We start from the raw sequence: 56882 nt of genomic DNA, 5'->3' as shown, positions 1-56882 counted from the left end.
GCTCGTCAGCGTATTGAGAAAGCTGTCGAAGCCGCTTTCGTGATGCGCGGCCTTCGATACGAGCTGCAGCGTGCCGTCCGCGTTGTGGCCGGTCGCGATATCGACCGTGCCGTCCGACGACAGCTCGTTGTTGTCGATATAGTCGTTGATGTCGTGGTAGGTGCTCGCCGTCTCGTCGACGTATTGCGTGCCGTCCTTGCCGGTGACCTTGAAGATCGCGCTCGTCGTCATGCCGTCCTGTTTCGACGCATAGACCATCGGCAGCACGTTCACCTGCGTGCTTTCGCCGCCGCCGATCGACAGCAGCTTGTCGCGCACCTTGTCGATCGTCGACAGCTTCTCCTTGTCGGTGAAGCGCGCGACGTCGTCCTTCATCGGCGATACGGGATCCGAACCGTCGCCCGACGATGCAGCGTTCTGCACGTCGGGCTGTATGCCGAGCGCGACGCCGATCAGATTGCGCTGCTCGTTTGCGGTCAGCGTGCCGAACGGTATCGCGTCGCCGTTGCTGGTGCTCGCGCTCGCGGCGTCGAGCAGCGAGTTCGACAGTTCGCCGCGATGCGCTTCGTAGAAATCGTGCAGTGCCTTCTTGTAGTCGTTCTCCGCGTCGGAGCCGGGCGCCGCGTAGCGCAGACGCTCGTCGAGGCCCGCGTCGAATCCGTCCATCAGCACCTGCTGATGCGACGTCTCGCTCAACAGCTGCAGACGCTGCACCGTGTTGTTCGCCTCGGTGACGTCCGCCTTCGCCTTGTCGAGCAGCGCCTGCTTCGGATTCGGCAGCGGCATCGACGGCGCCGGAATCATGTCGTCGCCCGCGACGACGCGAAAGCGCATCGGCGGCGGATTCGCGGCCGCCCAGTCGTCGTAGTCTTTCTGCACCGACTCGAGCGTGCTTTTTGCCTGCGTCTGCTGGACGCGGGCCTGGTCGAGCGCCGCATTGGTCGCACGCTCGTTGACTTGGTTCGACAGCCGCGCGTCGGCCGCGCGGATCGCGCCCGCGACGACCTGGATGCGCTTCACGTCGAGCATCGTCGGCCCGGTCGGCGCGGCCGGCGTGCCGGTGGACTGCGGCAGCAGGAACGGATGGTCGAGCAGCGGCGACGCCGATAGCGACGGCGTGCCGTTCGCGGCGGGCAATGTTGTCGACAGCGACGACGTCGGCACGCCGGACAGCCCGTTCGCGGTCGACAGCGACGGCGTCAGCAGCGGCGACTGCAGCGTCGGCCTCGTGAACAACGATTGCGCGCTCACTTGCGACTTGATCTGCGAGGCCTGATCGTCGTACTGCTGCGCGAGGCTTGCACCATATGCGGCGACGAAGCCGTCGTGCGCGATGTCCGCCTGCTGCCGCGCCTGATAGAGCTTCGCGTAGGCGTCGCCGAGGTCGAGGTCGACCTGCGGGTCCTTGATCATCGCGTGCGGATTGTTCTTGTGCCACGCGTTGGACGCATCCTGCTTCTTCGTATAGTCGGCCTGCAGCGTGTCGACCTGTCGCTGCGCGGACAGCATCTGCAGATAGCCGCCGCTCGTGTTCGCGGCCGTCTGCGCGCGCGCGAGCGCGGTCTTCGCGTCCGACACCGAAGTCGCGATGACGGTCGGTCCTTCGCGGCCGGTCACGCTGTCGTATTGCTGCTGTGCGTTCGCGAGCGTCAGGCTGTCGTTCGCCGCGCCGTATGCGGCGTTCGCGTAGTTCGCGTCCTTCGCGGCCGCCGTGACGGCCTGCTGCGCGGCGTCCGGCGAATCCGGCGCGTCCGGCATCGTGACCTGCAGACCCTGAGACTGCAGCGCGTCGTTGAGCCGGCCGACACCCGCATCGAGCGCCGCCTTGTAGTCGGGATCGGCGAGATAGGACTGGAACTGCGCATACGCGAGGTTCGAGTTCGTGACGTCCGCATAGTATTTCGACGCGCCGACGGCCGCCTTCGCGCTGGCCGTCTGCCAGTCGTTGTAGAGCCGGATCTGCAGCGGGTTCTTGCAGTCGCGAGGCTGTGGCACCCACTTCGGATCGTTCGGATGATCGGGGAACGCGGCCAGCAGCGCGTTGAACTTCTGGTCGGCCGCGTGCTGCGCGTCGCCCGGGTCCGTCACCTTGCCGGAATCGTCGAACTTCATGCCGGCCGGCATATCGGCCTTGGCCTGCTCGCCGTACAGGATCATGTAGCCGGCGTCGGTCGTCACGTTCAGCTCGCGCTGCGCGGTGTCGGCCGCCGTGCGCGCCTTCGCGTAGTCGGCCTGCGCGGTCTTGCGATCGTCGGCCGTCGATTCAGGATCGCGATTGACCAGATGCAGCACGTTCTGCGCGCCTTGCAGCGCCTGCGATGCGTTGTCGTACTTCGTCTGCGCATCCTGGATCGCCTTCTGCACCGCTCTCGTCTTGTCGTTCTCGACGGTGATGTCGGGCGGCGGCGCCGTATATTGCGCGGCCATGCTCTGGATCAGCGACGTCGCGGACTTGATCTCGGCGTTGGTCGGCTTCGACGGATCGGTGGCGAGCGAAGCGTCGACGGGAATCGGCGGCGTGACGGCCGGATTCGCGGGCCCGGCGGCCGGGTCGTCCTTCTTCGGCGGCGGCGGAGGCGGGGGCGGCGGCGCGACGACCGGATTCAGCGTTTCCGACAGGAAGCGCTGCCAGTTGACGCCCAGTCCCAATCCGTCGATCAACAGCATGCTCGTCTCCGTTGAACCGCGCGGCGCGCGGCACGCACGACGCCCGGCACGTCGCGATTCGATCCTCCGAGTGTACGGACGCGCGTTGTGGCGGGCGCGTCGCTGTTTCGTAGCGCGGCCACGCGACCGGCCCGCGCGCGCGGTGCGCGCTACGAGACGGGCGCGGCGCGCGGCGGCACCGCCGCGCTGTTGCACCGCGTCGTTCGCCCCGGAAAATCGCGCGCGCATGCAGCCGTCGTGCCGCGGGCGCTCATTCGGTCATTGATCGAGACACCGCACGCAAAGCCGCTTCGCCTGGCTCGCCGGCAGCCCGCGGCACATCATCACGACCGGCCGTGCATGGCACGACGGCGCGTCCGCGGACGCCGCCGGCGAGGCGAGCCGCCGCGCATGCTCGGGCGGTGTCGTTGCGGCCGCATCCATGCGCCGCTGGCGCGCGGGCAGCGGCACGTCGCGCACGACGGGGATCGGTTCGACGCCGCCTTCGCGCGCATTGCGCTGTGCGCTCGCGACGACGCGGCTCACGTAGCCGCTCGAGAACCCGGTCGTGAAATTGCCGCTGTAGTAGCACGACAGCGCGGCGCGCAACGCGGCCTGCGCGGGGCGACCGGTGCCGGACGAGCGCGCGAAGCACTCGGTCAGGATCGCGCCGCCGGCCTGCAGATTGCGGCACGGCTCGAACATCGTCGCTTCGTCGAGCCCGTATTTCGCGAAATTGCGCTCGTTCACCTGGGCAAGACCGACGCTGTAGCTGAAGCCGCGCGCGGCCAGCGCGCGCACGGTCGCGCGCGCCTCGTCGAGCGATGCCGGCTGGCGCGTCAGATGGCCGCCGACCACGCCGATCGCATAGGGATTGAAGCCCGATTCCGTGCGCACCAGCGCGGCGAGCGTGTCGGGATCGACGTTCGGCGCGCAGGCGCGCGCGAGTTGCGCGAAACCGCCGCCGCCCGACGACGCGTGCGCATGCGCGACGCGCGGCGGCACGCAGGCGAACGCCAGCGCGACGAGCGCGACCGTCGCGCATAGCGCGGCGGCTGCGCTGTGCAGGCGGCGCGCGTTCATCCCGTCCCCGCGACGCGGTACGACAGCACGAGCCCGTGCACGAGCAGCGACCAGCCGTCGAGCGCGACGAACAGCAGCAGCTTGAACGGCACCGAGATCGTGGTCGGCGAAATCATCTGCATCCCGAGCGCGAGCAGGATGTTGGCGACCAGCAGATCGACGACGATGAACACGATGTAGATCACGAAGCCGATCTGGAACGCCTTCGTCAGCTCGGCGAGCGTGAAACTCGGCACGAGCACGAGCAGATCGTCGTCCTTGATGCCGTCCGCGCGGTTCTTCGGCCAGACCGACGTCGCGGTCCGCACGAAGAATTCGCGGTCGCGCTGCCGCGTATGCGATACGAGGAAATCCTTGATCGGCGGCAGCGCGGCATCGGCGAGCGCGCCGACATCGGCGGTCGACAGTTGCCCCGACGCGTCGAAATGGCGCGCCTGCAGCGCATCGCGGATCGACATCCCGACCGGCGCCATGATGAACAGCGACAGAATCAGCGCGATGCCGTTCAGCACGAGATTCGGCGGCACCTGCTGGACGCCGAGCGCCGAGCGTAGCAGCCCGAGCACGACGACGAGCTTCGTATAGCTCGTCACCATCAGCGCCGCGAACGGCGCGATGCCGAGCGCGGCGATGACCGCGATCAGCGCGACCGGATTCGGCAGATTGCCCATCGTTCAGCGCTCGCGCGGCGCCGGTTGCGTCAGCGTGACGACGCGCACGCCGAGCTTCTGGCCGACCGCGATCAGATGGCCGGTGCCGATCAGCATCCCGTTGGCGACGAGATGGATCACGCTCTGGTTGATCCCTTGCTGCAGCTCGATCACGGCGCCGGGTTGCAGCGCGCTCAGCTCGCCGAGCGGCATCGACGTCGGCGGCAGCTCGAAGCGCAGGTCGACCGCGAGGCCGTCGAGCGCGCGCGGCGCATCGGCCGGCGGTGCGTCGTGCGCGGCGCCGGTCGCGGGCGGGGTATCGGTGCGGGTCGGTTCCAAAGGCATCTCCCTGATTCGTTCGACGGTCAGCCGGCTGCCCGACGGCCGTCCGGTGATCTCCCACGCGGGCGCGGCCGGCACGCGCGCGACGCACAGCAGGTTCTGCTCGTGCGCGTGCCAGCGCTCGATCGCGATGATGTCGCCGCCGACGACGTCCGCGAGCTCGGCCATCGTCAATTCGGTGCGGCCGATTTCGAACACGAGCGGCACCGGCAGGCTCGCGTACGCGGCGTGTGCGTCGGGCCGCGCGGCCGGCGCGGACGCGAAGAACACGGCGAGCGCGTCCGGCGCATCGAACAGCAGGGCGCCGTGGCAGCGCCACGCGCCGTCGGCGCGACGCAGCTCGAAGCGCAGCGCGGACGGCGACGCGTGCCACGCGGGCGCCGGTTCGGCGGGCGGCAGCAGTTCGACGCGCTGGCGCGTGGCGGCCTGCAGCGTCGCCGCGAGCGGCGCGCCGAGATCGGCGAGCAGCGCCGCGCGGATCACGGCCGGGACGGCCGGATCGGCGGCGTCGCCGAGCCATTCGGTTTCCGCGAGCGGGTCGAGCCACAACGTGCCGGTGGCGGGCCCGACGACGAACCGGTAGGCGTGCGCGTCGGCCGCCGGCTCCGCGTCGACGCGCCAGCGCACCGCGTACGCCTCGTTGCCGAGCGCGATCGGCACGGCGGCGGTGGCGCCGTATGCGTGCGACAGCCCGCGTGCGGCCGCGGCCGACACGCGCGGCAGCGCGGGCGACGCGTCGAGCGGCAGCACCGCGGCGGGCGGCGTCGCGCGCGTCGTGGCGGCGGACGGCGCGGCGCGGTCCGCGGCATCGTCGGCATTCGTCAGGAACAACGCAGGCACGGCGGGATCGGAGCGAATTCGGCGTGAGTTCGACGGGTTGTTGTGGCCGGTGGCGCAGGTCGCGCGCGGCTGCTGCGTCGATTGTAGGGACGCAGCCGTGCGCGTGCGTCGCCGGAATCCGTAGTCGTGCGCGTCGTGTCGTCGCGCGGTGGGTGCGGATTTACGAGGCGCCATGAGCGGCGCTTTGCGCGACGGCTGGAAGGCGATCGCCGCTCTAAGGCGGCGATCGTGTCGCGACCGGAACCTGTCGCAGGGCAGGCGAGCCGCGCGATGCGCGTTGCATCGTGTCGTCTCGCTGTGGGGGAGCGGCGGCCGGCACGCCGCATCGCGCGGCGCACCGGTCGATCGTTACAGGTAATCGGCCGATATCGCCGCTTGCGGCGCGGGGCGCGCGAGCGGTGCCGCGTCGTGGCGCTCCACGTGCGTCATCGCCGCGCCGAACAGCACGAGGCGATAGCCGACCGCGTAGATCGGGATGATCCGCAGGTTCTTGTCGTGATCGAGCTGCAGCTTCGAGCGGATCCGCGAGATATGCGTATCGAGCGTGCGCGACGACACCGCGAGTTCGCGGCCCCACACGGCCTCCTGGATCGCCTGCCGCGGCACGATCTTGTTCATGTTGTCGAGCAGGAATTCGACGACGTCGAATTCGCGCGGCGTCACGTCGACAGGCTTCTCGTCGATCTCGATGGTGCGCCGCACAAAGTTGATTTTTATGTTGTCGATGTACAGGTATTTGCAATCCATGATGGCCCTCGCTGTCCGTAAAGGATTGTTGGCGAGCTGTTTACTGCAACTTCCGGGCCAGACGGATCGGCGGCGACGCGCGCCCATGAGCGAATCGCGCGCGGGCGTTGAATTCAAACGCACTTTCGGTACTTTGCCGGCGCAGGGCGGTACGCGCGCGGCGGCAATCTTGAAGGATTGTTACGTAGCGCGGGCGCGCAAACGTTACGCACGTTACGGCGCATGTAACGTAGCGGGCGCGGAAGGCGGGCGGAAAGGGCACCGGGCGAGCGTTGCTGCGGGTGCGGTGGGTGGGGAAGCGCAGGTCGGCGTGATCGGGGGTTCAGGTCCATTGCGTGCTGCAACGAACGACGCGGAGGCGGCAGGCGACGGGGCAGCGGGAGACGATGAGCAGCGGGCGGCGGATGCCGACAGCGGCAGGCGGCGGGGCGCAACGGGTTGAGGCCGGTTGAGCCGGCGTGACAGCGAGACAGTGGAAAGGCGAGACGGCGAGACGTCGGAAAGGCGGAAAGGCAGCGAAGCCAGCGAATGCGACGAGGCCACCCGCCGCGCCGGCCGCCGCGCAGTGTGCGCGGCCGACCGGCGCAAGCGATCAAGCCATCAAGCCATCAAGCGCTCGCGTTCGTGCCCGAATCGAACGGCAGCACGTAGTGCCGCTTGCCCGTAGCCGCGAAGATCGCGTTCGCGACGGCCGGCCCGATCGGCGCGACGCCCGGCTCGCCGACGCCGGTCGGCGCTTCGGCGGACGGCACGATATGCACCTCGACCTTCGGCATCTCGGCCATCCGCAGCACCTGATAGCCGTCGAAGTTGCGCTGCTCGACGCGCCCGTCCTTCAGCGTGATCGCGCTGTGCATCGCCGCGCCGAGCCCGAAGCCGATACCGCCTTCCATCTGCGCGGCGACGATGTCGGGATTGATCGCGATCCCGCAATCGACGGCACAGACCACGCGCTCGACCTTCACCTTGCCGTCCGCATCGACCGACACCTCGGCGACCTGCGCGACATAGCTCTTGAACGCCTCGGCCACCGCGATCCCGCGTCCGCGACCTTTCGGCAGCGGCTTCGCCGGATCCCAGCCGGCCTTCTGCGCGGCCAGCTCCAGCACCGCCCGCATGCGCGGCTCCTTGGCCAGCAGGTCGCGGCGGAACAGGTACGGATCCTTGCCGGCCGCGTGCGCCGCTTCGTCGATGAACGCCTCGACCGCGTAGGCCGTGTGCGAGCTGCCGACCACGCGCCACCAGAGCACGGGCAGGCCGACCTTGGTGGTCGTCAGTTCGACCGACACGTTCGGCACCGCGTACGGCAGGTTCGCCGCGCCCTCGACCGACGTCGCGTCGATGCCGTTCTTGACCATGAAGGCCTCGAACGGCGTGCCGGCGAGGATCGACTGGCCGACGATCCGGTGACGCCAGCCGACCAGCCGGCCGTCGGCGGTCAGCCCCGCGTCGAGCTTGTGGAAGTACATCGGGCGGTAGAAGCCGCCCTGGATGTCGTCCTCGCGCGTCCACTGCAGCTTGACCGGCTTGCCGTCCGCGCCGAGCGCCTTCGCGATCGAGACGGCCTCGACGACGTAGTCCGACCACGCATTCGCGCGCCGGCCGAAGCTGCCGCCCGCGTAGAGCGTGTGGATCTGCACCTGCTCCGGCTTCAGGCCCGCGACCTTGGCCGCATTGCCCTGATCGACCGTCTGGAACTGGTCGCCGGCCCAGATCTCGCAGCTGTCCTTGGTCAGCTTGACGACCGCGTCGAGCGGCTCCATCGGCGCATGCGCGAGATACGGGAACTCGTAGCTCGCGCTGATCTTGCGCGCGGCGCCCGCGATCGCCGCGTCGGCATCGCCGTCCTTGCGCGCCGATGCGCCGGGCTTGGCGGCCAGCTGCCGGTATTCGCGCATGATCTCGTCCGAGCCGCGCTTTTCGGCGTGCGTTTCGTCCCATTCGACCTTCAGCGCGTCGCGGCCTTGTTTCGCGGCCCAGAAGCCCGTTCCGACGACCGCGATGCCGGCCGGCACCTGCACGACCGACACCACGCCCGGCACGGCCTTCGCCGCCGTCGCGTCGAACGACTTCACGGTTGCGCCGAAGCGCGGCGGGCGTTGCAGCAGCGCGACGCGCATGCCGGGGAACGTCGTGTCGAGCGTGAAATGCGCGGTGCCGTTCGATTTCGCCGATGCGTCGACGCGCGGAATGCGATGGCCGATCAGCTTGAAGTCGGCCGGCTGCTTCAGCACGACCTTGTCCGGTACCGGCAGCTTCGATGCGTCGGCGACGAGCGTGCCGTAGGCGGCTGTCTTGCCGCTTTTCGCGTGCGTGACGACGCCGTTGGCGGTCGTCAGCTCGCTTGCCGGCACGTTCCAGCGCGCGGCGGCCGCCGACACGAGCATCGCGCGCGCCTTGCCGCCGGCTTCGCGCAGCTGCTGCCACGAGTTCGACATCGCCGAGCTGCCGCCCGTGCCCTGCATCGTGCCGAACGCGAGGTTCGCGTAACGCTTCGCGTCGGCCGGCGCGCTTTCGACGCGCACGCTCGACCAGTCGGCGTCGAGCTCCTCGGCGACGATCGTCGCGATGCCCGTATAGGCGCCCTGGCCGAGTTCGACGTGCTTCGCGATCACCGTCACCGCGCCGTCGGGCGTGACGCGCAGGAACGCGTTCGGCGCGAATGCGCCGGCCTCGGGCGCGGTCGTCGCGGCCACCGCGCGCCGGCCGAGGCCGGCCCATTCGAAGCCGATCGTCAGGCTGACCGCGGCCGCGGCGCCGGCGGCCTTCAGGAACGTGCGGCGCGACGGACGCACCGAGTCGCGCGTATCGAGTTCGATCGTCATGGTCACGCTCCCAGCGTCGCGGCCGCGTCGTGGATCGCCGCGCGGATCCGCGCGTAGGTCGCACAGCGGCACAGGTTGCCGTTCATCGCCGCATCGATGTCGGCGTCGGTCGGTTTCGGGTTCTGCTCGAGCAGCGCGGTGGCGGACATGATCTGCCCGGACTGGCAGTAGCCGCATTGCGGCACCTGCAGCTTCACCCAGGCGGCCTGCACGGCCTGCGCGGGCTTGCTCTGCAGGCCTTCGATCGTCGTCACGTGCTTGCCGGCGATGCCGGCGAGCGGCAGCACGCACGAGCGCACCGGCTGGCCTTCGAGGTGGATCGTGCACGCGCCGCACTGCGCCATCCCGCAGCCGAATTTCGTGCCGGTCAGCCCCGCGTGCTCGCGGATCGCCCAGAGGACGGGCATCGACGGATCGGCATCGAGCGTCACGCTCTTGCCGTTCAGGACAAACGTAGTGGCCATGGGGGTGTCTCCGTGGGGAAAACCCGGCGCCGGGCCGGGATAGCCGGCAGTGTGCGCGAGCTGCCGCCGTTTTCGTCTACCCAATCCTGCAAATTTCTTGAACAATCCTGCAAATCCCGCGCGCGGCGGCGGACCTTTCGCTATGCTCGCGCGACAGGGAAACCGATTCGAGGATCTCGTGATGGACATGACCGACATCGCCGCGTCGCGCGCGGCCGGGCAGCGCGAACTGGCGTCGCTGATCGGCCGCTTCGCGCCGGTGGACGGCTCGCACGCGACCGCGGTGCCGGGCCTGATGCTGCACAAGCACGTGCGGCCCGTCGATCTCGGCTGCGCCGTGTCGCGCGCGGCGCTCGTGATCGCCGCGCAGGGCGCGAAGCGCGTGATCGTGGCCGGCCACGCGTACGAATACGATGCACAAAACTGCCTGATTACGTCGATCGACTTGCCGATCCTGTCGCGCGTGACGCGCGCGTCGGCCGACGCGCCGTACCTCTGCCTGTCGCTGACGCTCGATCCGCAGCGGATCGTCGAGCTCGCGGCCGAGATGCGGTTGCCGGAGCCGGAGTCCGGCCCGGAGGGCGAGGGGATCGCGCTCGCCGAGCTGACGACGCCGCTGCTCGATGCCGCGCTGCGGCTCGTGCGGCTGCTCGACACGCCGGCCGACATCCCGGTGCTCGCGCCGCTGATCGAGAAGGAGATGCTGTACCGGCTGCTGACGAGCGCGCAGGGCACGCGGCTGCGGCACATGGCCGTCGCCGGCAGCCAGACGCACCGGATCGCGCGCGCGATCGAATGGATCCGGGCACACTTCGCGGAGCCGATGCGCGTCGAGACGCTCGCGAACGCGGTCAACATGAGCGTGTCGTCGCTGCATCATCATTTCAAGCACGTGACGACGCTGAGCCCTTTGCAGTACCAGAAGCAGCTGCGGTTGCACGAGGCACGCCGGCTGCTGCTGCAGCAGGGCGGCGACGTCGGCTCGGTCGCTGCGAGCGTCGGCTACGAGAGCGCGTCGCAGTTCAGCCGCGAGTACAGCCGGCTGTTCGGCGCGCCGCCGATGCGCGACGTTGCGCACTTGCGGCGGCGCGAGCTGCTCGGCTGAGGCGCGACGACGCGCACGCGCTCAGAGATGGCAGACACCGTCCACATAGGCCTTGCGCCAGCGGACGATGGCGATTCGCTCGAATAGCCCCCCGAGCGCGAACGGGTCTGCGGCGATGAAGCGCTCTGCCGCTTCGCGGGTATCCAGGTCGACGATATAGATGCCGCCGCTCGCCGCGGCCCCGCCGTCGTCGAGCTTGGCGCCGCAGGCGAGCAGCAGCGCGCGATGCCGGGCGAGAAAGGCGAGGTGCGCGTCGCGTTCGCGCGCGCGGACATGGGCATGATCGGGCTTGTCGAAAGTTTCGATCAGAAACGGCATTGGCGACCTCGTTCGATGGTTTGTCGGGGCACGCGCGGCGCGACGCGATGCGCAAGGCTCAGCGCCATGCGAGGATCGCCACCGAATAGACGATGCCGACCCAGAACATCATGATGACCGTATAGCCCATGATGTCCTTGAGCTTGAGCTTCGACAGCGCGAGCGCCGGCAGGATCCAGAACGGCTGCACGAGATCGTTCCATGCGTTGCCGAGCATGACGGCCGTGGAGGTATGGCCGACGGACGCGCCGATCGTCTTGGCCGCTTCGATCATGAACGGCCCCTGGATGACCCAATGGCCGCCGGCCGACGGCGCGAAGAAGTTGATCACGAACGAGCTGACCAGCCCCCAGAACGGCAGCGTGTCGGGCGTCGCGATCTTGACGAATGCGGCGGAGAGCGTCTCGACGAGCCCCGACGACGCCATGATCGCCATGATGCCCGCGTAGAACGGATACTGCAGGATGATGCCGCCGATCGTGCGGACGCCCTCGTTGAGCTTCTCGACATAGCGGATCGGCGTGCCGAGCAGCAGGATGCCGAGGAACAGGATGAAGAAATTGATGAGGTTCAGATCGATCGAGCCGCCCTGCACGAAGTGCAGTGCGACGTAGCCCATGCCGATCGCGCCGATCACGTAGCTCAGCACGCGGCTGTGGTTCAGGCGGTTGGCGAGCGTGTCGCCATCGTCGAGGTCGAGCGCAGGCGCGGCGGCCGTGCGTGCGGCTTCGCGCGTGCGGTCGATTTCCTTCACCGGCTGGCCCGCCTTCGGATGCAGCCACGCGTTCAGCAGCGGCAGCGTGACGATCGTCACGAGGCTCGTCATCAGCATCGCGGGCGAGAAAATCGTTTCGGACAGCGGAATGACGCCCATCTGCGCTTCGAGCGGATGGCCCTTCGTCGAGATCAGCACGGGAATGCTGGCGGAAAGGCCGAGGCCATAGAGCGTGAAGCCGCTGTATGCCGACGCGATGATGAGTGGATGGTGCACGCCCCGCACGCGCAGCGCGAGCTTGCGCGCGACGATGCCGCCCACCACGAGCCCGAATCCCCAGTTCAGCCAGCTGCCGATGCCGCCGACCAGCGTCGCGACGACGATGGCCATGCGCGGCGAATTCACGTGCGAGACGATGCGGTCGAGAAAGCGGTCGACGAGCGGCGCGGTGGCGAGCACGTAGCCCATGGCGAGAATCACGGCCATCTGCGTCGTGAAGGCGAGCAGCGTCCAGAAACCCTTGCCCCAGCTCGACGCAAGTGCGGTCACGGCCTGGCCTTGCACGACCACGGCCAGCACCATCGTCAGCAGCGTGAGGCCGATCGCGAAGACGAACGGATCGGGCAAGTACCGGCGCATCAGCTCGGTGAAGAAGGCGGTCAATCTCTGCATGGTTTTTGTCTCCGTTGTGTCGTGATTGTTCTGCGATTCCCCGGTGGCGTCCGGGCGATCAGTCGTCGTCGGGTGCGGCGAGCTTGCGATGCCGCGCGAGCTGCATGAGTCGACGGTCGCGCCACGCGACGCGCGCGTCCCATTGATCGAGCGGCAACGCAGCACGCCGCGCGGCCGTCACGTGAGCGACGAGTTCGGGCGTCCAGGGGTCGGACTGGCCGCGCTCGGCGCCCATGCGTTCGTAGGACGGCCCCATCTTTTGCGCATGCGACGCGATGCCGCCGCGCGTGTTCAGGTCGACGGTCTCGAACGGGCCGGTCACCGACCAGCGCGGCGCGAGCCCGTCGCGCATGACCGTATCGATATCGTCGATCGACGCGACGCCGTCGCGCACGAGGCAATACGCTTCGCGCAACACCGCACCTTGCAGTCGGTTGAAGATGAAGCCGGCGATTTCCTTCTTCACGCGAACGGGCTTCAGTCCCGCTGCTTCGTAGAGCGCAATCGCGCGTGCGGTGGCGTGCTCGGCCGTAAAGGGGGCGGGCACGATCTCGATCACGGGTATCAGGTACGGCGGATTGCCCGGATGCGCGACGAGGCAGCGCGCGCGGCCCGCCACGGTTTCGTCGACGAACGCCGACGCGCAGAGAAACGACGATGCGCTCGCGAAAATCGCGTGCGCAGGGGCGGCGCGGTCGAGTTGCGCGAACAGCGCGCGCTTGAGTTCGACGCGCTCGGGCGCGCATTCCTGTACGAGATCGGCATCGGCTGCGGCGGCTTCGAGCGATTCGGCGAGCTCGATGCGCGCGGCGATGTAGTCCGCGCTTTCGTCGAGCAGCGCGAAGTGCGCGAGGTCGGCGAGGCGCGACGCGATTTCGGCCGGCACCGCCGCGCGTCGCGCCGGATCGGGATCGAACAGCCGCACGCGCCAGCCTGCGCGCGCGAACACCAGCGCGAACGCGACGCCGATGCTACCCGCGCCGACGATGCCGGCGCGCCGGATGGCGGACGGCTGTCCGGCGCGTGGATGACGCGAGCCGGCTTCGCGACGATCGACGGGCGGCATCGTCAGATACGTGCGACGCCGACGGTCATGCCGCCGCATACATACAGTACCTGCCCGGTGACGAAGCCGCTGCGCGCGTCGAGCAGATACGACGCGGCGTGCGCGATGTCGTCCGGCGTGCCGACGCGTTTGACGGGCACCGCATCGATGATGGCTCGCGTGCGCGGTGCGTCGGGCGGATTGGCGCGATCGAACAGCGCCGTGCGGATCGGGCCGGGGCCGATCGCGTTTGCGGTCACGCCGAACCGGCCCAACTCCAGCGCCCATACGCGCGTCATGCCGATGAGCGCCGCCTTGGTGGCCGAGTATGCGGTGCGCAGCTCCTTGCCGAGCGCCGCGCGCGACGACATGTTGACGATGCGCCCGAAACCCGCGGCCTTCATGCCCGGCAGCAACGCCTGCATGCACTGCTGCGCGCAACGTACGTTGAGTGCCCATGCGTATTCGAGTTCGTCGAGCGTCTGGTGCTCGGCCTCCGCGGGGCAGACGACGCCGACATTGTTGATGAGGCGCGTGATCGGTCCGCCGGCGAGTGCGCGCTCGAGGGCGTCCGCCGTGGCGCGCGTGTCCGACAGGTCGGCGACGATGCCGTCGCCGTCGCGATCGATGACGATCGCTTCATAGCCGTCCGCTTGGCAGCGTGCGGCGCACGCCGCGCCGATGCCGGCATGGCCGCCGGTGATCAGGACACGTTCTTTGATCATGTCTGGAATCCTAATGGAGAGACTCGAAAGCGAGTGTGTACGGACCGCGCTCACACGGTCGCGACCGGCGTGACGGGAGAGCCCATCGCGCCCGGCAGCCGCAGCGGCGGGGCGGTCAGCATGAAGCGCGAGCGCCCGTGTTCGCGCAACCACGCGGAGAGTTCGCGCAGATACCAGAGCTCGCCGAGCGGCAGGCCCAGCTTGAACAGGCAGTGGTGATGGAGCGGCAACAGCGGATGCTCGCCGGCCGTGCCGGGCTCGCGCGCCGGGTAGCGCTCGACCGCATAGTTGTCCGCGGCCAGCGCGGCGATACCCGAGTCGGTAATCCACTGCAGCAGGCGTGCGTCGCGACCGTCGAGCGCACTGCAATGGCTCGCGAGCACGGCTTCGTCCGGCTGGCGATTCATTTCCAGGATCATTTCCGCGAAGCCCGTGCGCAGCACGAGCATGTCGCCGGGCTCGACGGCGATGTTGTCCGCCTGCATGACGCGCATGAGATCGTCGTAGCCGATCGTGCGGTATTCGCGTCCGAAATGCGCGACGAAATCGATCAACACGCCGCGGCCCTGCATCCCTTTGACGGCGAGATTTTCGATGCCGAGCGCGCTCGCCCGGCTGTGCTCGCCGCCGCACGCGTGCGGCGCGAAGCCGCTTTCCGCGCGGTATTGCATCGGGCCGACGATGTCGTGCTCCGCGCGATAGCCGTTGTAGTAGACGCTTTCGGCCACGCCGTCGCCGTCGGCATCGAAGCGGGCGCCCACGTGCGCCAGCGAATCCCATTGCGTCGAGTATTGCAGCGACAGCAATACCTGGTCGTCGCTCACCACATCGGTGGCGCCCGGCACGTTGCGCGCGAACGGGAAGTTCACATAGGGCAGGCCGTCTCGCATCGTCGGGCGCAACACCGGCGGATGGCGGCGCGCGTTGAGCTTGCTGTCGCCGGGAAAGTCGAGCGGCAGCGACAGCGTGAAGCTCAGGCCCGCGCGGATTTCGCGCGCACCCTTGAGTACCTGCTCCGCGCCGATGAGGTTCGGGCGGCCCAACTGGTCATCGGGGCCGAAGTCGCCCCAGTTCGAGCCTTCCGGCCGGTTTTTCCAACGCATGCGCAGTTCCTCGATATCCGGCGCCGTGCAGCATGCGCCTCGTTACCGCTGGCCATGCTGCCGTGCCGCTGTGCCGATCTGGATCGTTCCCGACGAACGTTGTGCGCGCCGTCAGGCGGCCAGCAACGAAGGCGGGATTTGTGCGTAAACGTCGAGCAGCGCTTTCACCGCTTGCTGCTCGTGCTTCAGAAGGCGCGCCTTGGGCGCGCCGATGACGAGCGCGAAGGCCTCGCCATGAATCAGGAAGCCGCGCGCGAGGCCGGCCACGTCCTCGACGCTTTCCCCGGTCGAGCGGTGCCAGCCGTCGATCACACCCTGCTCGATGTCGCGTTCGAACGTCTCGCGATTCACGAACGAGCCGCCGGGCGCGACCGTCAGCGGTTCGCAGCTGTCGAGCAGCCGGCGCCGCGCGGCAGGCGCGAGCGCGCCGAGCAGCGCCTTGCCGGCTGCGCTCGCGACGGACATGAAGCCGCCCGGCTCGTCGCTGTAGCGGATTTTCTGGCGCGATTCCACGACATCGAGATAGACGACGCGATTGCCCGCCAGCGTGGCGAGCGCGGCCGTTTCGCCGGTCGCGTCGCGCAGCGCGCAAAGCAGCGGCTGGAACATCAGCGTCAGCGGATCCTCGCTGCAGATGTCCCGCGCGACATGCAGCAGGCGCTGCGTCGGGTAATAGCCGGCCTTGACGCCCGGTGCATAGAGATAGCCCTTGGCCACCATCGTCTGCAACAGCGCGTGGCAGCTCGATAGCGGGATTTCGGTTCGACGCGCAATCTCGCTGTAGATCATCGGTTGCCGGACTTCGGCAAAGAGGTTGATCACGTCGAAGACGCGCACTGCGGTTTTCACATCCATGAGAACATTATCAACATATCGATAATGCTCTGACAATACGCTTACGTGTAAACACCTACCGGAAGGGGGCGCGTGCTGCGCCCGCCGGCTTCCAGCTACTTCGCGACGACTTCCGCCCGCAGGAACGACGGCGCGATTCGCCAGTCCGGCACGTAGCGCGCGGGCCAGGCACCCGGCGTGTCGACCGCATTGAAATACACCACGGCCTTCAGCAGCGGATAGCGCCACAGCGAACGCTGGAATTCGTCGAGCGCGTCGCGCTTGCGTGCGTCCGAGCCGTCGACGCCGAGTTCGGTGACCATCACCGGCAGCCCGTAGTCGGCCACGCGCGCGTACTTGGTCCGCAGGATGCTCTCGGCCGACGCGCGGCCGCCCGCCGGCCACACCGCGCAACGCGGACAGTCGAACACCGACAGGCCGACCGCATCGGCGTAGCCGGCGCCGGGGAAATAGTCGTCGAGGTTGCGGTTGCCGGCCGGCGACCACACGAAGCGCAGCTGGTCGGTCATCGCGCGGCACGCGTCGACGACGCGCCGGTACGCGTCGATATAGCCGGACGCGTCGCCGCTCGCCCAAGGATAGCGGCCGGTGTCGGTCTCCATCTCGTGGCCCCAGCGCACGAACACCGGCGCATGCAGCGCGGCGAGCGCCGAGCAGGTCGCCGCGATGCGCGCGTCGTAACGGCCGTGCGCGATGTCGTCGAGCAGCGCGCCCGTGCGGCTGCCGGGCAGTGCCCACGGTTCGACGGTCACCATCAGCGCGCGGTTGCGCGCGTGGGCGGTGCGATACGCGTCGTCGATCTGCGTATCGAGGTCGGGCGCGTTCCACGACACGAACACATGATCGAATGCGAGATTCGCGTCGGCCGCGAACACGCGGTCCGGGTCGTAGACGCCGAGCGCGGGCTGCTTGACCGGCTGCCCCGGCGCGGGCGCGAGTACGGCGGGCAGGCCCGAGCGCCACGTGACGGCCTGCCAGCCCTTCGGCGCGCGCAGCGCGATGCCGGCGGCCAGCATCGCGAGCGCGAACACGAACAGCGCGTTGCGCACCGGCAGGCGGCTGAAGAACATCTGCGCGGGCGCCGACGCGGCGAGCCCCTGTTCCTTGCCGTGATTGACGGCGACCACGGCCGCGATCACGAAGTAGAGGATGCTCGTCAGCGTCGAAAACAGATAGAAGCCGCCGGCATTGTGCGGATTCTCGACTGCGACGACGGGCAGGCTGCAGCACAGCGAGATCAGCAGATACGGCGCGACGACGCGCAGCGGCGCGTCCTGCTCGATCGTGCCGCCTTTCGGCGTGACCTTGAAGGCGAATTCCTTGCCGCGCATGCAGTCGACGATCGCCGAGAGGCAGCCGAGCACGACCCACGGCCAGCGCGCGAACACGAACGACAGGCCTTCCCACGACAGCAGCCTCGTGTTCAGCGGCCGACACGACTGCGTCGCATGCGTGCACCATGTGACGACGCAGAGGATCAGCACGCCGAGCGGCACCGCGTAGGCGAGATAGGTGACGTAATCGACATGCGCCCACACGCGGCCCGTGAGCAGCGCGGCGACCGGGATCGCGACGCCGCTCGCCATCGCGAGCGCACAGAGCGGGTACCACAGCTGGCAGAACAGGAACTGCGCCTTCAGCTTCAGCGGCAGGCCGCCGAAATAGCGGCGCGTGTAGCGCAGCATGATGATCATCACGCTCTTCGACCACTGGAATTCCTGCGTCGCGAGATCGGCGAACGTGCGCGGCCCTTCGCCGTTCGCGATCGCGTTCAGCGCATGCATGCCGCGCCAGCCGTGCGCGTTGAAGATCATCGTCGTCGAATGATCTTCGGCGAGTTCGGGGCCGAGGCCGCCGATCTCGCGCAGCGCGCGGCAGCGCACCGCGTAGTGCGAGCCGATGCAGAGCGGCGCGAGACCGCCCGCGTAGCCGGCCTGCATCGTGCCGTGCAGCGGACCCTCGACGTTCACGCGCCCGCGCGCGCTCCAGCTCAGCGCGGCATTGCTGTCGCAGATGCTCGGCGCGGATACGTAGCCGACCGCCGGATCGACGAACGGACGCAGCATTTCCTCGAGATACGTGCGCGTCGGCACATGATCGGCGTCGAGCTGCGACACGAAATCGTAGTTGTCGTAGCCGTACGTGTCGTAGAAGTACGCGAGATTGCCTTCCTTGCATTTCGTGCGGCGCGGCCAGCTCGCGCGGTGATAGTCGGCGACGCCGCGCCGCGTCGACACGCGCACGCCGTGCCGGCGGCACCATTCGAGCGTGGCCGGAGTCGGGTCCTCGTCGGCGAGCCAGGTGTCGTGCGGATAGGTCTGGTCGAGCATCGCGAGCAGCGTCGTGCGCACGACCTCGAACGGCTCGGACGGCGCCTTCGTGACGACCATCGCGACGCGCCAGCCGCGCGGCACGTCGAGCGCCGGGTTCGGCACGACCGCGGAGCGGATGATGAAGATGAAATAGCCCGGAATGAAGGTGGTCCAGAACAGGATGAAGCAGTTGACGCCGAAGCGGAACGCATCGACGTAATGCTCGTCGCGCAGCCACCAGCGCCAGAAGATCGCGAGCGCGGCGACCCAGCACAGCGCGAGCAGATGAAAGATCGTGCGCGTGCCGCTGTCCATCAGCGGCACCACGAGCGGCACATCGGTTTCGGCGCTTTCGGTGCGGCCGGCTTCGGCGTCGGACGCCTCCGACGCCGCGCCGCCGGCGAGCGACGCAACGAGCTTCTCCATGGTGTTCCCCCAACGGTCTCGCGTACGCGAGTTAGTTCGAGTCGATCATCAGCTTTGAAGCAGGCTGCGGCGCCGCCGTCGTATCGTCGGCGACCGGCACGCGGCCGCGCGCGGCATCGGCCGGCGTGCGCGCGGTGCACGAGCGGCCGACGCGCTCGTAGCGGCGAAAACCGCAGTCGGCCGCGCGCCGTTCGTCGAACAGGTTGCGCATGTCGAGCATCACCGGGTCCGACATGTGGTCGGCGAGATCCGCGAGATCGAGCGTCTCGAAGGCTTTCCACTCGGTCATCACGACGACGGCGTCGGCGCTGCGCACCGCGTCGACCGCCGAGCTTTCCATGAACACCTGCGGCAGCAGCCGCGACGCCTCGTGCGGCCGCGCGGGATCGTAGGCGCGGATATGCGCGCCCGCGCCGACGAGCAGCTGGATCACGTCGATGCTCGGGCTTTCGCGCACGTCGTCGGTCTGCCCCTTGAACGTGAGGCCGAGCACCGCGATGCGCTTGCCCTTGATCGAGCCGCCGCACGCGTTTTCGATCCGCTGGAGGATCTGCGCCTTGCGCTGCGCGTTCGATTCGATCGCCGCGCTGACGATGCGCAGCGGCACCGCGTGTTCGGATGCGGTCGCCTTCAGCGCGCGCGTGTCCTTCGGAAAGCACGAGCCGCCCCAGCCGGGCCCGGCCTTCAGGAACGCCGCGCCGATCCGCCGGTCGAGGCCCATTCCGTTCGCGACGAGCTCGACGTCGGCGCCGACCGCTTCGCAGAGATCCGAAATCTCGTTGATGTAGCTGATCTTCACGGCGAGAAACGCATTGGCCGCGTACTTGACGAGTTCGGCCGTCTCGATCTCGGTCGCGAGCACGAGATGGCCGGCTGCGGCGAGCGGTGCGTAGATCGCGTTCATGATCTCGATCGCGCGCGGATGCTCGGCGCCGAACACGACGCGGTCCGGATGCATGAAGTCGTCGATCGCCGATCCTTCGCGCAGGAACTCCGGGTTCGACGCGATCGCGGTGTCGATCCCGGGCGGCGCATGGCGCTCGACGATGCCCTGCACGCGCCGGTTCGTGCCGACCGGCACCGTCGATTTCGTGACGACGACCGTGAAGCCGTTCAGGTTCGATGCGATGTCACGCGCGGCCGCTTCGACGTATTGCAGGTCCGCGCGATCGGTGCCCGGCAGCGTCGGCGTGCCGACTGCGATGAACACCGCGTCGCGGTCGCGCACGCTCGCGGCGAGATCGCTGCTGAAACGCAGCGTCCCGCGTCCGACGTTGCGCGCGACGAAGGCGTCGAGGCCCGGCTCGTAGATCGGCATGCAGCCTTGATTCAGCGCGTCGATCTTGCCGCGATTGTTGTCGATGCAGACGACGTCGTGTCCGAGCTCCGCCAGACATGCGCCGCTGACGAGCCCGACATAGCCCGTGCCGACGATGGCGATCCGCACATTCATGGTTATCCCCGTGGTTGGTTGAACGACGCCTGGTGTTACTTGTTCGACACGAGCGGCAGATCCTGACGGAACCACCGCGCCGCATGCTCGACCATCGGCTCGATCCCGGCGAAGCGCGGGCGCCAGCCGAGCACGAGCGCGGCCTTCGTCGCGTCCGCATACAGCGCCGGCGGATCGCCGGGGCGGCGCGCGGCCATGACGGTCGGCACGCGCGAGCCGGTCACCGTTTCGACCGCGTGTACGAGCTCGAGCACCGACGTGCCCGTGCCGGTCCCGAGATTCAGCGCGACGCTGTGGCCGCCGCGGCACAGATACGCGGTGGCCTTGACGTGCGCATCGGCGAGATCGCTCACGTGCACGTAGTCGCGCACGGCCGAGCCGTCCGGCGTCGGATAGTCGGTGCCCATCACCGTGAACGGGCGACCGGTGCCGAGCGCCGCGCGGATCGCGAGCGGCAGCGCATGCGTTTCGGGTTCGTGGTTTTCGCCGAGCAGGCCGTCCGGGTCCGCGCCCGCTGCATTGAAGTAGCGCAGCGCGACCCACTGCATGCCGTAGGCGCGCTCGAAGTCGGCCGCCATCCGCTCCATCGCGTACTTCGTGAAGCCATACGGGTTGATCGGATGCTGCGGCGTGTGCTCGCAGATCGGCAGCGCATCGGGAATCCCATACGTCGCGCACGACGACGACAGCACGATCCGGCCGACGCCGGCCGCCCGCATCGCGTTCAGCAGCGTGCAGGTGCCCGCCACGTTCGTCGCGTAGTAGCGATCGGGCGCGAGCACCGATTCGCCGACGTACGCGAGCGCCGCGAAGTGAATCACGATGTCGGGCCGATGCGCGGCGAGCGCGCGGCCGAGTGCGTCGTGGTCGAGGATGCTGCCGACGACGAGCGGTCCCCAGCGCACCGCGTCGCGATGGCCCGTCGACAGATCGTCGTACGCGACCGGCGCATGTCCGGCTTCCGCGAGCGCCTTGCACGTATGGCTGCCGATATAGCCGGCGCCGCCTGTGACGAAGACTTTCATGCGGCGGCTCCCGTCATCTGCAGCATCGGCGCGATCCACAGTTCGCGGGCGAAGTAGTCGACGGTGCGGCGCAAGCCTTCGTCGAGATCGATGCACGGCCGCCAGCCGAGCTCGGTCGCGGCGACCGAGATGTCGGGGCGACGCTGATGCGGATCGTCGATCGGCAGCGGGCGGAATACGATCTCGGATCGAGAGCCGGTCAGCGCGAGCACCTTCTGCGCGAGCTCGATCATCGTGAATTCGACCGGATTGCCGATGTTGACCGGCATCCCGACGTTGCGCTCGGCGCCCATCAGGCAGAAGAAGCCGTCGATCAGATCGCCGACGAAGCAGAACGAGCGCGTCTGCAGGCCGTCGCCGTAGATCTCGAGCGGCTCGCCGTTCAGCGCGCCGACGATGAAGTTCGACACGACGCGGCCGTCGCGCGGCGACATCCGCGGCCCGTACGTATTGAAGATGCGCGCGACGCGCACGTCGACGCCGTAGGTGCGGTAGTAGTCGTAGCAGAGCGCTTCGGCGGCGCGCTTGCCTTCGTCGTAGCAGGCGCGCGGGCCGATCGTGTTCACGTTGCCGCGATACGTTTCCATCTGCGGATGCACGCTCGGGTCGCCGTAGATCTCGCTCGTCGACGCCTGGAACACGCGCGCGCCGGTCTTCCGGGCGAGCGCGAGACAGTGGTTCATGCCGAGCACGTTCGTCATCATCGTGTGGACCGGATCGTGCTGATACGTCGGCGGCGATGCCGCGCAGGCGAGATTCCAGATCTCGTCGACCTGCAGCTGCGGCAGGCCGAGCGTGACGTCGGCCTTCACGAATTCGAAACGACCCGACGCCTTCAGGTCGGCGACGTTCAGCTTGCGTCCCGTCAGCAGGCTGTCGACGCAGACGACGTGCGCGCCCTCGACGACGAGGCGCTCGCATACATAGCTGCCGAGAAATCCGGCGCCGCCCGTCACGAGCACGCGCTGGCCGACGCGCGTCTCGATCGCTACCCGGTCATTCATGGTCTTCTCCTTCGTCGCACATCGCCGGGAGCCGGACAGCGAGCGCTGCGGCGCACGCGCGCACGCTGCCCGCGTCGCCGCAGGGACGTCGTGCCGGCATGTGCCGTTGCTGCTTCGCTGATGTCGACGAAGCGCCATGAACGGCGCTCCGATTGCGCAGACTTCCCCGTTGATGCTGGGCCGACGCACGCGTCGCCCGTTCGCTGATGGTCTTCATCGCCGCTTCCCCGACGTGGCTTATGAGCGGGCGGCTGCCGCCCGTTTTTCGGGTCGTGCAAGCGCCTGCCTGAACCGGACATGAGGCAAGCGGCATGCCAACCGCGATGCGGCTGCGGTTCGGCCGTCGCCGTGCCTGCGGCGACGTGCCGTTGCGCGCGCAGCGGGCGGCGCGGCACGCGCGCTTGTTTCATGCGTGTATCGTGGGGACAGGATGAGCGTGCGGCGCGATGCGCGCATTCGGGCGAACCGGCACCATTCGACATGCGCCGGGCCAAGGTGCGCCGCACGACATGCGAGGCCGCGCGCGCCGAATACGAATGTTTCAAAGTTGAGATTCGCGCCGCGCTCGAGCGACAAAAGTGTTCATTCGATGCAACGCCGGATCTGCGATTCGCGATTGCCCATGTTTAATCGATCGATACGGAAAGCCACCGAAGCAGCGATTCGATCCGGATCGATCGACGTCAATTCATTCGAATCGACGTTGTGTGGGAAAGCACGCTGAACGATCGGCAAATTTCGGTTTGTCGACCATTTGTCTCAATTGATTTTCTCGATTCGATCGCGCCGTGTTTTCACGATTGAATCAAATACATGCGCTGTGGCGCGATGCGCGTGCGTCGTGCGCGCGCCGAGGCCCGCCGCACGGCGATTTGCGGTCCGGCCGTCGGCCTCGGGTTTTCCTTCGAGCGCACGCAAGCACGACGTCGCGCGCGCGTTGCAACCGGTTCACTTGCCGCGCGCGGCGTACCGCGTGGGATACGCAGACGTGCGCATCTCAAGTTTGAAACACTTGTTCCGACGACCGCGTGCGCGCGTCGCGCCAGCCGATTTCTCAGCCTTTTCCCGCCATTGCTTCGCTGCGCTTGACGATCGCGGGCGGCATGCGGCCGTTATTGCGATACATTCCTGAAACAAAAAGCGCCATTCCCGACGGCGCACGCGCGCATCGCGGCGAGCGGCCACGCGCAGCACCCGATGCCACAACGCATGGCACGCGGTTTGCGGTATGGGACGCACCGGCGAGCGGTCGACGCGACGCGACAAAGATGTGGGGCGACCAACTCGTCAATAAGCCAGTCGGGGAAACGGCGATGAAGACCAACAGCAGTAGCTTGATCCGCGCGATTCACGCGCAACAGTGGGGAAGTCGAAAAAATCGGGGTATTGCTCGCGGCGCGGTGCCAGCTTCGCGGGTCTCTGCTCGCCGATTCGACGGCATCCGCGTGCTCCGGTTCCTGGAGCGCTTGCCGCTCGCGGCGGCGCTCGAGCGCATCCGGTGTCGCGCTCCATTCCGCTCGCTCCGCAGCGCCGGCCCGTTCATTCCGAACGGCCCGATACCGTTCCGTATTCGACCGTGCCGCGCGATACCGATCGCGCCGCCCGCATGCCGGCGCCGGCCCGACTAGGCCGCACACCGCCGCACGCTTTTCCGGAACCCGTTTCGTCGATCGCTCAGGGAGAAACCATGCCGCCTGATCGCAATGGAGGACCGCGCGCGCCCGGCTGAACAGCGCGTTCCGGCACGGCCGGATTTCATCGTACCGATTCAGTTTCGCCCGTTTTCGATTCGCCTCGCACTGTCGCATTCCGGCAGTCGCCCGGACGATATTCGAAAAAGGCGGAATGGGGCAGTGCGCGCGATTAAAGGCGGCATGGATTAAGGCGTTTTCGAATTGGTTTTAATGTTCAGCAAACTCATCGAAAACACCTACTAACAATATTTGGACAACTGAATAACGTGAAACTACACTTCGGCTGACCAAAAATAGAGAAACAAATCGATTTAAAAGGATATGAATCCGGTTAATTAAAAAGTAATCCTGTTCGAAGGGATTGCTTGAAGCAGGGATGGTTGTCGGCGTGCGACCTTCCCTGCCTGTTCCGTCCACGCCGTTATGGAGTCGACCATGAAGAAGCTTCTGATTGCAGCAGCAGTTCTGGCGGTTTCGGGTGCAGCATTCGCAGGTGGCGGCACGGTCTCGAGCAGCAGCTCGTCGAGCGTCGGCGGCACGTCGGCCGGTGTCGTCGGGTTCGGCCACTTCACCGCGACCGATTCGGGCTCGGCGCTCGGCGCAGCCGGCGCAACCGCCGGCTATGGCGGCAGCAGCTCGATCTCGTACACGAACCACACGAATACGTCGACGGTCGGCGGCTATGGCTTCGGCGGCGCACAGGCCGGCGGCCAAAGCGGCGCGAATGCTGGCTCGATCGGCTGGACGACGTTCCACCACTAAGTCGCGGCGCGTAGCGTTCGTCATTGGCTGGTGGCAGCGAGTGCCGGTTTCGCCCGATGCGGGCGAGGCCGGCCCGCTACCGCCAAACTTCCTCACAGCAAGGAATTGCTATGAAAGCCAACGTCATTTTAGCGACAGCGCTCACCGCCATTTCATCGGTCGTATGGGCGGCCGGTTCGACGACCAATCAGACACAGTCCGTCGCGGCGGGCGTGTCGGGATCGGTGCTGGTCGGCTCCGGCAGCTATACGAGCAACTCGAATTCGGTAGCGGGCGCGAACGCAGGAAGTACCGTGACACCCGCCGGTTCCGCCGGCACGGCATCCGCCTTTCACAACTCGACCTCGACGGCCAGCGGTTCGGGCACGAACGGGGGCGCGTTTGCGGCAGGCGGCGGTATCGGTGCCGCAGGCTCGTACGGCGGAAACAGCAGCACGAATGTGAACGCGAATGCATTGTCGGGAGGGGTGACCGCCACGATCGTTCTCGGCGCAAACCACTACACGGCAACGGGGGCGAACGATCAGGGCAACGCGAACGGGTGGGCGGGGGCCGTTTCCGGTCCCGGCGGCTCGGGCACGATCGCGGGCTCGAATCACTTCAACTCGTCGACCGTGTGGAGTACCGGCCCGGCCGGCTCGCCGTCCGCCTCGGGCGGCAGTCAGGCAGGTTCAGGCGCGAACGCAGGCAGTCATTAGCAGGAGATGTGGGGGGACCAGTTTCGCAGTGACGCTGGTCTCTTTTCCCGCATTGTTGTCACGTTAGGTAAGGAGTTGGCATGAAGCACAAACGGATTGCCGCCGCTCTGATGCTCGCGTCTTTGACGGCGTATGGCGCTGACCGTGCTGCCGAGGACGTGCAATCGAATATGCAGACGTCAAACGACCTTGCCCAGACAACCAAACCGTCAGAACAACAAACGCTTTCGGCGGGCGGTGCCATCGGCGGACCGAATCCCCAGCAGTGGCAGGGGATGGCGGACGGCTCGTGGTCCCAGCTCGGCAGCGGCTGGAAACAGTTCGGGGAAGCGGGAAAAGCTGAAGTCATTCAGGGGAATTAGCACGGTTGCCTGGGTGGGAGGTCAATCCTCGTCCGGAGAGTGAAATGAACAGCAACAAGATCAAGGTGGCATGTGCGGCGTTGTTCGCGATGACCACGATCGGTACCCACGCGCAAACGGCCGACTCGAACTCGGGTTCGCAGTCGTCGAGCACGGCAACGGCGGTCAGCCTGGGTGGCGGCTCGAGCATCAGCACGAACAACAACACGAACAACAACACGACCACGTCGACTTCGCGCGGCGGCAATGCCACCAGCACGAGCGGGGTTCGCGGCAGCGGCAATTCGAACGTCCAGGTGAACGTGACGATGCCGTCCGCGTCGAGCGGCGGCCTGAATCAGCCGCAGGGCGTCAATACGCTCGCGTCGGCCGGCGCGCCGGGCACGAGTCCGTACAACACGCAGACGACCGAAAACGTCAATTATTCCGGCACGCAGACGATCAAGACCAACCCGGCGATCCAGGCACCGGGCCTCACGACCACGCTGTCCGACACCTGCATGGGTTCGGTGAGCGTCGGCGTGTCGTTCCCGGGATTCGGCGCGACGGGCGGCACGACGCTCGTCGACCAGGCCTGCGTGCGTCGTCTCGATGCGCGCGAATTCCGCGCGATGGGCCTGACCGACGTCGCGCTCGCGCTGCTCTGCCAGAGCGATGCGAACCGGCGCGCGGTCGAAGCGACCGGCCACCTGTGCCCGGGCACGACCGCGCCGCTCGCGCGCTCGAACGTCGCGCCGTCGGCGGAGGCGACCGTCGCCGACGACATCAAGTATCGCGATCCGCTCGTGCGCAGCCGGCTCGGCCTGCCGCCGCTCGATGCGGCCGTGCCGGCTGCGGCGGCGACGCGCCCGATCGCGACGAGCGCCGTGCAGAGTGCGCCGCTGTCGATGCCGATGCCCGCGCCGGCGCCCGCCGTCGCGAAGGCGGCGCAGGCCGCGGCGGCGATCCCGGCTGCCGTCGCACCGGCTGCGGCTGCGGTACCGTCCGCTGCGCAATCGGCGGCGAGCGCATTGCCGGCCGCCGCGGTCGTCGCGGCACCGGCCGTCGTCGAGAAGGCTGCGCCGGTTGCCGAGACGAAGGCGCCCGAGCCCGTGCCGGCCGCGACCGAGAAGGCCGCGCAAGCCGCGGCCGCGCCGGCCGTCGACACGAAGGCGCCGGAAGCCGCGCAGGCTGCAGCCGACACGACGCCGGCCGCCGCCGTCGTCGCCGCACCGGCCGCGCAAGCCGCCGCGCCGGCGGTCGATACGAAGACCGATGCCGCCGCGCAGCCGGCAGCCGAGCCGGCCGCCGCTCCGCAGGCGAGCGCTGCCGCACCGGCGGAACCGATGCCGGAAGCCGCCCAGCAGCCTGCGGCCGCCGACACGCCGGTCGCCGCCGAACCGGCCGCCGAACCGGCTGCCGCACCGGCGTCGCAGGCCGCCGATGTGCCGGCGCTCGCCGAGCCGGCGAAGGACGCCGTGCCGGCCGCGATCGACCAGGCCGCTCCGGCGGCGCCGGCCGCGCCGATGCCGACGGTGGTGTCGACGAGCACGTCGTCGTGAACGGCGGCCCGGCCCCGTGCGACCGGTACGCCGGCCGCGCGGGACCGGGCGCGCGACACGACGATCGCTGCGGTTTGACGGGTGTTGGTCCCATCCCCGAGGTCAACACCTCTTTTTGCCTGACGAGGATGCAAGGAGGCCTCAATCATGAGGATCTTTTTGGTCGCTCTGCTGCTGTACAGCGTGCAGGCCGCCGCACAGGCGGTATTTCAGAACCCCGCGGTCTTCGTGATTCTCAGCGAACAGACGCTCGCGAATGCGGCCAGCGTGCAGCAGGCGCTGACGACGCTCGGCCGGCCCGACAACACGGCCTGCGTGCCGATGATGATGGTCAGCGATCCGCAGGTGGTGTACATGGTGCCCGAGGCCGGTCATGCGCCGTCGTGGCAATCGCCGTCGTACGAGCGCGGCGTGCCGTTCGACGCGCAGCGCGGGCCGGTACCGACGGGCAAGACGGTCGGCGCGATGCAGCATGCGCAGGACATGCAGACGCAGCCGTGGGAGGACAGCAGCGCGCTCACGCAGAAGATCGCCGGCGACGCGAGCGTGAGCGCATCGAGCACGGTCAGCGAATGGCAGAGCAGCAAGCTGAACACGATCGAAACCGCGCGCGCGTCGGACGTGATCGTCAACGGCAAGACCTATCGCGCGTACCGCGACGATCTGAACCGTACCGCACCGCCCGTCGTCGAGCCGCAGATCTACACGCAGCGCGTGGTCTTCTGTCGATAACGCCCCCCATGATCCCAACGCGCGCCGGCATTGCGCGACGCGGCGACGCGACAGCGCGCCGTACCGCACCGGCGTAGCCGATTCCGCCTTGCGGCGAGGCCACCGTGAACAACCGTTGCCCGATCAGTTTCTCCGCCTCGCAGCACAGCGAGCCGCTCGTGTGCCCGCCGTCGTTCGCGGCGCTTCGGCGCAACCGCGTGCTGCCGGCGCGGCCGCTCGTCTATTTGTCGCCGCGCCCCGACGCCGCGCTCGTCGACTGTCTTGCGTCCAACGGATGGGACGTGTGGCACGCGAAAACCGTTGCGGACGCACTCAATTGCCTGCGCGGCAATCGGCTGTACGCGGGCATCGTCGATTTCGACGGGTTCGCCGCGCTCGACGTCGCCGCGTTCGAGGCGGTGCTGCGCGATCCGCGCGTGGGCTGGGTCGCGCTGGCCGGCGACGCGCGGCTGAAGGACGTCGCGTTGTGCCGGCTGATTCGTCAGTGCTGCTTCGACTACGTGCGCAACGCGAGCGCGTATACGACGATCGGCTATCTCGTCGGCCATGCGTACGGGATGCTGAAGCTCGCGGAAGTCGATCCGGACCGGCAGACCGACGCGCCGGGCGGCACGATGATCGGCGCGTGCGACGCGATGCGCCGGCTGTTCGCGACGATCCGCAAGGTCGCGAACACCGATGCGGCCGTGTTCGTCGCCGGCGAGTCGGGCACCGGCAAGGAGCTGACGGCCGCCGCGATCCACCAGCAATCGGCGCGCGCGCACGGGCCGTTCGTGCCGGTCAACTGCGCGGCGATTCCGCCGACGCTGTTGCAGGCCGAGCTGTTCGGCTACGAGCGCGGCGCGTTTACGGGTGCGCATCAGCGCAAGATGGGGCGCATCGAGGCCGCGCACGGCGGCACGCTGTTTCTCGACGAGATCGGCGACATGCCGTTCGAGAGCCAGGCGAGCCTGCTGCGCTTTCTGCAGCAGGGGACGATCGAGCGTCTCGGCGGCCATGCGTCGATTCCGGTCGACGTGCGGATCGTGTCGGCGACGCACGTCGATCTCGAAGCGGCGATGCAGGACGGGCGGTTCCGCGCGGATCTCTACTACCGGCTGTGCGTGATGCGGATCGACGAGCCGCCGCTGCGCGCACGCGGCCGCGACATCATGCTGCTCGCCGAGCACATGCTGCAGCGGTTTCGCGGCGACTGCGCGCACCGGATCCGCGGCTTCGCGCCGTGCGCGGTGGAGGCGATCTACAACTATGGCTGGCCTGGCAACGTGCGCGAGCTGATCAACCGGATCCGCTTCGCGATCGTGATGACGAACGGCGCGACGATCACGGCCGCCGATCTGGAGCTCGGCGCCTATACGTCGCAACGGCCGCCGACGCTTGCCGAAGCGCGCCGGCAGGCCGAGCGGCGCGCGATCGAAGAGACGCTGATGCGCCATCGCCACCAGCATGCGGACGTCGCGGCCGAACTCGGCGTGTCGCGTGCGACGCTGTACCGGCTGATGACCGCGCACGGGCTGCACGCGTAACGCGCGCTCGCGCAGGGCCGAGCAGCCCGAAGCAGCCCGAAGCAGCCCGAAGCAGGCCCAAGCAGGGCCGAAGTAGCCCCAACAGGCCCGCGCCGGCCCGCGGCCGCCGCGTTGCGCGGTGCCGCGCGTCACGCCGGCCGCGCGAACCCCGATTCGACCCAGCGCGTCGCGCTTGCCTTGTTCAGCGTGAACGCGGCCGACACCTTCGCATCGGCGAGCAGTTCGCCGTACGGATCGAACGCCTTCAGTTCCGCATACGGCTCGAGCTCGTCCGGCACGATGTCGAGCGTGACCGATACCTCGCTGTCGCCGGCCCACACCGTCACCTGCTTGTGCAGCATCGCGCGCCGCTGCTGTTCGTGCCGCATCAGCACTTCGGTCGCCGTCTTCACGAGCGTGCGGAACGCGGCCGCGTCCATCGGCTTCGGGTTCTTCTTGTCGCGGCCCATCGTCCACGGGCCGACGAGTGCGGGCTCGGCCTCGCCGTCCTTGATCATTTCGACGGCCCAGCCGTCGTCGTCTTCGTTCTTGATGATGCGGGCCGTCCAGCCGTTGTCGCGCCAGAGGCCGTCTTCGTGGATGCGGGTGTCGTCGGTGGGGAGATCGGAATCGGTCATGAGTCGGGCGGCATGGACGGGCGGCGCGGCGGGCGAGCGGCGCATGCGCCGTTCGCGTGCCGCCGCTGCCCGGAATCGCAGAGCGTATGCAAAGGCCGCAATTTTACCCGTCGATCCGCCGGCTCGCGCGGCGAAGCGCGCGACGTCGGCCGTCCGGCCAATGCGCGCGATCGCAGTCCGAGCGTTTCGGCGCGGATTTCAAACTCGTATTACGTTTCGGCGCGCCGTTCGAGCGGCTGTCCGATTCCGGATGCGGATACCGCTTCATAGAATGTCTGCAGGCTAAATATCGCCTGACTCGACATTCACCGGCAACCCGGCCGGCCGCGCGGTCGATCCGCGCGGCCGGCGAACCAGATGGAAAGGGCATGAGGAAATTCAGCGTTCGCACCGTTTTCGCATACGACTGGCCACTGGCGCTCGTCGGGATGGAGCATGTCGTGGCCGCCGGCTGCGCGATCGAACTCGTTGCCGCCTACCCGACGGCGGCCGAGCTCGTCGCGGCGTTCGACACCATCGACTGTCACGTGCTGCTCGTCGACTATTCGCTGCGCGGCGACGGGCGCATCGAAGGGCTCGCGCTGCTCGAACGGCTGACGCGCGTGCGGCCCGAGGTCGGGATCGTCGCGCTCGTGCGCAACGAGAGCCCGGTCATCCTGCGTTCGATCCTCGCGCACGGCGCGACGAGCGTCGTCAGCAAGGGCGACGACGTCGGGCACATCGTCACCGCGGTTCATTCCGCCTACAGCGGCGGGCGCTATCTGTCGCCGCTCGTGCGGCGCGCGCTCGACGCGGGCGGCAGCGAGCCCGCGCCGGCGAAGCTGTCGTCGCGCGAGGTCGAGGTGATCCGGCTCTTTCTGAGCGGCATTCCGATCAAGGCGATCGCGCAGCGGCTGAACAAGGGCAAGCAGACGGTCAGCGCGCAGAAGATCAGCGCGATGAAGAAGCTTGGCGCGCATAACGACGTCGAGCTGATCCGCTATGCGGCAGGGCTGGGGCTCGGCGGCACGGCGCTCGACGCCACCGTGCCGCGCGTGCGCGGTGCGGCGCGCGCCGACGATTGATGCCGGGCGTGCGCACGGCGGCTCGCACGATGCCGCCACGCGCCGTATCGGCGCGGCACGCGCGCGCCCGGGCTCGCCGCGACGATCGCGCAGCGCCCGCGGCGCCGCTCAGGCCGGCAGCGCGAACCGCGTGACGGCGTCGCGCAGCGCTTCGGCCTGATCGCGCAGCGAGTGCGCGGCGGCCGCCGCCTGTTCGACGAGCGCCGCGTTCTGTTGCGTGACCTGATCCATTTCGCCGACCGCGCGATTGACCTGCTCGATGCCCGCGCTCTGTTCGCGCGACGCGTGGCTGATCTCGTCGAGAATCTCATTGACGCGGCGCACCGACTGCACGATCTCGGCCATCGTCTCGCCCGCGTGCGTGACGAGCGTTGCGCCTTGCTCGACCGTCTCGTTCGACGACACGATCAGCGACTTGATTTCCTTCGCGGCCGTCGCCGAGCGCTGCGCGAGCGAGCGCACTTCGGCGGCGACCACCGCGAACCCGCGTCCCTGTTCGCCGGCACGCGCGGCTTCGACCGCCGCGTTCAGCGCGAGGATGTTGGTCTGGAACGCGATGCCGTCGATCACGCCGATGATGTCGCCGATCTTGTGCGAGCGGTCGGTGATTTCGTTCATCGTGCGCACGACGTCGTCGACCACGGCGCTGCCGCGCGTCGCGACCTGCGCCGCCTGATCGGCGAGCGATGCGGCCTGCGCGGCGCTTTCCGCGTTCTGCTTCACGTTGGCCGTCATCTGGTCCATGCTCGATGCGGTCTGCACGAGCGCGGCCGCCTGTTCCTCGGTGCGCTGCGACAGGTCCGTGTTGCCCGACGCGATTTCGCTCGCGCCGACGTTGATGTTCTCGGTGCCGGCGCGCACGCGCGACACCATGTCGATCAGCCCGCTTTGCATCGTGTGCAGCGCGTGCAGCAGGCTGCCGCGATCGTCGCGCTTCACGTCGACGTGTGCGGTCAGATCGCCCTGCGCGATGCGGCGCGCGGTGTCGACCGCCACTTCGAGCTCGCCGCCGAGGTTCGCGCGCACGCTGCGCAGCACGAGCACCATCACCGTGGTCGCGATCGCGCCGAGCACGGCCGTCATCCCGAACCAGCGGCCGATGCTCGCGAGCACGGCCGAGCGCACGTCGTCCATGTACATGCCGGTCACGAGATACCAGTCCCACGGCGCGAAACGCTGGACCGCGCTCGTCTTGTCCTGCGGCTTGTCGGCGCCCGGCTTCGGCCACAGATATTCGACGAAGCCTTTGCCGCCGGCCGCATTGCCGACTTTCACGATCTCGACGAACAGGTGCTTGCCGTTCGGATCGGCGAAGTTCGACACGTCCTTGCCGTTCAGCTCGGTCTTGATCGGATGCATGACGATCACCGGCTTCGAATCGTTGATCGAGATGTAGCCGTCGCTGCCGTAGCGCATCGCGGCGATCGCTTCGAGCGCCTTCTGCTTCGCATCGGCTTCCGGCATCGCGTTCTGCTGCGACAGCTTGTAGTAATGATCGGCCACGCTCGTCGCCTGCGCGACGAGCGACGCGAGTTGCTCGCGACGGTCGTCGATCATCGAGGCGCGCGTCTGCCATGCACCGAGCCCGGCGATGACGAGCAGGCCGAGCCACAGGATGACGATCATCGAAGCCAGTTTCTGATTGAGGGTGAGAGTGCGCATGGTGGTTGGGTCGGTCGGTCGAACGGGGCGTGCCGCAACGGCGTGACGGGATGAGTCTTTTGACGGCGCGCGGCGGCCGCCGGCGTAGGCGGGAAATCCCTTAGAGCGACCGATGCCGGCGCCGGCGGTGCGGGCATCTATGCATATACATAAGGTGCGTCGCTATACTGTCGGGCGATGGCGTCGCGCGGGCGGCCCGGGCGGGCGGCGGCGCGGCGTCGAATGAAGCCGAAAGGAGGCAGCGATGCGAATTCTGGTGGTAGGGGCCGGCGCGGTCGGCGGATATTTCGGCGGCCGGCTCGCGGCGGCGGGGCGCGACGTCACGTTTCTCGTGCGCGAGAAACGCGCGGCCGCGCTCGCGCGCGACGGGCTCGTGATCCGCAGCCCGCGCGGCGACCTGACGCTGCGCGACGTGCAGACCGTGCGCGCGGGCGATAGCGCTGCACCGTTCGATCTGGTGCTGCTCAGCTGCAAGGCCTACAGCCTCGACGATGCGATCGCGTCGTTCGCGCCGTTCGTCGGACCGTCGACGCTGATCCTGCCGATGCTCAACGGGATGCGCCATCTCGACGTGCTGCGCGAGCGGTTCGGCGCGGCGCGCGTGCTCGGCGGGCTGTGCGTGATCGCGGCGACGCTCGACCGCGAGCAGCACATCGTGCATCTGAACGATACGCACGGGCTGTCGTTCGGCGAGACGGGCGGCGGCGATTCGCCGCGCATGCAGGTGCTGGCCGACGTGCTCGGCAGCGCCGGCTTCGACGCGACGCTGAGCGACAACATCGTCGCGCGGATGTGGGACAAGTGGGTGTTCCTCGCGACGCTGGCCGCGAGCACGTCGCTGTTCCGCGGCGCGGTCGGCGACATCCTGTCGGCGCCTGACGGCCGCCGTCTGCTCGAAACGATGCTCGACGAATGCAGTGCGATCGCGGCGCACAACGGCTATCGGCCGGAGCCGGCCGCGATCGCGCGGATGCAGCAGATGGTGCTGACGCCGTCGCCGCTCACCGCATCGATGCTGCGCGACATCGAGAACCGCGCGCGCGTCGAGGCCGACCACGTGATCGGCGATCTGCTTGCGCGCCGCGATCCGGACGCGGGCGATGCGCTGTCGCTGCTGCGGATCGCGTACAACCATCTGAAGACCTACGAGGCGCGCGTCGCGCGCGAGCGGGCCGCCGCGTAACGGGCGTGCCGGGGTGCGGGCGGGGCGGCGGCGCCTCGCGCACGCCGTTCCGCACTGCACAAATTTGCGCAACGACGCCGTTTACGGTCCGAAAGCGCAAAAAAGTATCGAAAATCGGGCGTAAAGTTGGTGGAGCCGCGTGCGCGATCGACCTACATTGCTTCCCATGCGACCGGTCGGCGCGCCGCGCGAGACGGACGGCAGACGAACGTGCTGCCGGCAGGCCGGTCGACGAGACATGGGAATGGAGACGCCAAGATGATGCACCCCGATCTGGAAGTGGTCGACGTGCGACGCGACGAGTCGTTCAAGGTGTGGTCGCACGGTTATCCGTACCGCACGATCCGATGGCACTTCCATCCCGAATTCGAACTGCACCTGATCGTCGCGACACGCGGCAAGTATTTCGTCGGCGATCACATCGGCTCGTTCGAGCCTGGCCATCTCGTGTTGCTCGGCCCGAACCTGCCGCACAACTGGGTCAGCGACATGGCCGAAGGCGAAACCGTCGAGCGCCGCAATCTGGTGATCCAGTTCGACCAGTCGTTCGTGGACCGCTGCATCGACGCGTTTCCCGAATGCCGCGACGCGCAGACGCTGCTCGACGAAGCGCGGCGCGGCGTCGGCTTCGACGAGGCGACGAGCGCCGCGATCGCGCCGCTGTTCGACGAACTGCTGGGCGCGCGCGGAATGCGCCGCATCGCGCTGTTCATGACGATCCTCGAGCGGCTCTGCGCGGCGGCCGAGCGCACGCTGCTCGCGAGCCCAGCCTACGACCAGACGCACGTGACGCCGACGCGCCTGAGCCACGCGCTGTCGTATATCGGCAAGAACCTCGCGTCCGACCTGCGCGAATCCGATCTCGCGCAGTTGACCGGGCAGAGCGTCAGCGCGTTCTCGCGCGCGTTCCATCGCCACACCGGCATGCCCTTCGTCCAATACGTGAACCGGCTGCGGATCGAGGCCGCGTGCCAGATGCTGCTCGACGACCGCGCGAACATCACCGACATCTGCTTCCAAGCCGGCTTCAACAACGTGTCGAACTTCAACCGCCAGTTCCGCGCGGTGAAGGGGATGGCGCCGTCCGAATTCCGCGCGCTGCAGCGGCTGAACGCGCGCAGCCGCCAACTCGCGCTGCATGCGGCGCCGACCGGCAACCCGATGCCGCCGCGCGTCGTCACGCCGGGCGCGTCCGGTTTCGCCGCGCATCCCGGATGATCGCCGCGTCGGCGCCCGCCTGACGCCTTTCCGCCGTTTTACCGAACCGTTCGCGTCGTCGCTCGATGCGCGCGGTTCGCTTGTCCGCGAAAAATCGACGTCGCGGTTTTGCACAAGACCGGAGCACGCGCGCCCGCGCCGATTCCGGCCGATATCGAAGACCCAGGAGACACCGTCATGATGCAACTCTCGTTCGCTTCACCGTTCGGCCGCACCGTTCGCGTCGCGGCTGTCGCGGCGCTCGCCGTCGCGGCCGTGCTGCCCGCCGCCGCGCAGGCGGCGCCGCTGCGGATCGGCATGACCTTCCAGGAGTTGAACAACCCGTACTTCGTGACGATGCAAAAGGCGCTGAACGAGGCGGCGGCATCGATCGGCGCACAGGTGGTCGTCACCGACGCGCACCACGACGTGACCAAGCAGGTCAGCGACGTCGAGGACATGCTGCAGAAGAAGATCGACATCCTGCTCGTCAATCCGACCGATTCGACCGGCATCCAGTCGGCGATCACGCAGGCGAAGAAGGCCGGTGCGGTCGTCGTGGCCGTCGACGCGAACGCGAACGGGCCCGTCGATTCGTTCGTCGGCTCGAAGAACTACGACGCGGGCGTGATGTCGTGCGACTACCTCGCGAAAGCGATCGGCGGCAGCGGCGAGGTCGCGATCCTCGACGGGATTCCGGTCGTGCCGATCCTCGAGCGCGTGCGCGGCTGCAAGGCCGGGCTCGCGAAATATCCGAACGTGAAGCTCGTCGACACGCAGAACGGCAAGCAGGAGCGCGCGACCGCGCTGTCGGTGACCGAGAACATGATCTCCGCGCATCCGAAGCTGAAGGGCATCTTCAGCGTGAACGACGGCGGTTCGATGGGCGCGCTCGCCGCGATCGAGAGTTCCGGCAAGGACATCAAGCTGACGAGCGTCGACGGCGCACCGGAGGCGATCGCCGCGATCCAGAAGCCGAACTCGAAGTTCATCGAGACGACCGCGCAGTTCCCGGCCGACCAGGTGCGCATCGCGCTCGGCATCGCGATCGCGCGCAAGTGGGGCGCGACGGTGCCGAAGGCGATTCCGGTCGACGTGAAGGTCGTCGACCGCGGCAACGCGAAGGGCTTCAGCTGGTGAACGCGCGACGCGATGCGAGGGGCGCGTGCGCCCTTCGCGCGGAGAAGCCGATGGATACGATACTGAGGCTCAGCCAGATCACGAAAAGCTTTCCGGGCGTGAAGGCGCTGTCCGGCATCGATCTGCAGATCGCGCGCGGCGAGATCCATGCGCTGCTCGGCGAGAACGGCGCCGGCAAGTCGACGCTGATGAAGATCCTGTGCGGGATCCATCAGCCCGATGCGGGCACGATCGAAATCGACGGCGACGAGCGCCATTTCGCGAACTATCACGACGCGGTCGCCGCCGGCGTCGGGATCGTGTTCCAGGAATTCAGCCTGATCCCGCATCTCGACGCGGTCGACAACCTGTTTCTGGGCCGCGAGCTGCGCGGCCGCTGGGGCGTGCGCGACCGCGCGCGGATGCGTCGCACGGCGGCCGGCATTTTCGCGCGGCTCGGCGTGTCGATCGATCTCGATGCGCCGATCCGTACGCTGTCGGTCGCGCAGCAGCAGTTCGTCGAGATCGGCAAGGCGCTGTCGCTCGACGCGCGGATCCTGATTCTCGACGAGCCGACCGCGACGCTGACGCCGGCCGAGGCCGAGCATCTGTTCGCGATCATGCGCGAGCTGAAGCGCCAGGGCGTCGCGATGATCTTCATCTCGCATCACCTCGACGAGATCTTCGCGGTGTGCGACCGCATCACCGTGCTGCGCGACGGCCAGTACGTTGCGACGACGGACGTGGCGCACACCGACGTCGAGCAGCTCGTGCGGATGATGGTCGGACGGCGGATCGAAAGCAGCTTTCCGCCGAAGCCCGCGCGACGCGCCGACGCGCCGGCTGTGCTCGAGGTCGACGCGCTGCAGCTCGAGCGCGGCGGCCCCGTGAACCGCTTCGCGCTGCACGCGGGCGAGATCCTGGGTTTCGCGGGGCTCGTCGGCTCGGGCCGCACCGAAACCGCACTCGCGGTGATCGGCGCGACGCGCGCCTACCGCAAGACCGTGCGCGTGCACGGCGCACCCGCGAAGCTGGCCGATCCGGCCGATGCGCTGCGTGCCGGCATCGGCATCCTGCCGGAAAGCCGCACGACGGAAGGGCTCGTCACGTCGTTCTCGATTCGCGACAACATCTCGCTGAACAACCTCGGCAAGTACCGGTCGCTGCGCTGGCTGATCGACCGGCGCGGCGAGGCGCGCACGACCGAGGACGTGATGCGGCGCGTCGGCGTGAAGGCGCCGTCGATCCACGCGGAAGTCGCGACGCTGTCCGGCGGCAACCAGCAGAAGGTCGTGATCGCGCGCTGGCTGAACCATCAGGCGACGGTGCTGATCTTCGACGAGCCGACGCGCGGCATCGACGTCGGCGCGAAAGCGGAAATCTACGGGCTGATGCGCGAACTGACCGCGCGCGGCTACGCCATCATCATGATCTCGTCCGAGCTGCCGGAGATCGTCGGCATGTGCGATCGCGTCGCCGTGTTCCGGCAGGGCCGCATCGAGGCGACGCTCGAAGGCGACGAGATCGATCCCGACACGGTCATGACCTATGCCACGGCCGGCACGCGAGGAGCGACCCATGAACCTGCCTGATTCCTCTTCTTCCACGCCTTCGACGACGCTCGCCGGCACGGGGGCCGACGCGCTGCCGCCGCCGCGCGCGAAGTGGGCACAGCTGCGGCGCTCGACGCTGTTCTATCCGCTCGTCGGCCTCGTGGTCGTCTGCATCGCGATGATGATCGCGAGCCCGAGCTTCCTGTCCGCCGCGAACCTCGAGAACGTGCTGCGCCAGGTGTCGATCAACGCGATCATCGCGGTCGGGATGACCTGCGTGATCCTGACGGGCGGAATCGATCTGTCGGTCGGCTCGGTCATGGCGCTGTCGGGCACGCTCGCGGCCGGGCTGATGGTCGCGGGGGTGAACGCGGTCGCCGCGCTCGCGATCGGGATCGCGGTCGGCTTCGGTTTCGGCTTCCTGAACGGCGTGTTCGTCGCCTTCGCGGGGATGCCGCCGATCATCGTCACGCTCGCGACGATGGGCATCGCGCGCGGCCTCGCACTGATCTATACGGGCGGCTATCCGATCGACGGGCTGCCCGACTGGGTTGCGTTCTTCGGCAGCGGCAAGGTGTTCGGCATCCAGGCGCCCGTGCTGATCATGCTCGTCGTCTATGCGATCGCGTGGCTGCTGCTCGAGCGCATGCCGTTCGGGCGCTACGTCTACGCGATCGGCGGCAACGAGCAGGCGACGCGGCTCACCGGCGTACGCGTCGCGCGCGTGAAGCTGATCGTCTACACGCTGGCCGGCGTCACGTCCGCGCTCGCGGCGATCGTGCTGACCGGGCGGCTGATGAGCGGACAACCGAACGCGGGCGTCGGCTTCGAGCTCGATGCGATCGCCGCGGTCGTGATGGGTGGCACGTCGATCTCCGGCGGCCGCGGCGCGATCCTCGGCACGCTCGTCGGCGCGCTGCTGCTCGGCGTGCTGAACAACGGGCTCAACATGATCGGCGTGAACCCTTACGTGCAGAACGTGATCAAGGGCGGAATCATCCTGCTCGCGATCTACATCAGCCGCGAACGTTCGCGGTGACGCGGGCGCTTCGCCGGCCTGCCAACCTTTCTCCTTGACCGAAACGAGACAACTCATGACGACACCCGAAGCCCAGCCGCGGATGACCGCGGTCGTCTGCCACGGCCCCGAGGACTATCGCGTCGAACAGGTCGCGAAGCCGCGCGCGGGCGCGAACGAACTCGTGATCCGGATCGCCGCGTGCGGCATCTGCGCGAGCGACTGCAAATGCTATACGGGCGCGAAGATGTTCTGGGGCGGCCCGAACCCGTGGGTGAAGGCGCCCGTGATTCCCGGCCACGAATTCTTCGGCTACGTCGAAGCGCTCGGCGAGGGCGCGGCCGAGCACTTCGGCGTCGCGCTCGGCGACCGCGTGATCGCCGAGCAGATCGTGCCGTGCGGCAAGTGCCGCTACTGCAAGTCGGGCCAGTACTGGATGTGCGAGGTGCACAACATCTTCGGCTTCCAGCGCGAGGTGGCCGACGGCGGGATGGCCGAGTACATGCGCATTCCGCCGACTGCGATCGTGCACCGGATTCCGCTCGGCGTGTCGCTCGAGGACGCGGCGATCATCGAGCCGCTGTCGTGCGCGATCCATACCGTGAATCGCGGCGACATCCAGCTCGACGACGTCGTCGTGATCGCCGGCGCGGGCCCGCTCGGGTTGATGATGACGCAGGTCGCGCATCTGAAGACGCCGAAGAAGCTCGTCGTGATCGATCTGATCGACGAGCGGCTCGAGCTTGCGCGGCAGTACGGCGCCGACGTGACGATCAACCCGCAGCGCGACGATGCGCGCGAGATCGTGCGCGCGCTGACCGACGGCTACGGCTGCGACGTCTATATCGAAACGACCGGCGCGCCGGTCGGCGTGAATCAGGGGCTCGAGCTGATCCGCAAGCTCGGGCGCTTCGTCGAATTCAGCGTGTTCGGCGAGGATGCGACGGTCGACTGGTCGATCATCGGCGATCGCAAGGAGCTCGACGTGCGCGGCGCGCATCTCGGCCCATACTGCTATCCGATCGCGATCGATCTGCTCGCGCGCGGGCTCGTCACGTCGAAAGGCATCGTCACGCACGGCTTCGCGCTCGAAGACTGGGACGAGGCGATCCGCGTCGCGAAATCGCCGGAATCGATCAAGGTGCTGTTGAAGCCCGCGCGCTGAGCGATCGCGTGCGCATGACGGGAGGCATCATGGAATACGTGATTGGCGTCGACATCGGCACGCAGAGCACCAAGGCGCTGCTCGTCGACCGGCACGGCACGATCGTGGCGCAGCGCGCGGCCGGCTATCGGCCCGATACGCCGAAGCCGCTGTGGGCCGAGCAGTGGCCGCAGGTCTGGTTCGACGCGGTGCTCGACTGCATCGCGGGCTGCGTCGAGGCGGCGCGCACGCGCGGCGTGCCGGCCGATGCGATCCGCGCGGTATGCGTGAGCAGCCTCTACGGCGGCTCCGGCATTCCGGTCGACCGCGACATGCGGCCGATCCATCCCTGCCTGATCTGGATGGATCGGCGCGCGACGGCGGAAGTGGAGCGCGTGAACGCCGACGTCGACGTCGAGCGGCTGCGCGCGATCACGGGCAACGGCATCGACAGCTATTACGGCTTTACGAAGATGCTGTGGCTGCGCGAACAGCGGCCGGAGGTCTGGGCGAACGTGCGCTACTTCCTGCCGCCGAACGCGTACGTGATCTATCTGCTGACGGGCGAAATCGCCGTCGACCACAGTTCGGCCGGCAACATCGGCGGCGTCTACGACATCGCGCGCCGCGAATGGTCGGACGAAGCGCTCGACATGCTCGGCATCCCGGCGACGATGATGCCGGAGCGGCTCGTCGAGTCGACGGAGATCGTCGGCGGCCTGCTGTCGCAATGGACCGGGCGGCTCGGGCTGCGCGCGGGCACGCCGCTCGTCGCGGGCGGCGTCGATGCGGCCGTCGCGACGTTCGCGGCCGGCGCGACGCGTGCGGGCCAGCATGTCGCGATGATCGGCACCAGCATGTGCTGGGGTTACGTGACGCAGCACGCGGATGCGCGGCACGGGCTCGTCAGCATGCCGCACGTGTTCGACGGACAGCGCGACCTCTACGTGTTCGGCGGTGCGATCACGGCCGGTGCGTCGGTCGCCTGGTTTCGCGACCAGTTCTGCCACGCCGAGATCGACGCGGCGCGTGCACTGCCGCATGGCGATCCGCACGTGCTGCTCGAGGAAGCGGCCGCGCGCGTGCCGGCCGGCGCCGACGGCGTGCTGTTCCTGCCGTATCTGATGGGCGAGCGCAGCCCGGTATGGGACGCGAAGGCGAGCGGCGCGTTCGTCGGGCTCAGTCTCGCGCACACGCGCGCGCACCTGTATCGCGCGGTGCTCGAAGGCGTCGCGTTCGCGCTGCGGCACAACATCGACGCCGGTCGCCGCGGGGCCGCGGCGCTCGACGACAAGCTGATCGTCGTCGGCGGCGCCGCGCATTCGGCCCTGTGGATGCAGATCGTCGCGGACGTCACCGGCTTTCCGGTCTGGACGATCGAGCAGGACGTCGAAGCCGCGATGGGCGCGGCGCTGCTTGCCGCGTTCGGCGTCGGCATCGTGTCGCACGACGACGCGCAGGGTGGCTGGGTGTCGCTCGTCGAGCGCGCGCGGCCCGATCCCGCGCGCGCGGCCGCGTATGCGGCGCGCTTCGCGCTCTACACGGCGCTGTACCCGGCGCTCAAGCCGATCATGCACGCGCTGCAATCCGGATCATGAACATGCAATTCGACTTCAGCGGTGCGCGCGTGCTCGTCACCGGCGCATCGAGCGGGATCGGCCGCGCCTGTGCCGTCGCACTCGCGCAAGCGGGCGCGCAGGTCGTTGCGGCCGCGCGCGACACGGCGGCGCTCGACGCGCTCGCCGGCGAAACGGGCTGCGACACGGTGCGCCTCGACGTCGGCGGCGACGAGCAGGCGATCGATGCCGCGCTCGCGCGGTACGCGGCGTTCGACGGGCTCGTGAACTGCGCGGGCGTCGCCTCGCTGGAATCGGCGCTCGACGTCGGCGCGGCGAGCTTCGATCGCGTGATGGCCGTCAATGCGCGCGGCGCCGCGCTCGTCGCCCGCGCGGTCGCGCGCGGCATGATCGAACAGGGCGGCGCGCGCGGCGGTAGCATCGTCAACGTGTCGAGTCAGGCCGCGCTCGTCGGGCTGCCCGCGCATCTGAGCTACTGCGCGTCGAAGGCCGCGATGGACGCGATCACGCGCGTGCTCTGCATCGAGCTCGGCCCGCACGGGATTCGCGTGAACAGCGTGAATCCGACCGTCACGCTGACGCCGATGGCGCAGTTCGCCTGGAGCGATCCGGCGAAAAGCGCGCCGATGCTCGCGGCGATTCCGCTCGGGCGGTTCGCGCAGCCCGATGAAGTCGTCGCGCCGGTGCTGTTCCTGTTGAGTGGCGCGGCGTCGATGATCAGCGGCGTGTCGCTCGCGATCGACGGCGGTTATACGGCGCGGTAGCGGGCGCTCGCGCGTGACGTCGCGGTCACGTTGCGTCACGTCGCGGCGCGCGTGATCGCGCGGCGCTGCCGCATCGGTGCATCGCGCATGCCCGCACAACCGTGCGGGCCGGCGGGCGATCAAACGGGATCCTTGCTCGGCGGCCCGTCCGGCTGCTGCGGATTGTCGTGATGGTGGCCCGGAGACGGCGGCGACAGCGGATCGTCTTCCGGATCCCGGTTCGGATCCGCCGGAGGCTCGGGCATCGGAGTCGTGTGGTCGGTCATGGCGCGCTCGTGCGATTCGTAACGGCAGCGGCGCGGCGGCCGCGCCTCGTCTTCGTTCTTCGTTATAGGCAATCGCGCGCGCGTTTGCAGCGCGATTCGTCGAACGGTCGGCGCGAGCCGCGTGCCGCGTCGTGCCTTCGTGTCGTCGTGCGGTCGCGCGGCCGGTGCAGGCCGGCATGCGCGGCCGTGCGGCACGGCACGGCCTGGCGGGCCGCGGCGCGCACTCAGCGCAGGTCGGCGGGCGTATCGACGTCGCGCAGGACGCCCGGATCGTCGACGTCGAGCAGTCTGACCGGCGCCGTCTTGAACAGCGCGCGGGCGCCCGTATCGCCGTCGAGCGCCGCGAGTGCATCGTAATGGTGCGCGGCGAAGCCGACCGGATGACCGCGCACGCCGCGATGAGCCGGCGCGACGATCGATGCGTCGTCGGCATCGAGCGCGCGCGTCAGCGCTTCGTAGGTCGATGCCGCGATCCACGGCATGTCGCCGAGCGCGACGAGCCAGCCCGGTGCGTCCGCGCAGGCGCGGACGCCGGCCGCGAGGCTCGCGCCCATGCCGCGCAGCGCGTCGGGCGCATAGACGACCTGACAGCCGGCATCGTTCAGCAGCATCGCCAGCTGTTCCGCGCCCGGACGCACGACCGCGACGACGTCGGCCGTCGCGGCCGCAAGGCGCCGCGCGGCGGCCACCGCGACCGGCGTACCGTCGGGCAGCTGCGCGAGCAGCTTGCTCTGCAGACCGCTCGGATCGAAGCGTTGACCAAGGCCGCCGGCAAGGAGAACGCCGGTGGCGAGTGACGCATAGGACATCGGCGCGGGGGGAGTGAGGCTGGTGCCGCGATTGTGCGGGAGCGGGCGGGGATCGGCAAGTGAGGATGTTACCGAACCGTGCCCGTCATGTCGGAAAGTTTGTCACGAGGCATCTTCGTCGCGACGGTTTTCCTCGACGAGGCCGTAAATGGCGCGCGATTTCCTCGCTTACCACGGCCCAATAGCGGTCGCGGAACGACCCGTGCCGCCATGCCGACAGGTAATTCGCGAAGCGCCGTCGCGCGCGGCCGGCCGCTGACGATCGATTCGATCGGACGAATCGCCGATATGCAAGAGTCGGGGGAGAGGGCGTATTGCGGTTTTTGCGGCAGGGGCGTGCCCGGATTACCAGAGCGTCTTGACGTGCGCGTATGCGCGGATTTTCTCGTCGCGCGTGACGAGCGGCGCGCCGAGCCGCCGCGCCGTCGCGACGATCATGCGGTCGGCCGGATCCTTGTGGAACGTGCCGGGCAGCGCGGTGGATTTCGCGGCGATGTCGGCATCGACTGGAACGAAGCGCATGCCGTCGATCTGCGCGACAGTGGTGAGCCATGCGTCGACGTCCATCGTCAGGGCGAGCCGATCGTTGCGCACCAGCATCGCGATTTCCCACGCCGAGATCGCGGATGCGGCCAGCGTACCCTCGCTGCGCGCGCGATCGATGGCGCTTCTCGCTTTCTTGCTGAGCGAAGGGTCGCCCGCCACCCACCATACCAATGCATGCGTATCCAGCACGATCACCGCGACGCCTCCCAATCATCTTCCGCAATCGGATCGATGGGATTGTCGTAGCGCATGACCGAGCCGCGCAATATATCCAACGGCTGGGATTCGCTCGAGCGATACGGCCGGATTTCGAGCGTCGGCTTACCGTGATCGGTGACGATCAGGCTTTCGCCCGACGCTTCGACGAGCCGAAAGTATTCGAGTGCGCGAGCCTTGAACTCGGATTTCGAAACGGGCGCGTGTGGCATCATGATATGAGCATGGTCATTTGACGATGGTCATTTTAGGGTGGGGCCCGGTGAATTGCAAGCAACGCAACGGGGCCTGCCTGATGCGCATCGATGAGAGGCCGACCGGTGGACATGTCGCCACGACGGCCAAGCGGCTTTTGATCGACATGAGTCGAATCTTCCGGGCTTCCTGTGTTGCGCGCGTCGGCGGCCGATCCGTGTTGACGAAGCGAGTCGGCGTGCCGGATGGGCAGGCGTCGGGGCGTTCCGGCAGCGATTCAGGCGCGAGACCGGGCCCGCGCTGCGGGACTACGCGGATCGGCTCAAACCGCGAAGATATTGGCGATGTCCTGCTCACGCAAAACCTACGCCGGGTTCTGGCAGGGAGGTGAATTCGAGCGCTACAAAGCTGCCGGCTTCATCCCGTCACGCATCCGCCCACTTCCTCAACAGGTTGTGATAAATCCCCGTCAACGAAATCACCACCGGATCCTTCGCCCCTTTCTCCGCCGTCAGCGTCTGAATCTGCGTGTCGAGCTGGAACAGCAGCGTGCGGTCGCCGTCGTCGCGCACCATGCTCTGAATCCAGAAGAACGACGCGACGCGCTCACCGCGCGTCACGGGTGTCACGTGATGCAGGCTCGACGCCGGATACAGCACGAGATCGCCGGCCGGCAGCTTCGCGCGATGCACGCCGTAGGTATCCTCCACGCAGAGCTCGCCGCCGTCGTACGTGTCGGGCTCGGCGAGAAACAGCGTCGCCGACAGATCGCTGCGCACGCGGAAGTCGGTGCCGCGCAACAGCCGGATCGCGTTGTCGACATGCGTGCCGAACGTCTCGCCGCCCGCATAGCGATTGAACAGCGGCGGAAACACCTTCAGCGGCAGCGCAGCGGAAAAGAACAGCGGATGGCGCGCGAGCGCGTCCTGAATCGCATCGCCGACCGCGCGCGCGACCGGCGAGCCTTCCGGCAACTGTCGATTGCGCTTCGCGAGCGCGGACTGCGCACCCGACGTCGCATTGCCGTCGATCCATTCGGCCGCATCGAGCATCTCTCGACAGCGTGCAACCTGAGCCTGGGTCAGCACGCCCGGAACGTGCAGCATCATGTGGCGGACTCCATGTCGTGCGACGGCAGCTGCATGGCTGCCGTGCGGAATGCGTCGAGCGGCGACGACGCGAGATAGGCGCGCATCTTCGCGACGAACGCGGGCGTGGCGGTGGCCGGCACGCGTGCGAACCAGGCGAGTGCTTCGTCGATGCGTCCGCGCTCGGCGAGCAGCCGCGCATAGTTGAACTGGCCGCGAAAATCGCCTGCTTCGGCGGCGCGGCGATAGTGGTCGAACGCGGCGTCGCGGTCGACGTCGACGACCCAGCCGTCTTCATAGAAGCCGCCGATCAGATTGATCGATTTCGCGTGTCCGAGCGCGGCCGCGCGCCGGAACCAGTCGAGCGCTTCCGCGCGGTTCTCGTCGATGCCGTTGCCGAGCGCGAGCGCGGTCGCGTAGTTGTACATGCCCCAGTCGAGTCCCGCTTGCGCGGCGAGGCGATACCAGTACACGGCAACGGGCGCGCACGCCGCCGTGCCCCAGCCGAATTCGTAGCAGCGCCCGAGCATGTTCATCGCCATCGGATGACCGGCCCGCGCCGCGTGCGCGAACCAGCGGAACGCGGCGGCCGGATCGCGCGGCACGCCGCGGCCGTCGAGCAGGTACTGCCCGTAGACGGCCTGCGCCTCGACGATGCCGTTGTCGGCGGCCGCCGCGACCCACGCGGCCGCGCGCTCGGGCGGGCCGGCCAGAATCTCGGCGAACTCGCGCGGCGAGACCGACGCGAGTGCCTTCAGCGATACGGCTTCCATCGATCAGTAGCGCGCGTTCAGCGTGACGAACGCGGAGCGGCCCGGCGCGATCGACGCATAGTGCGCCGGATACGCCTGATCGAAGTACGTGCGGTTGAACAGGTTGTTCACGTTCAGCTGCAGGTCGAGCTTCTTGTTGATGCGGTACTGCGCCATCGCATCGAAGCGCCAGTACGACGGCACCGCGCGCAGGTTCGCCGGATCGCCGAACACTTCCGACATGTAGAACGCGCCGCCGCCGACCGTGAACTTCGGCGTGACGTCGTAGTTCGTCCACATCGTGAAGCTGTGCTTCGGCGTATTCGGGAAGCGATGGCCGTTGTTCGCGGTGTCCTTGCCGTTGTCGCGCAGTTCGCTCTTCATGTACGTGTAGCCGCCGAACACCTGCCACTGTTTCGTGAGCTGGCCTGCGACGCCGAGCTCGAGGCCCTGCACGCGCTTGTTGCCCACCATCGCGTACTGATTGTTCGGCAGCGTCACGCGCGCGTTCGTCGTGTCGATCTGGAACAGCGCGGCCGTCAGCGACAGCTTGTCGTTCAGCACGTTCCATTTCGTGCCGACCTCGATGCTGCGGTTCTTCTCGGGCGACAGCTGGTCGGCGTTCGAGCCGACGCCGCCGCGGCCCGGCGTCAGCGACTGCGTCTCGCTGCCTTCGCCGAGCAGCATCCCGGCCGGCGTCGACGACGTCGCGTACGACGCATAGATGCTGCCGTTCTGCGCGGGCTTGAACACCGCGCCGAGCTGCCAGTTGAACAGCGTGTCGTCGCGCGTGTAGGTCTTGCCGCCGTTCGCCTTGGTATCGGTGAAGCGCGTCGAGTAATCGTCGACGCGCACGCCGGCATTGAGCTGCCAGCGCGGCGTCAGCTCGATCGTGTCGAAGCCGTAGATCGACTTCGTCGTCGTGCGCGCATGCGCATAGTCGTTGTTGCGCGAGATCGAACCGGCCCACGGATCGGCCGGGTTCGGCGACCACAGGCTCGTGCAGTTGTAGCCGGACGGCGCGCCGATGCCGTTGTTGCAGATCGCGCCGGTGCCGGTCGCGACCGTGTACGTGTCGCGCTTGCCCCATTCGCGCGACAGCTCGATGCCGGTCGTGAAGCTGTGCTTGAACGGACCGGTGCGGAATTCGCCGAACAGCTCGGTCTGGTTCGCGATGCTGTTGATCGAACTGTTGCGGTTGTTGTTGCGGCGCCAGACCTTGCCGTTGATCACGTTGCCCTGACTGTCGTCGGGCTGCGTCCAGATGTAGTCCTGCGTCGATTCGGTGTAGCGCGTCGTGTTGCGCACGGTCAGCGCCGGCGTGATGTCGTGCTCGATGCGCAGCGTGCTGATGTCCGACGTCGTCTTGCGGAAGTCGCGGTCGATCAGGCCGTAGAAGTTGTGGCGGTCGACCGGCGCCGGATAGATCGTGTCGACGTTCGCGGGCTTGTTCGTCGTCGTGTAGAAGTACGGAATGCCGCCGTCGGGCAGGTCGTCCGTCGACAGATGGTAGTAGCTCGCGGTCACGCGTGTCGGCGTGCCGAGGCCGAACGCGATCGACGGCGCGACACCCCAGCGTTCGTTGTTCACGGCGTCGCGGCCCGCCACGTCGTTGTTGTGGCTCATCAGGTTCAGCCGGAACGCCGCATGATCGGCGAACTGCCAGTTGCCGTCGGCGGTGAAGCGACGGTAGCGATCGGTGCCGAGCCCGGCGCTCGCGGCGGCCGTCGTGCCGAGGTGCGGCGCCTTCGTGATCAGGTTGATGCTGCCGCCCGCGCCGCCGCGGCCGCCGTACGCGCCGTCCGAGCCTTTCGTGATCTCGACGCGTTCGGTGTTGAAGATTTCGCGCGTGGTCGCGCCGGTGTCGCGCATGCCGTCGACGAACATGCTGCCCTGCGTGTCGTAGCCGCGGATGAACGGGCGGTCGCCGAGCGGGTTGCCGCCTTCGCCGGCGCCGAACGTGATGCCGGGCACGGTGCGCAGCGCTTCGGTCAGCGTCGACGCGCCGCTCGTCTGGATCAGCTCCTGCGGAATCACGGTGACCGATTTCGGCGTGTCGACGAGCGGCGCGGTGAATTTGGCCGACGCGGAAAAATCGGCCTTGTAGCTGTGCTCGGCGCGGCCCTTGATCTCGATCGGCGCGAGATGGCCTTCCACGTCTGCCGGCGCGGGCGGCGGGGCGCCGTCGGCGGCGAATGCGGGACCGGCGGCGAGCACGCTGCACAGGGTGGTGAATTTTCCGAGCTTCGACTCGTCGGAACGGGACTTCATGATGCGCTTCGACCTCGCTGTGTGGCCCGGCGGCGAAGTGCTGCACGATGGTGCATGCCGCCGGGAATTATTACGATTTCTTTTCAGCGCGCATTCTATGTAATTTTCTATTAAATGAGAAGCGTTCTTGTTCTCGTTTGTAAGGAAAGCATGCGTTGCAGCAAGCGCGGGCGACGGGCGGCGGCCAAACGGCCGACTGGGATGGTGCGGCGGTGCGGGCTAGAGTATCCGGAACGTGAGGTCGTCCATTGCGACAGCAAAGTGATAGGATGACTGCATTGAAATCATCTCGATGGAGTGCATCATGCCGGTGATTACCGTTCGAAATTTGCCGGATGAAGTGCATCGCGCCCTTCGGGTCCGCGCGGCACTGCACGGGCGCAGTACCGAGGCAGAGGTGCGCGACATCCTCGAGCAGGCCGTGTTGTCGGAAGGGCGCGTGAAGCTCGGAACCTTGCTGGCGGAAATCGGGCGGGAGGCAGGCGGTGTCGATCTCGACATTCAGCGTGACAAGACGCCAACCGATCCGATGAGCTTCGAATGATCCTTGTTGATACGAACGTCATTGCCGAACCGCTGCGGCGCGAGCCGAGCGCGGCCGTGATCGAATGGCTCGACGCGCAGAACGTCGAGACGCTATTCCTGGCCGCGATCAGCCTCGCCGAAATGCGCTTCGGTGTCGCGGCGCTGCCGGAAGGGCGCCGGCGGGACTGGCTGGCGCAAAGCATCGAGCATCGTGTCGTGCCGGTGTTTCGCGGCCGGATCCTGCCGTTCGACGATGCCGCGAGCAAGGCCTATGCGCGCATTCGCGCGCACGCCCGTGCCGGCGGCACCGCGATCGCGCCCGCCGACGGCTACATTGCCGCGACGGCCGAGGCGAACGGCCTGATCGTCGCGACGCGCGACGTCGCGCCGTTCGAGGCCGCGGGCCTGCGCGTGATCGACCCGTGGGCGTCGCAGGGCGCGCCGGTGCGCCAAGGTATCGCGTCGAAATGAAAACAGCGCGCCGGGCGGTCCGGCGCGCTGTTCACGATGCGGTGCGCGACACGCCGGCCCGACGCAATCGCGTGCCGGCCGGGCAATTCGACGGATATCAGTCGATCCCGTGAAACACGGCATCCTCCGGCCCCAGGTATGCCGGCGGTCGCCACGTCGCGTCGCGCATCGAATGCTGCACGAGGTTTTCGACGCCGAGCAGCACCGCGAAGATCGCCATGCGCACCGGAATGCCGTTGTCGGTCTGCCGGAAGATCGCGAGACGCGGATCGCGGTTCAGGTCGGTCGACAGATCGTTGGCGCCGGGCCGGCTGTCGCGCGGCAGCGGATGCATGATCAGCGTGTCGGGTTTGCAGACCGTGTCGACGAGCGCCTGATTGATCTGGAAATCGGGCGTATAGCCTTCGAACGACTCGTCGGTGAAGCGCTCCTTCTGGATTCGCGTCGCATAGACGACATCGGCGCCGCGCAGCCCCGCCGCGAGGTCGTTCGTCTGCTCGATCACGTGCCCGTTCGTCGCGATCTGGTCGATGATGTAGGCGGGCATTTCGAGCGTTGGCGGCGACACCAGCGTGAATTTGAGCCCGCGGTAGAGCGCGAGCAGCTTGACGAGCGAATGTACGGTGCGGCCGTATTTGAGGTCGCCGACGAGCGCGATGTGCGCGCCGTCGACGATCTTGCCGAGCCGCGAGAATTCGCGCTGGATCGTATAGAGATCGAGCAGCGCCTGGCTCGGATGCTCGCCCGGGCCGTCGCCGCCGTTGATCACCGGCAGATTGGTCGCGCGCGCGAATTCGGCGACCGAGCCTTTCTCCGGATGGCGGATCACGAGCGCGTCGACGTAGCCGGCCATCACGCGGCTCGTGTCGTAGATCGACTCGCCTTTCGCCATCGACGAGAACGTGAACCCGGTCGTGTCGCAGACGGAGCCGCCGAGCCGGCAGAACGCCGCGCCGAACGACACGCGCGTGCGCGTGCTGGCTTCGAAGAACAGGTTGCCGAGCACCGCGCCTTCGAGCACGCGCGAAATCTTGTGGCGGCGCGCGATCGGCTGCATCACGTCGGCGACGCGGAACAGCGCCTCGACCGACTCGCGCGAGAACTGGTCGACCGACAGCAGCTGCGGCTTGCCTTCGAACAGGAACTGCTTCGCGAGCCCGTGGTTATCTACGCGTTGCGTATAGATTTCGCCTTCCGGCGCCGCGCGCTCGACGATCTCCGACACGAACCGCTCGACGATCTCCGGCATCCCGCGCGATTCCTGCGAATCGTCGGGCAGCAGCCAGGTATCGAGCGCGCGGCGGCTCACGCCGATGCGGTTCGCGAACGCTTCGCGCGTCATGTTGAGGCGGCGCATCGCGTCGCGGAGGAAGGCTTGCTGAGGAACGGGCATCGGCGGCACCTGATGAAAAATATACGCGGTGCGTATATTAGTCGCGCATGAGCCGAAGTCAAGGAAAATCTCGCGCCGGACCGTGTCGCGCGCGCGATACGGTGCGCGCTCGTACTGGCGTACGGCGGACGTCTCCGTATAATCAGGTCAGGCCCCGTGTCCTGCATCGTGCAGGGCGCCATGCCGCAAACCGTTTGCCCGCTCGGGTGCACTGATTACAAGGAGAACGAGAATGACGCGTACGATTGCTGCGATGCTGCTGGTGATGACTGCCGCACTGGCCGGCTGCAACACGGTCGCCGGCGTGGGCGAGGACATTTCGAAGGGCGGTCAGGCAATCAGCAACACGGCCGAAAAGGCGAAGTAAGCCGGCTGCCGGTCGAACGCAAAAGCGCCGTGCCGTTCCGCGATCGCGGGCGGCACGGCGCTTTTGTTTGTGCGTACGAAAATGCGCGGCGCCGTTACGACGCGCGATCGACGAACGCATAGCGGCCGTCGACCTTGCGCGGCGTGAACCAGCCGTAGTCGGGGAACATCCGGTTGCGGACGAACCATACGTAGCCGATCAGCACGGCCGTGATCGCGAGGGTCGGCAGTGCGTCCGACGGATCGTGCGTCAGGTCCGCGATGGTCTTCGGCAGCTGCAGCAGCGATAGCGCGATGAACGCGTGATACGTGCCGACGCGGTTTGTCGCGAATCCCCAGATAAACAGCAGCGCCAGCGGCACGGTCAGCGCGACAAAGAGCAGCGTGACGCCCTGGCCGCTCCCGCGCGACGAGCCGAGCCGGCCGGCGAGTTCGAACAGGGAATAGGCGATATCGAGACTGATCAGCAACTGCACGACCGCGATACCGATCAGGATCCAGACGTGCACCTTGTTGCGTCGGCATCGTTCCGGATCGGGCCGTGATGCAATCAGCCGTGCGAGCACGCGATCCTTGAGACCTTGCCCGGACAGATTCGCGAGCACCTCGGCTTTTCTCGTTCCGGCGGCGAGCAGCGCCGCGATTTTTGCTTTCGCTTCCTTCTTCTTCATTGCGAGACGGATGGTTGTTCGACAGTGGTCAAAGGCCCGGCCACGCGAATATTGCACCTCGCGCGAGGTGACGCAACGATTTTGCGGCGCGCGGAAACATTCCTACAGTCGTGGCGGATGCGCATCGGCGCATTGGCGCATTGGCGCATCGCGCGACGCGCCAGCGCCGCGGCGTCGCGCGCTTCGTGCAGGGCGACGGCGCGTCATTCCGCGGCGGCCTGCGCTGGCCGCGCGGGGTCGGCATGGCACTGCGCGGCCGCTTTCGTCGACGAATCGCGTCGTCGCGTCGCGCCGACCAGCACGCCCGCCACGACGAGCGCGATGCCGGCGATGCGCGTCGCGGTCAATGCGTCGCCGAACAGCACGACCGCGAACAGCACGGCCGACACCGGCGCGATCGCCGTGAACAGCGCGGCCTCGGTGCCGCTCGTGCGCGCCGAGCCCGCATACCAGCATACGTAGCCGAGTACGGTCGGCACGAGTGCGTAATAGGCGATCGCCGACACAGCGCCGAACGTCCAGCCCGACACGACGGCCCGCCATTCGAACGCGGCCGGTATCAGCGCGAGCACGAAGCCGAGCGCCGACATCGCGGCGGACAGCGTCAGCGGCGGCAGCGGTACGGTCAACCGCCGGTTCAGCAGAATGAACACGGCTTCGCACGCGACCGCAGCGAGCACGAGCGCATCGCCGACCAGCGCGTGCATCGACGGCATCGCGTGGCCGGGTGCGAACGTGACGAACAGCACGCCCGACGTGGCAAGCGCCGCGGCGACCCAGTCGCGCCGCGTCTGCCGTTCGCGCAGCACGACGGCCGCGATCAGCGTCGACATCGCGGGCAGCGTGCCCAGCATCACGCCGGCGTCGATCGGCGACGCGAGCTTCGTGCCGCAGATCAGCAGCACCGTATAGCCGACGCCGCCGGCGGCCGCCTGGATTACGAGCAGCACGGCGTCGCGCGTGGACGGCCGTGTCCAGCGGAGCCGCCGCATGCGCATCAGCGCGAGCAGCAACGGCGTCGCGATCAGGAAACGCAGCGCGGTCGCCGCGAACGGCGGAAGGCCGCCGGCCGCCACGCGGCTCGCGATGACGGTGCTGCCGACGCCTGCCATTGCGGCAGCGAGATAGAGATAGCCGATCAGTCGTGTCTTCATGCGCCGCATCGTCGCGTGTGGCGCGGTGCGGCGTCTTGAACGAAATTGCAGCGGTGAAGGAGTGGTGATGCGGGACTGATGTGGAGGCGATGCAGAGGCAGTGCGGAGGCGATGTGGAGGCGATGCGGGGCGGAGCAGAGGCGATGCAGAGGCAGTGCGGAGGCAGTGCGGAGGCAGTGCGGAGGCAGTGCGGAGGCGATGTGGAGGCGATGCGGGGCGATGCAGAGGCGATGCAGAGGCGATGCAGAGGCCAAGCAAAGGCCAAGCAAAGGCCAAGCAAAGGCAGCAAAGGCCAAGTAGAAGCCAAGCAGAAACCAACCGGTGGCGATGCGGTGCCGATGTTGGTCGCAATGCGGTTGCAAGCCGGCCAAATGCCGCGCGATGCTGGCCGTCGCGATCGTCTGACCCGCGCGGGACCGTCGTGCCGTCGCACGCGCTTGCTTGCATCGGCCACGTCGACGGCAAAGCGAATGACCGTCGATCGCGCGATCGTCAACGTGTCGCGGCCTGTTGCGCCGCAGACATCCTGCATGACGACGGCGTACCGCCGATCACACCGCCTGCGCGAACCGCCCCGGCGTGATGCCGAACTGTCGCCCGAATGCGCGCGTCAGATGGCTCTGGTCCGCAAAGCCGGCCTCCGCTGCCGCCTCCGCGATCGGGCGGCCGCTCGCGAGCAGCGCACGGGCGAGCCGCGTGCGCGACTGAAGCAGATAGGCATGCGGCGTAATGCCGAGTTCGCGCGCGAAACCGCGCAGCAGCTGAAAGCGGCTGAGGCCGCTGAGCGTCGCCAATTCGGCAAGCGACACGGGCTCAGCAGGCGCCGCGTCGAGCCGCTCGCGCGCCGCGCGCACGGCCGGCGCGACGCCGGCGCTCGGCAGCGTGCGGTTCGCATGACGCGCCAGCAGATGTGCGACCACCGTCACGAGCGCTTCGTCGCGAGCGAGCGGCGCATCGGCGGATTCGACGATATGTGCATGCAGCTGCACGACCGCCGCGGCGAGCCGCGCATCGCGCACCGCCGGATGCGCGAGTTCGACGCCGCCGAGCCCTTCTTCCGCCGCGATGCCGGCAACCAGCGACGGCGCGAGGTACAGCATTCGCCAGCGCCGTGCTGCCCGCGTGCCGATCGGCATGCCGTCGTGCATCTCGCCGGGATTCACCATGATTGCGTCGCCGGCGAGCGCGTCGACTTGCCCGCGGCCGCTCCACGACCGGTGCGCACCGCTGACGATCACGCCGACGCCGAACTCGTCGTGCGCGTGGCGCGGGAACGTGCGATCGGAGTCGAGGCTGATCGCTTCGATTCCGTCGTCGCTTCGCCGGTAATGGGTGACACGATGCATGGGCGCTCCTCGCGCCGGGCACGGCGCAGATGTCCTGCACTTTAGCGCGTTCCGGCGCCGCGCGCGCTTCATCCGTTTGGCCGATACCGCGCGGCGCGCACAGCCGGCACGATGTGCGTGAGCAGCGTAGACGGCCCGCCGGGTCTGAAGCTGCATGGGAGACGGCAGATGGAACGACAGGATCCGGTATTCATTCAGGTCGGCGCGCTCGCAAACGGTTTTGCGCCCGAGGCCAACATTCTCGCGCCGGTAGACGCGCTGGACGGGCGCACGCTGACGCTCGACACGGCCGACGGCGAATCGCGCGTCTATGCGTTCGAGCCGGGCGTCGTGCGCTGGCGCGATGCGGCGAGCGGCGACAGCGGCCGCGAGCCGTGTCGCGTGACGCGGCTGCGCGACGGGCTGCTGTTCGTCGACTACGTCGATTCGCGCGCCCGCGCGACGTCGGTCAGCCTCGTGATCGATCTCGACCGCGGCGTGTGGACGTCGGTCGTCGGCACCTTGCCGACCGAGGCCGACACGCGCGTCGACGCCTTCACGCGCGTCATGCTCGGCCGACCGCTGACCGGCGTCGACGTCGCGTTCCGGCACGGCACGATAGCGGGCCACGCGCAGCCGGGGCCATTGCATGCACCGACGCGCGAGCTGATCGGCAAGCGCACGATGTATCGCTACAGCCCCACGGAATGCTACGAGCACATTTATCTGAACGAGCACTTCTATGCGTGGCAGTGCCTGCAGGGCGTCGAAAGCGGGCTCGCCGACGTCGACCGCTGCCATTACTTCCGGATCGCCGAGGCGCTCTATCTGTTCGTGTGGCGCGAGAAAGTGGTGCCGACGCTCGGCGTCGTGCTGATCGATCTCGCGCAGCACAAGACCGACGGCAAGATCTTCGGCTACGCGCAAGACGACTTCGGCACGCTGTCGAACTTCCCCATCGGCGCGCATGCGCAGGTGCTGAACGAAACCGTGCATCCGCTCGACGGTGTGCAGCGATGACGGCCGCGCTCGGTAGCGGCCGCGTGCGCGCGGACTTCACCGGCCGCGTCGTGCTCGTGACGGGCGCGGCGCACGGCATCGGCGCCGCGATCGCGCGACGCTTCGCGGAATCCGACGCGTTCGTCGCGCTCGCGGATCTCGACGAAGCCGCCGCCGTCGCGCAGGCCGATGCGATCGCGCGCGCAGGCGGCGCCGCACGCGCGTACCGCGTCGATGCGGGAAGCCGCGACGAGCTTTGTGCGCTCGTTCGCGCGGTGGAGCGCGACGGCGGACGGCTCGACGTCGTCGTCCACAATGCCGCGTATTTTCCGCTGACGCCGTTCGTCGACATCGACGTGCAGACGCTCGAACGCACACTGTCGGTCAACCTGTCGGCACTGTTCTGGCTCGCGCAGACGTCGCTGCCCGCATTCGAGCGTGCAGGAGGCGGGCGGTTGCTCGTCACGTCGTCGGTGACGGGCCCGCGCGTCGCGTTTCCGGGGCTCGCGCATTACGCGGCATCGAAGGCGGGCGTGAACGGCTTCATTCGTGCGGCGGCGCTCGAGCTGGCGCGCCGCAACGTGACGGTCAACGGCGTCGAGCCGGGGATGATCCGCACGTCGGCGGCCGGCAATCTCGGCGACGCCTCCGTTGCGGAGCGCATCGCGCGCGACATTCCGCTCGCGAGAATGGGCGAGCCGGACGATATTGCGAACGCGATGCTGTATCTCGCGTCGGCCGATGCCGCGTATGTCACGGGGCAGACGATCGTCGTCGACGGTGGCGCGACGCTGCCGGAAAGCGGCGCCGCGCTCGATGCGATATAGCGCAAGGGCAGGTTTCGCCGTGCGACGCGGGGCGAGGGCATGGGCGGTCGTTCGGGTGTGGTGCGATGCGGACCGCTCGACGGAGCGCGTCGTGTCGACGCTCGAGCAAGGAGGGCTGTCCTGATTTTTTGGTCATTGCATGGCCGTGTGCGCGACAACGCGCGGTTCGCGTCGAACGCACTGCCCTGCCGGCAACGCGGTTAGGCGGCAGCCCGGATGCGCCGCGCGCTCGGCGCACATTCGGCGATCCAGTGCATCAGCGGGTTGACGGCGAGCGCGCGTTTCGCGATGCTCCGGTCCGGTTCGCATCTCGGCGACGCGTGCAAGAGCCGCGCGTGCGTCGTGCGGCGCACGCAACGCGCGAGTCGCGGTACGCTATCCGCAGGTCGGCAGGTCGGCAGGTCGGCAGGTCGGCAGGTCGGCAGGTCGGCAGGTCGGCA

The 56882-nt window shown here is 68.1% G+C and carries 52 protein-coding genes (1 of these 52 cut by a window edge); 22 read left to right on the top strand and 30 right to left on the bottom strand.

Annotated elements, in window-relative coordinates; all coding sequences use genetic code 11:
- The 7 genes from ACSHSS_RS08055 to ACSHSS_RS08025 form a co-directional block, all read right to left on the bottom strand.
- On the bottom strand, window positions 1-2667 hold the start of the coding sequence (locus ACSHSS_RS08055) for an LWXIA domain-containing protein (RefSeq protein WP_445544818.1). It extends 10923 nt beyond the left edge of the window; only the first 2667 of its 13590 coding nucleotides appear in the window; the start codon lies at window positions 2665-2667; its stop codon lies off the left edge, out of view.
- A gap of 258 nt (window positions 2668-2925) precedes the next feature.
- Window positions 2926-3729, bottom strand: a complete 804-nt coding sequence (locus ACSHSS_RS08050) for a lytic transglycosylase domain-containing protein (RefSeq protein WP_048804509.1) — start codon at window positions 3727-3729, stop codon at window positions 2926-2928.
- The gene (sctR, locus tag ACSHSS_RS08045) at window positions 3726-4400 is read right to left on the bottom strand and encodes a type III secretion system export apparatus subunit SctR (RefSeq protein ID WP_054316100.1); all 675 of its coding nucleotides are present in this window, start codon (window positions 4398-4400) and stop codon (window positions 3726-3728) included. The genes ACSHSS_RS08050 and sctR overlap by 4 nt, the downstream gene beginning before the upstream one ends.
- 3 nt (window positions 4401-4403) lie before the next feature.
- Window positions 4404-5561 (bottom strand): type III secretion system cytoplasmic ring protein SctQ, encoded by a 1158-nt coding sequence (gene sctQ / locus ACSHSS_RS08040; protein ID WP_445544817.1) that lies wholly within the window; start codon window positions 5559-5561, stop codon window positions 4404-4406.
- Between the two features lie 348 nt (window positions 5562-5909).
- Window positions 5910-6308: a winged helix-turn-helix domain-containing protein gene (locus ACSHSS_RS08035; RefSeq protein ID WP_006415618.1), complete on the bottom strand. Its 399-nt coding sequence runs from the start codon at window positions 6306-6308 to the stop codon at window positions 5910-5912.
- A 608-nt stretch (window positions 6309-6916) separates the two neighbouring features.
- Window positions 6917-9133 carry a molybdopterin cofactor-binding domain-containing protein gene (locus ACSHSS_RS08030; protein ID WP_445544816.1) on the bottom strand — a complete coding sequence of 739 codons (2217 nt, stop codon included), beginning with the start codon at window positions 9131-9133 and terminating at the stop codon, window positions 6917-6919.
- Window positions 9134-9135: 2 nt separating this feature from the next.
- On the bottom strand, window positions 9136-9597 hold the full coding sequence (locus ACSHSS_RS08025; RefSeq protein ID WP_006396610.1) for a (2Fe-2S)-binding protein: 462 nt from the start codon (window positions 9595-9597) through the stop codon (window positions 9136-9138).
- 181 nt (window positions 9598-9778) lie between these two features.
- On the opposite strand from ACSHSS_RS08025, the gene ACSHSS_RS08020 reads away from it, so the two are divergent.
- Entirely contained in the window at window positions 9779-10702 is a 924-nt protein-coding gene (locus ACSHSS_RS08020) for an AraC family transcriptional regulator (RefSeq protein WP_039217718.1), read from the top strand.
- 21 nt (window positions 10703-10723) lie between these two features.
- On the opposite strand, the gene ACSHSS_RS08015 is transcribed toward ACSHSS_RS08020, so the two are convergent.
- The 10 genes from ACSHSS_RS08015 to ACSHSS_RS07970 form a co-directional block, all read right to left on the bottom strand.
- Entirely contained in the window at window positions 10724-11020 is a 297-nt protein-coding gene (locus ACSHSS_RS08015) for a YciI family protein (RefSeq protein WP_445544815.1), read from the bottom strand.
- 58 nt (window positions 11021-11078) lie between these two features.
- Window positions 11079-12407 (bottom strand): short-chain fatty acid transporter, encoded by a 1329-nt coding sequence (locus ACSHSS_RS08010; RefSeq protein WP_445544814.1) that lies wholly within the window; start codon window positions 12405-12407, stop codon window positions 11079-11081.
- A gap of 58 nt (window positions 12408-12465) precedes the next feature.
- Entirely contained in the window at window positions 12466-13473 is a 1008-nt protein-coding gene (locus tag ACSHSS_RS08005; protein ID WP_261543673.1) for a 3-hydroxyacyl-CoA dehydrogenase, read from the bottom strand.
- Window positions 13474-13475: 2 nt separating this feature from the next.
- Window positions 13476-14177, bottom strand: coding sequence for an SDR family oxidoreductase (locus tag ACSHSS_RS08000; RefSeq protein ID WP_445544813.1), 702 nt, complete (start codon window positions 14175-14177; stop codon window positions 13476-13478).
- 50 nt (window positions 14178-14227) lie between these two features.
- Window positions 14228-15280, bottom strand: a complete 1053-nt coding sequence (locus ACSHSS_RS07995) for a cyclase family protein (RefSeq protein WP_445544812.1) — start codon at window positions 15278-15280, stop codon at window positions 14228-14230.
- Between the two features lie 111 nt (window positions 15281-15391).
- On the bottom strand, window positions 15392-16135 hold the full coding sequence (locus ACSHSS_RS07990) for an IclR family transcriptional regulator (protein WP_012468006.1): 744 nt from the start codon (window positions 16133-16135) through the stop codon (window positions 15392-15394).
- Window positions 16136-16230: 95 nt separating this feature from the next.
- Window positions 16231-18873 (bottom strand): glycosyltransferase, encoded by a 2643-nt coding sequence (locus ACSHSS_RS07985; protein WP_445544811.1) that lies wholly within the window; start codon window positions 18871-18873, stop codon window positions 16231-16233.
- Window positions 18874-18904: 31 nt separating this feature from the next.
- The gene (locus ACSHSS_RS07980) at window positions 18905-20326 is read right to left on the bottom strand and encodes a UDP-glucose dehydrogenase family protein (RefSeq protein WP_105796012.1); all 1422 of its coding nucleotides are present in this window, start codon (window positions 20324-20326) and stop codon (window positions 18905-18907) included.
- Window positions 20327-20361: 35 nt separating this feature from the next.
- Window positions 20362-21351, bottom strand: a complete 990-nt coding sequence (galE, locus tag ACSHSS_RS07975; protein ID WP_445544810.1) for a UDP-glucose 4-epimerase GalE — start codon at window positions 21349-21351, stop codon at window positions 20362-20364.
- Window positions 21348-22355: a UDP-glucuronic acid decarboxylase family protein gene (locus ACSHSS_RS07970; RefSeq protein WP_048804520.1), complete on the bottom strand. Its 1008-nt coding sequence runs from the start codon at window positions 22353-22355 to the stop codon at window positions 21348-21350. The genes galE and ACSHSS_RS07970 overlap by 4 nt, the downstream gene beginning before the upstream one ends.
- A gap of 1313 nt (window positions 22356-23668) precedes the next feature.
- Here ACSHSS_RS07970 and ACSHSS_RS07965 point away from each other — a divergent pair.
- From ACSHSS_RS07965 to ACSHSS_RS07935, 7 genes are all read left to right on the top strand, one after another.
- Window positions 23669-23983, top strand: coding sequence for a hypothetical protein (locus tag ACSHSS_RS07965; RefSeq protein ID WP_123789555.1), 315 nt, complete (start codon window positions 23669-23671; stop codon window positions 23981-23983).
- Window positions 23984-24484: 501 nt separating this feature from the next.
- Window positions 24485-24811, top strand: coding sequence for a hypothetical protein (locus ACSHSS_RS07960; RefSeq protein WP_006396622.1), 327 nt, complete (start codon window positions 24485-24487; stop codon window positions 24809-24811).
- Window positions 24812-24921: 110 nt separating this feature from the next.
- A complete protein-coding gene (locus tag ACSHSS_RS07955) occupies window positions 24922-25509 on the top strand; it encodes a hypothetical protein (protein ID WP_006396623.1) in 588 nt (195 codons plus the stop codon).
- A gap of 80 nt (window positions 25510-25589) precedes the next feature.
- Window positions 25590-25871, top strand: a complete 282-nt coding sequence (locus ACSHSS_RS07950) for a hypothetical protein (protein ID WP_012468004.1) — start codon at window positions 25590-25592, stop codon at window positions 25869-25871.
- A 44-nt stretch (window positions 25872-25915) separates the two neighbouring features.
- Window positions 25916-27412 (top strand): chemotaxis protein CheA, encoded by a 1497-nt coding sequence (locus ACSHSS_RS07945; protein ID WP_445544809.1) that lies wholly within the window; start codon window positions 25916-25918, stop codon window positions 27410-27412.
- A gap of 147 nt (window positions 27413-27559) precedes the next feature.
- Entirely contained in the window at window positions 27560-28144 is a 585-nt protein-coding gene (locus ACSHSS_RS07940) for a hypothetical protein (protein ID WP_445544808.1), read from the top strand.
- 104 nt (window positions 28145-28248) lie between these two features.
- On the top strand, window positions 28249-29670 hold the full coding sequence (locus tag ACSHSS_RS07935) for a sigma 54-interacting transcriptional regulator (protein WP_445544807.1): 1422 nt from the start codon (window positions 28249-28251) through the stop codon (window positions 29668-29670).
- A gap of 128 nt (window positions 29671-29798) precedes the next feature.
- Here the strand turns inward: ACSHSS_RS07935 and ACSHSS_RS07930 are convergent, their stop codons facing one another.
- Complete coding sequence (locus ACSHSS_RS07930) at window positions 29799-30287, bottom strand: hypothetical protein (RefSeq protein ID WP_035956120.1); 489 nt, start codon at window positions 30285-30287, stop codon at window positions 29799-29801.
- Between the two features lie 368 nt (window positions 30288-30655).
- Here ACSHSS_RS07930 and ACSHSS_RS07925 point away from each other — a divergent pair, with 368 nt between their 5' ends.
- Window positions 30656-31351, top strand: a complete 696-nt coding sequence (locus ACSHSS_RS07925; RefSeq protein WP_006416212.1) for a response regulator transcription factor — start codon at window positions 30656-30658, stop codon at window positions 31349-31351.
- A 108-nt stretch (window positions 31352-31459) separates the two neighbouring features.
- Here the strand turns inward: ACSHSS_RS07925 and ACSHSS_RS07920 are convergent, their stop codons facing one another.
- A complete protein-coding gene (locus ACSHSS_RS07920) occupies window positions 31460-33013 on the bottom strand; it encodes a methyl-accepting chemotaxis protein (protein ID WP_043281792.1) in 1554 nt (517 codons plus the stop codon).
- A 244-nt stretch (window positions 33014-33257) separates the two neighbouring features.
- Between ACSHSS_RS07920 and panE the strand changes: the two genes are divergently transcribed.
- The 8 genes from panE to ACSHSS_RS07880 all read left to right on the top strand — a co-directional run bounded on the left by panE (window position 33258) and on the right by ACSHSS_RS07880 (window position 42568).
- Entirely contained in the window at window positions 33258-34196 is a 939-nt protein-coding gene (gene panE / locus ACSHSS_RS07915) for a 2-dehydropantoate 2-reductase (protein WP_445544806.1), read from the top strand.
- A gap of 258 nt (window positions 34197-34454) precedes the next feature.
- Window positions 34455-35414, top strand: coding sequence for an AraC family transcriptional regulator (locus tag ACSHSS_RS07910; protein WP_445544805.1), 960 nt, complete (start codon window positions 34455-34457; stop codon window positions 35412-35414).
- A 177-nt stretch (window positions 35415-35591) separates the two neighbouring features.
- Complete coding sequence (locus ACSHSS_RS07905; protein WP_035955287.1) at window positions 35592-36533, top strand: ABC transporter substrate-binding protein; 942 nt, start codon at window positions 35592-35594, stop codon at window positions 36531-36533.
- Window positions 36534-36583: 50 nt separating this feature from the next.
- Window positions 36584-38104, top strand: coding sequence for a sugar ABC transporter ATP-binding protein (locus ACSHSS_RS07900; protein ID WP_445544804.1), 1521 nt, complete (start codon window positions 36584-36586; stop codon window positions 38102-38104).
- Window positions 38091-39104 carry an ABC transporter permease gene (locus ACSHSS_RS07895; RefSeq protein WP_445544803.1) on the top strand — a complete coding sequence of 338 codons (1014 nt, stop codon included), beginning with the start codon at window positions 38091-38093 and terminating at the stop codon, window positions 39102-39104. Before ACSHSS_RS07900 ends, ACSHSS_RS07895 begins: the two co-directional genes overlap by 14 nt.
- A 55-nt stretch (window positions 39105-39159) precedes the next feature.
- Window positions 39160-40248 carry an erythritol/L-threitol dehydrogenase gene (locus ACSHSS_RS07890; protein WP_012468003.1) on the top strand — a complete coding sequence of 363 codons (1089 nt, stop codon included), beginning with the start codon at window positions 39160-39162 and terminating at the stop codon, window positions 40246-40248.
- 29 nt (window positions 40249-40277) lie between these two features.
- Window positions 40278-41825, top strand: a complete 1548-nt coding sequence (locus ACSHSS_RS07885) for an FGGY-family carbohydrate kinase (RefSeq protein ID WP_059843249.1) — start codon at window positions 40278-40280, stop codon at window positions 41823-41825.
- Complete coding sequence (locus ACSHSS_RS07880; RefSeq protein ID WP_445544802.1) at window positions 41822-42568, top strand: SDR family oxidoreductase; 747 nt, start codon at window positions 41822-41824, stop codon at window positions 42566-42568. Before ACSHSS_RS07885 ends, ACSHSS_RS07880 begins: the two co-directional genes overlap by 4 nt.
- A 119-nt stretch (window positions 42569-42687) precedes the next feature.
- Here ACSHSS_RS07880 and ACSHSS_RS07875 read toward each other — a convergent pair whose 3' ends face one another.
- The 7 genes from ACSHSS_RS07875 to ACSHSS_RS07845 form a co-directional block, all read right to left on the bottom strand.
- On the bottom strand, window positions 42688-42834 hold the full coding sequence (locus tag ACSHSS_RS07875) for a hypothetical protein (protein ID WP_012468001.1): 147 nt from the start codon (window positions 42832-42834) through the stop codon (window positions 42688-42690).
- A 224-nt stretch (window positions 42835-43058) separates the two neighbouring features.
- On the bottom strand, window positions 43059-43643 hold the full coding sequence (locus ACSHSS_RS07870; RefSeq protein WP_006416208.1) for a nucleotidyltransferase family protein: 585 nt from the start codon (window positions 43641-43643) through the stop codon (window positions 43059-43061).
- 345 nt (window positions 43644-43988) lie between these two features.
- Window positions 43989-44384 (bottom strand): type II toxin-antitoxin system VapC family toxin, encoded by a 396-nt coding sequence (locus tag ACSHSS_RS07865; RefSeq protein ID WP_012216640.1) that lies wholly within the window; start codon window positions 44382-44384, stop codon window positions 43989-43991.
- On the bottom strand, window positions 44381-44620 hold the full coding sequence (locus tag ACSHSS_RS07860; RefSeq protein WP_006416205.1) for a type II toxin-antitoxin system Phd/YefM family antitoxin: 240 nt from the start codon (window positions 44618-44620) through the stop codon (window positions 44381-44383). The genes ACSHSS_RS07865 and ACSHSS_RS07860 overlap by 4 nt, the downstream gene beginning before the upstream one ends.
- A gap of 405 nt (window positions 44621-45025) precedes the next feature.
- Window positions 45026-45709, bottom strand: coding sequence for a Fe2+-dependent dioxygenase (locus tag ACSHSS_RS07855; RefSeq protein ID WP_035955277.1), 684 nt, complete (start codon window positions 45707-45709; stop codon window positions 45026-45028).
- Window positions 45706-46461 carry a tetratricopeptide repeat protein gene (locus ACSHSS_RS07850; RefSeq protein WP_217258682.1) on the bottom strand — a complete coding sequence of 252 codons (756 nt, stop codon included), beginning with the start codon at window positions 46459-46461 and terminating at the stop codon, window positions 45706-45708. Before ACSHSS_RS07850 ends, ACSHSS_RS07855 begins: the two co-directional genes overlap by 4 nt.
- A 3-nt stretch (window positions 46462-46464) precedes the next feature.
- Window positions 46465-48711, bottom strand: coding sequence for a TonB-dependent receptor (locus tag ACSHSS_RS07845; protein ID WP_445544801.1), 2247 nt, complete (start codon window positions 48709-48711; stop codon window positions 46465-46467).
- Window positions 48712-49015: 304 nt separating this feature from the next.
- Here ACSHSS_RS07845 and ACSHSS_RS07840 point away from each other — a divergent pair, with 304 nt between their 5' ends.
- Window positions 49016-49255, top strand: coding sequence for a FitA-like ribbon-helix-helix domain-containing protein (locus ACSHSS_RS07840; RefSeq protein ID WP_012216644.1), 240 nt, complete (start codon window positions 49016-49018; stop codon window positions 49253-49255).
- Window positions 49252-49707, top strand: a complete 456-nt coding sequence (locus ACSHSS_RS07835) for a type II toxin-antitoxin system VapC family toxin (RefSeq protein ID WP_445544800.1) — start codon at window positions 49252-49254, stop codon at window positions 49705-49707. Before ACSHSS_RS07840 ends, ACSHSS_RS07835 begins: the two co-directional genes overlap by 4 nt.
- Window positions 49708-49804: 97 nt before the next feature.
- Here ACSHSS_RS07835 and ACSHSS_RS07830 read toward each other — a convergent pair whose 3' ends face one another.
- On the bottom strand, window positions 49805-51100 hold the full coding sequence (locus ACSHSS_RS07830; protein WP_012216646.1) for an aspartate carbamoyltransferase: 1296 nt from the start codon (window positions 51098-51100) through the stop codon (window positions 49805-49807).
- Window positions 51101-51332: 232 nt separating this feature from the next.
- Between ACSHSS_RS07830 and ACSHSS_RS07825 the strand changes: the two genes are divergently transcribed.
- Entirely contained in the window at window positions 51333-51467 is a 135-nt protein-coding gene (locus ACSHSS_RS07825; protein WP_006396654.1) for an entericidin A/B family lipoprotein, read from the top strand.
- A gap of 94 nt (window positions 51468-51561) precedes the next feature.
- On the opposite strand, the gene ACSHSS_RS07820 is transcribed toward ACSHSS_RS07825, so the two are convergent.
- The 3 genes from ACSHSS_RS07820 to ACSHSS_RS07810 form a co-directional block, all read right to left on the bottom strand.
- Window positions 51562-52137, bottom strand: a complete 576-nt coding sequence (locus tag ACSHSS_RS07820) for a permease (protein ID WP_445544799.1) — start codon at window positions 52135-52137, stop codon at window positions 51562-51564.
- Window positions 52138-52340: 203 nt separating this feature from the next.
- On the bottom strand, window positions 52341-53291 hold the full coding sequence (locus ACSHSS_RS07815; RefSeq protein WP_445544798.1) for a DMT family transporter: 951 nt from the start codon (window positions 53289-53291) through the stop codon (window positions 52341-52343).
- 551 nt (window positions 53292-53842) lie between these two features.
- A complete protein-coding gene (locus ACSHSS_RS07810) occupies window positions 53843-54637 on the bottom strand; it encodes an AraC family transcriptional regulator (protein WP_035955263.1) in 795 nt (264 codons plus the stop codon).
- A gap of 168 nt (window positions 54638-54805) precedes the next feature.
- Between ACSHSS_RS07810 and ACSHSS_RS07805 the strand changes: the two genes are divergently transcribed.
- Window positions 54806-55636, top strand: a complete 831-nt coding sequence (locus ACSHSS_RS07805) for a molybdenum cofactor biosynthesis F family protein (RefSeq protein WP_445544797.1) — start codon at window positions 54806-54808, stop codon at window positions 55634-55636.
- Window positions 55633-56442, top strand: a complete 810-nt coding sequence (locus tag ACSHSS_RS07800) for an SDR family oxidoreductase (RefSeq protein WP_445544796.1) — start codon at window positions 55633-55635, stop codon at window positions 56440-56442. Before ACSHSS_RS07805 ends, ACSHSS_RS07800 begins: the two co-directional genes overlap by 4 nt.
- Window positions 56443-56882 lie beyond the last annotated feature (440 nt).

The organism is Burkholderia sp. BC1 (genome assembly GCF_052683555.1).
This window is presented reverse-complemented; position numbering and strand designations above follow the sequence as displayed.

Bases quoted from the DNA above. Each gene is read 5' to 3' on its own strand.
- sctR (WP_054316100.1), bottom strand. From the start codon at position 4,400: ATGGGCAATCTGCCGAATCCGGTCGCGCTGATCGCGGTCATCGCCGCG.
- ACSHSS_RS07900 (WP_445544804.1), top strand. From the start codon at position 36,584: ATGGATACGATACTGAGGCTCAGCCAGATCACGAAAAGCTTTCCGGGC.
- ACSHSS_RS07960 (WP_006396622.1), top strand. From the start codon at position 24,485: ATGAAGAAGCTTCTGATTGCAGCAGCAGTTCTGGCGGTTTCGGGTGCA.
- ACSHSS_RS07850 (WP_217258682.1), bottom strand. From the start codon at position 46,461: ATGGAAGCCGTATCGCTGAAGGCACTCGCGTCGGTCTCGCCGCGCGAG.
- ACSHSS_RS08035 (WP_006415618.1), bottom strand. From the start codon at position 6,308: ATGGATTGCAAATACCTGTACATCGACAACATAAAAATCAACTTTGTG.
- ACSHSS_RS07820 (WP_445544799.1), bottom strand. From the start codon at position 52,137: ATGAAGAAGAAGGAAGCGAAAGCAAAAATCGCGGCGCTGCTCGCCGCC.
- panE (WP_445544806.1), top strand. From the start codon at position 33,258: ATGCGAATTCTGGTGGTAGGGGCCGGCGCGGTCGGCGGATATTTCGGC.
- ACSHSS_RS08050 (WP_048804509.1), bottom strand. From the start codon at position 3,729: ATGAACGCGCGCCGCCTGCACAGCGCAGCCGCCGCGCTATGCGCGACG.
- ACSHSS_RS07860 (WP_006416205.1), bottom strand. From the start codon at position 44,620: ATGATGCCACACGCGCCCGTTTCGAAATCCGAGTTCAAGGCTCGCGCA.
- ACSHSS_RS08015 (WP_445544815.1), bottom strand. From the start codon at position 11,020: ATGCCGTTTCTGATCGAAACTTTCGACAAGCCCGATCATGCCCATGTC.
- ACSHSS_RS07810 (WP_035955263.1), bottom strand. From the start codon at position 54,637: ATGCATCGTGTCACCCATTACCGGCGAAGCGACGACGGAATCGAAGCG.
- ACSHSS_RS07945 (WP_445544809.1), top strand. From the start codon at position 25,916: ATGAACAGCAACAAGATCAAGGTGGCATGTGCGGCGTTGTTCGCGATG.
- ACSHSS_RS07920 (WP_043281792.1), bottom strand. From the start codon at position 33,013: ATGCGCACTCTCACCCTCAATCAGAAACTGGCTTCGATGATCGTCATC.
- ACSHSS_RS07855 (WP_035955277.1), bottom strand. From the start codon at position 45,709: ATGATGCTGCACGTTCCGGGCGTGCTGACCCAGGCTCAGGTTGCACGC.
- ACSHSS_RS07980 (WP_105796012.1), bottom strand. From the start codon at position 20,326: ATGAATGTGCGGATCGCCATCGTCGGCACGGGCTATGTCGGGCTCGTC.
- ACSHSS_RS07875 (WP_012468001.1), bottom strand. From the start codon at position 42,834: ATGACCGACCACACGACTCCGATGCCCGAGCCTCCGGCGGATCCGAAC.
- ACSHSS_RS08010 (WP_445544814.1), bottom strand. From the start codon at position 12,407: ATGCAGAGATTGACCGCCTTCTTCACCGAGCTGATGCGCCGGTACTTG.
- ACSHSS_RS07905 (WP_035955287.1), top strand. From the start codon at position 35,592: ATGATGCAACTCTCGTTCGCTTCACCGTTCGGCCGCACCGTTCGCGTC.
- ACSHSS_RS07895 (WP_445544803.1), top strand. From the start codon at position 38,091: ATGAACCTGCCTGATTCCTCTTCTTCCACGCCTTCGACGACGCTCGCC.
- ACSHSS_RS07925 (WP_006416212.1), top strand. From the start codon at position 30,656: ATGAGGAAATTCAGCGTTCGCACCGTTTTCGCATACGACTGGCCACTG.
- ACSHSS_RS07940 (WP_445544808.1), top strand. From the start codon at position 27,560: ATGAGGATCTTTTTGGTCGCTCTGCTGCTGTACAGCGTGCAGGCCGCC.
- ACSHSS_RS08025 (WP_006396610.1), bottom strand. From the start codon at position 9,597: ATGGCCACTACGTTTGTCCTGAACGGCAAGAGCGTGACGCTCGATGCC.
- ACSHSS_RS07995 (WP_445544812.1), bottom strand. From the start codon at position 15,280: ATGCGTTGGAAAAACCGGCCGGAAGGCTCGAACTGGGGCGACTTCGGC.
- ACSHSS_RS08020 (WP_039217718.1), top strand. From the start codon at position 9,779: ATGGACATGACCGACATCGCCGCGTCGCGCGCGGCCGGGCAGCGCGAA.
- ACSHSS_RS07970 (WP_048804520.1), bottom strand. From the start codon at position 22,355: ATGAATGACCGGGTAGCGATCGAGACGCGCGTCGGCCAGCGCGTGCTC.
- ACSHSS_RS07990 (WP_012468006.1), bottom strand. From the start codon at position 16,135: ATGGATGTGAAAACCGCAGTGCGCGTCTTCGACGTGATCAACCTCTTT.
- ACSHSS_RS07835 (WP_445544800.1), top strand. From the start codon at position 49,252: ATGATCCTTGTTGATACGAACGTCATTGCCGAACCGCTGCGGCGCGAG.
- ACSHSS_RS07910 (WP_445544805.1), top strand. From the start codon at position 34,455: ATGATGCACCCCGATCTGGAAGTGGTCGACGTGCGACGCGACGAGTCG.
- ACSHSS_RS07965 (WP_123789555.1), top strand. From the start codon at position 23,669: ATGAAGACCAACAGCAGTAGCTTGATCCGCGCGATTCACGCGCAACAG.
- ACSHSS_RS07845 (WP_445544801.1), bottom strand. From the start codon at position 48,711: ATGAAGTCCCGTTCCGACGAGTCGAAGCTCGGAAAATTCACCACCCTG.
- ACSHSS_RS07830 (WP_012216646.1), bottom strand. From the start codon at position 51,100: ATGCCCGTTCCTCAGCAAGCCTTCCTCCGCGACGCGATGCGCCGCCTC.
- ACSHSS_RS07955 (WP_006396623.1), top strand. From the start codon at position 24,922: ATGAAAGCCAACGTCATTTTAGCGACAGCGCTCACCGCCATTTCATCG.
- ACSHSS_RS07930 (WP_035956120.1), bottom strand. From the start codon at position 30,287: ATGACCGATTCCGATCTCCCCACCGACGACACCCGCATCCACGAAGAC.
- ACSHSS_RS07885 (WP_059843249.1), top strand. From the start codon at position 40,278: ATGGAATACGTGATTGGCGTCGACATCGGCACGCAGAGCACCAAGGCG.
- galE (WP_445544810.1), bottom strand. From the start codon at position 21,351: ATGAAAGTCTTCGTCACAGGCGGCGCCGGCTATATCGGCAGCCATACG.
- ACSHSS_RS08000 (WP_445544813.1), bottom strand. From the start codon at position 14,177: ATGATCAAAGAACGTGTCCTGATCACCGGCGGCCATGCCGGCATCGGC.
- ACSHSS_RS07870 (WP_006416208.1), bottom strand. From the start codon at position 43,643: ATGTCCTATGCGTCACTCGCCACCGGCGTTCTCCTTGCCGGCGGCCTT.
- ACSHSS_RS07840 (WP_012216644.1), top strand. From the start codon at position 49,016: ATGCCGGTGATTACCGTTCGAAATTTGCCGGATGAAGTGCATCGCGCC.
- ACSHSS_RS07800 (WP_445544796.1), top strand. From the start codon at position 55,633: ATGACGGCCGCGCTCGGTAGCGGCCGCGTGCGCGCGGACTTCACCGGC.
- ACSHSS_RS07825 (WP_006396654.1), top strand. From the start codon at position 51,333: ATGACGCGTACGATTGCTGCGATGCTGCTGGTGATGACTGCCGCACTG.
- ACSHSS_RS07805 (WP_445544797.1), top strand. From the start codon at position 54,806: ATGGAACGACAGGATCCGGTATTCATTCAGGTCGGCGCGCTCGCAAAC.
- ACSHSS_RS07985 (WP_445544811.1), bottom strand. From the start codon at position 18,873: ATGGAGAAGCTCGTTGCGTCGCTCGCCGGCGGCGCGGCGTCGGAGGCG.
- ACSHSS_RS08005 (WP_261543673.1), bottom strand. From the start codon at position 13,473: ATGCCGCCCGTCGATCGTCGCGAAGCCGGCTCGCGTCATCCACGCGCC.
- ACSHSS_RS07815 (WP_445544798.1), bottom strand. From the start codon at position 53,291: ATGAAGACACGACTGATCGGCTATCTCTATCTCGCTGCCGCAATGGCA.
- ACSHSS_RS08030 (WP_445544816.1), bottom strand. From the start codon at position 9,133: ATGACGATCGAACTCGATACGCGCGACTCGGTGCGTCCGTCGCGCCGC.
- ACSHSS_RS07890 (WP_012468003.1), top strand. From the start codon at position 39,160: ATGACGACACCCGAAGCCCAGCCGCGGATGACCGCGGTCGTCTGCCAC.
- ACSHSS_RS07880 (WP_445544802.1), top strand. From the start codon at position 41,822: ATGAACATGCAATTCGACTTCAGCGGTGCGCGCGTGCTCGTCACCGGC.
- ACSHSS_RS07950 (WP_012468004.1), top strand. From the start codon at position 25,590: ATGAAGCACAAACGGATTGCCGCCGCTCTGATGCTCGCGTCTTTGACG.